This is a genomic window from Cellulomonas phragmiteti, assembly GCF_016862775.1.
Lineage (GTDB): Bacteria > Actinomycetota > Actinomycetes > Actinomycetales > Cellulomonadaceae > Cellulomonas > Cellulomonas phragmiteti.
This window is the reverse complement of the sequence record NZ_BONP01000013.1, coordinates 57396-102782: the sequence shown is the minus strand read 5'-3', so window position 1 is coordinate 102782 and position 45387 is coordinate 57396. Positions and strand designations below refer to the sequence as shown.

Sequence of the window (45387 nt, the reverse complement as noted above, 5' to 3'; positions counted from 1 at the left end):
CGTGCTGGTGTTGTTCAGGTAGTGCGCCGCCATCGCGGTACCGAAGTACCGGTTGGTCTCGGCGGCAGCCGCCTGCAACGTGCTGCCCGCGGCCTGGGCCGGCACGGCGAGCGCGACGGCCAGGACGGCGGCGGTCAGGCCGCCCACGGCGGCGAGGCGCCTGCGACGCCTCTGGTGCGGAATCGTCATCGATCCCTCTCCTCTGAGTCGGTGGTCCGGCAACAGCCGGCGAGGGCAACTTCCTCCCGCGGCCGGTCCGCCGTCAAGAGGCGGAGGCGGACTCGCAACTTTCGAGCGCGGATCGAACCGATTTGACACTCTCTCGGATGACAGCAGGGCAGTTCGTGACGTTATACCGGGACGCCGTCCGCGCCCGGAGGGCGTGCCGTGGCGAGCGCCGCCCACCGCCCTGTCGCAACTATCGGAGCGGAAGGCGCCGCGTCGCGGGCGACCCCTCCCGCCTCGTCCGCCCCCCGGCCGCACCACCCGATCGCCACGGCGGATCAGCCCTGCGTGTCGGCGCCCGCGGCTACGCTCACGGCGGGATCGACCCGGAGGAGACGGCGATGGCGTTGTTCGGGCTGGGACGGCGTCGCGCGGAGGCCGACAGCCGTCCCCCGCGCGCGTGGGTGCGGCACCTCGAGGCGGTGGTCGCCCCGCTGCCGGACGCCCGCGGCGTGAGCGACTACGTGCTCACCGGGCGCGACCCGGCTCCGCTGGCCACGCTGCGCAGCAGCCACCACCCGTGGCTCCACCCGTGGCTCCAGTCGCCGGCCGGCCAGCCGGACGTCGACGCCGCCGCGGTGCGGGGCCTGTACGCCGGGTTCGGCACGGTCGAGGCGACCGTGCTGCGCCGGTGGGGCCACGTCCTCGACGCGGTCCAGGGCCAGGTGCAGGCCTGGGGCACGACGATGGCGCCGCTCGCCGGCGCGCACTGGCCCGACCTGGTGATCGCCCAGATGATCGCGTCGACGCCCGGCACCGGGCCGCTGCCCGCGACGCTCGACGACCTGGCCCGCGTCGCCGCGCTGGACGGCGCAGGCGCGCGCGATCTCGTCGCCGCGGTCCTGACGGTCCCCCTCCCGGCGCGCTACCGCCGCTACGGGTTCGCCGGGCTGGGGCGCCTGCCCGGGCTCGGCGACGCGCTCCTCGAGCATCGCGACCTCGTGCGGACCGCCCTGACGAGCGGGGCCGTCGAGGCCCGCGTCGCCGTCCTGGAGATCGTCGGCGCGGCGTTCCCCGACGACGGGCTCGACGCGGTCGTCGACGAGCTGGCCCAGGCGGCGACGGGGTCCAGCGGCCAGGTGCGGGACCGCGCCGCGGAGGTGCTGGCGCGGGCGCCGGGGTCCGCGGCGGCGCTGCGCACCGTCGCGGTCGAGGGCACCTCGACCGCCCGCCGGCACGCCCTCGAGCTGCTCGTCCAGCACCCGGAGCACGTCGGGTGGGCGCGCAGCACGGCGCTGGCCGACCGCGCCGCGAGCGTGCAGGACCTGGTCGCCCAGTGGGACACGGCTGCGGCCGCGGCCACGGCGTCCGACGACGACCTCGTGCTCGACCCGCTGCCGCCGGTCCGCTGGGCCGTGCCCCGCGCGGCCGCCGAGGCGTGCGCCCGGGCGCTCGTCGACGACCTCGTCGAGGTCACCACCACCGAGAACCAGCGCCGCGTCGCCCGCCACGTGCCGGGGCACGGGACCGTGCACACCGATCCGGTGCCGACCGAGCGCACCTACCGCGACGTCGTCGCGCTGCTCGTCCGGGACGCGCCGCCCCCCACCACGGCGAGCGTGCCGGTCCCCTTCTGGACCGCGACGCGGGCGCTGGAGAAGCTCGCGGCCGACGGTCTGCTCGACGCCGTGAGCGCCGTGAAGCTGGTCGCCGCGCTGGGTCTGCTCGCCGAGCGCTACGGCAACGGCGGCAGCCCCCAGGTGATCGACGCCGTGCACGCCCGCACGGGTGCGCCCGACCTGCGGACCCTGCAGGCCATGTACGACCAGGCAGGGCTCGACGGGCGCGCGGTGATCTGGCGCTCCTACTCCCGCAGCTACGGCGCGCGCCTGGGCCGCACGTGGGACGACGCCGCCGTGTGGCCGTTCGTCGCGGACAACCTCGACTGGATCATGGGCGAGGGGACCGGCACCGGGTGGGACGTGGACGACCTCGCGCGCTTCACCGCGGTGCGGACCCTGCCGCGGCAGCCCGCGCGGCTCGTCGAGCTGCTCCTGGCCCTCGCGCTGGGCACCCGCAAGACCCTGCGCGCACCGGCGCAGGACGCGCTGGCCGGCACGCCGGGGATCGCGCTGCGGGCGGCCGCCGCGCTGGTCGACGGCCGCAGCGAGATCCGGCTCGCCGCGGCGCAGTGGCTCGCGCGCCTGGCCGACCCGGCGGCGCTGCCCGCCCTGCAGGCCGCCTGGGCCAAGGAGCGGCAGGACGTGGTGCGCGGGGCGCTGCTCGACGCGCTGGTCGCCGTCGGCGAGCGCGCCGAGACGTACCTCGACCCCCAGGCCACGAGCGTGACGGCGGCCAAGGCCGTCGCCAAGGGCCTGCCCGCGGCGCTCGACTGGTGCGCGTGGGACACGCTGCCGGAGGTCCGGTGGGCGTCGTCCGGCCAGGTGGTGCCGCGCGAGGTCGTGCAGTGGCTGTGCGCGACCGCCGTCCGGGCCAAGTCCCCGGTGCCGGACGCCGTGCTGCGGCAGTACGCGGCGCTGTTCGACCGGGCGGACCGCGAGCGCCTCGCCCACCACCTGCTCACGGGGTGGCTGCACGCCGACACCCTGCCGCACCCGCCCGCCGACGCCGAGGACCGCGCCCGCCAGGACGCCGCGACCGGCCACCGGTGGCTGACGGACCCGACCGGCCCGTACCCCGGGCTGACGGTCGAGCAGCTCGCCGCCGCGCTGCTGCCGGGGTACCTGCGCCAGCCGGCGGGGTCCGCGATCGCGAGCAAGGGCGTGCTCGCCGTCGTCGCCGCGTGCGGCGGGCGGGACGTCGTCGGGCCGACCGAGCGGTACCTGCGCGAGTGGTACGGCCAGCGCGCGGCGCAGGGCAAGGCACTCATCGCGATGCTCGCGTGGGTCGACGACCCGGCGGCCACGCAGCTGGTGCTCGCGATCGGCTCGCGGTTCCGCACCAAGAGCTTCCAGGACGAGGCGATCGCGCAGGCCACCGCCCTGGCCGAGCGCCGCGGCTGGACGGTCGACGAGCTCGCCGACCGGACCATCCCGACCGGCGGGTTCGACGACGACGGCGTGCTCGAGCTGCCGTACGGCCCGCGCACGTTCGTCGCCCGGCTGCTGCCCGACCTCACGGTCGAGCTGCGCGACCCCGACGGCAAGGTGGTCAAGGCGCTGCCGCAGCCGCGCGCGTCCGACGACGCGGAGCAGGCCAAGGACTCCCGCAAGGCGCTGACGGCGGCGCGCAAGGACGTGAGGTCGATCGCGACGCTGCAGCAGCAGCGGCTCTACGAGGCGCTGTGCACGGAGCGGTCGTGGTCCGCCGAGGACTGGCAGCGCTACCTGTGCGCGCACCCCGTGGTCGGGCCTGCCGTGCGGCGCCTGGTGTGGGTCGCGCAGACCGAGGGCGCCGACCCGGTCGTCTTCCGTCCGCTCGACGACGGCACGCTCACCGACGTCGACGACGAGCCGGTGACCCTGCCGGCCGCGTCCCGCGTGCGCCTGGCGCACGACAGCGTCCTGACCCCCGAGCAGGTCGGCGCGTGGACCGCGCACCTGGCCGACTACGAGGTCGCGCCGCTGTTCGAGCAGCTCGGTCGCGGTCTGCGGACCCTCACCGCGACCGAGCGCACGCGCGGCGAGATCACGGACGTCGAGGGCCACCTGGTCGGGGCGTTCGCGCTGCGGGGCCGCGCGACGCGGCTCGGCTACACGCGCGGACCGACGGAGGACGCGGGCTGGTTCTATTCCTACGTCAAGCGGTTCCCCACGCTCGGCGTCGTCGCGGAGGTCGCGTTCACGGGGAACTTCCTGCCGGAGGAGGACCGCACGGTCGCGCTGCGCGGCCTGTCGTTCCACCGCCCGGGGCCGGACGGGCGTGCCGAGCCGCTCACGCTCGGGGACGTGCCGGCAGTCCTGGTGTCCGAGTGCTGGCACGACGTGCGTCAGATGGCCGCCCAGGGCACCGGGTTCGACCCGGACTGGCAGAAGACGACGGAGTACTGACCATGACCGACGCCACGACCGACCTCCCGACCGGCCCGGTGCTGCGCGCACCCGCCGAGGTCCGGTTCGCCGCCGAGCTCGCCGCCCTCGCCGCGGCCGACACCGGCAGCCGCCCCGCGGGGTGGCGCCTGACCCCGCGGGCCGTCCGCGCGTTCGTCCTGGGCGACCCGGCGCTCGGCGTGACCCGCAAGTTCTACGGGGACGACGCGCTCGTCGACCGCTGCGTCGTCACGCTCATGAGCAGCCGCGGGCTGCTGCTGGTGGGCGAGCCCGGGACCGCCAAGTCGATGCTGTCCGAGCTGCTCGCCGCCGCCGTCTCCGGCGACTCGACGTGCACCGTGCAGGGCAGCTCCGGCACCACCACCGACCAGATCACGTACTCGTGGAACTACGCGCTGCTGCTCGCCGAGGGGCCCACGCCGCGCGCCCTGGTGCGCGGCCCGCTGCACCGGGCCATGACCGAGGGCGCCGTCTGCCGGTTCGAGGAGGTGACGCGCGTCCAGCCGGAGATCCAGGACGTCCTCATCGGGGTGATGTCGGACAAGGTGCTGCACGTCCCCGAGCTCGCCGGGCCCGAGGCGGTCGTGTTCGCCGCCCGCGGGTTCAACGTCCTGGCGACCGCGAACCTGCGCGACCGCGGCGTGCACGAGATGTCGAGCGCCCTCAAGCGCCGCTTCAACTTCGAGACCGTGCGGCCCATCCGTGACCGCGACCTGGAGCGCCGGCTGATCCTCGAGCAGACCGCCGAGCTGCTCGCGCACGCCGACGTCGACACGCGCCTCACCCCCGACGTCGTGGACCTGCTGGTCACGGCGTTCCACGACCTGCGGGCCGGGGTCACGGCCGACGGGGTCGCGGTCGAGCGGCCGACCGCCGTGATGAGCTCCGCCGAGGCGGTGGCCGTCGGGTACGCCGCGGCGCTGGACGCCCACTGGTTCGGTGACGGCGAGGTCGGGGGCCGGCACGTCGCGCGGCAGCTCATCGGCACGGTGCTCAAGGACAACCCCGAGGACGGCGCGAAGCTGCAGCACTACTTCGACGTCGTCGTGCGCCCCCGCGCGCGCAAGGACGGACGCTGGCGGTCCGTGCTGGAGACCCGCGGAGAGCTCGACCGTTGACCGGCCGGGGGCCGGACGTGCTGCCGACCGGCGAGGACGTGCGGGCGCTGGCCGCTCGGCTCGTCGGCGACGACGTCGTGGTCGTCCCCGTGCGGCACCACAGCCCGGCGTGCGCGCGAGCGGTCACGGCGGCGTTCGAGCGGTACGCGCCGTCGCACGTGCTCATCGAAGGGCCGCGCAGCCTCACCGGCCTGGTCGACCTGCTGTGCCACCGCGAGGCGCGGTACCCGCTCGTGGTGTACGCGTGGTCGCGGCCGGCCGGCCGGGCGACCGCCCCCGGCGAGGGGAACGGCGGGTACTACCCGTTCTGCGACTACTCCCCCGAGCTGGTCGCCGCGCGGCTGGGCCACGCCGCCGGGGTGCCCGTCACGTTCTGCGACCTGGAGGTCGGGGAGCAGGCGGCCGCGGCGGCCGGTGAGGTGCTGCCCGGTGCCGGGTCGCTGCAGCGCGAGGAGTACGCGCACAGCAGGTCGCTGACGGCGCTCGCGCAGCGGCTGGGCTGCCGCGACCACGAGGACCTGTGGGAGCTGCTGTTCGAGTCCGGCGACGACGACGGGCTCGACGAGCACCTGGCGCGGATGACCGCGTACTGCCTGCTCGCGCGGCACGACAGCACGGACGCCGAGCTGGACCGCGAGGGCACCCGCGCGCGCGAGGCCGAGATGGTCTGGCACGTGCGTGAGGCCGTCGCCGCGCGGGAGCCCGGTGCCGGCCCCGTCCTGGTGGTCGTCGGCGGCTTCCACGCGGTCGTGCTGCCGGACCTGCTCACGGCCCCGCCCGCCCGGCCGGCCCTCGACGTGGGGTCGGTCGAGGAGGGTCTGGCGCTGGTCCGCTACGGGTTCGACCGCCTCGACCGGCTCGCCGGGTACGCCAGCGGCATGACGTCGCCGGGCTGGCACCAGCGCGTCTGGGACGAGCACCTGCGCGGCAGCCCGGCGGGCGCGGCGCGCGCCGACGCGACGCTCACCACGCTGCTCGACCTCGCCGACGAGCTCCGCACGCACCACCACGTCCCCGTCGCGACCCCGACCCTGGCCGCGGCGCACCGGCAGGCGCTGCTGCTGGCCGACCTGCGCGGCCACCCGGCGCCGCTGCGCAGCGACCTGGTGGACGCCGTCACGAGCTGCCTGGTGCAGGGCGACGCGGACGTCGAGGGCGTCGTCGTGGCGGCCGCGACCCGGCGCGTGCTCACGGGCGACCGGGTGGGCAGGGTCCCGCCGGGGGCCGGCACGCCGCCGCTCGTGCGGGACACCCTGGCCCGGTTGGCCGAGCTGAAGCTCGACACCGACGCGACCGAGCCGCGCACCCTGGCGCTCGACCTGTACCGCAACGCCGCGCACCGGCGCACCAGCCGCGCACTGCACGGGCTGGCCCTGCTCGGCGTGCCGTTCGCGCAGCGCACCGCCGGGCCCGACTTCGTCCGCGGGACCGGGCTGACGCGTCTGCAGGAGCGGTGGACGTACCTGTGGAGCCCGGCCACCGAGGGGGTGCTCGCGGAGGTGTCGATGCTGGGGTCGACGCTCGACGAGGCGGTCGAGGCGCGGTTCGCCGCGCTCGTCGCCGAGGCGGCGCCCGACGGCGCGACGCCCCCGAGCGGCCGGGCCGTCGCGCTGCTGGCCCAGGGCGCCGTCGTCGGCCTGCACGAGCGGACCGCGCCCGTGGTCGGCCTGGTCCGCGACGCGGTCGGCGCGGAGCCGTCGTTCGGGGACGCGGTGCACGCGGCCGGCGCGCTGGCCCTGCTGGCCGACGGCCGCGAGGCGGTGGAGTCCGGGCGGCTCGCCGGGCTGCCCGGGCTCGTCACGCACGCGTACGCGCGCTGCCTGTACCTGGGCGCGCAGCTGCGCGGCGACGAGGAGCCGCCCGACCAGGTCGCCACGGCGCTCGCCCGGCTGCGCGAGCTGCTCGCGTCCCCGGGGGGCGCCGGTCTGGAGGCGGAGCCGTTCTGGGGGCTCGTCGACCGGCTGCGCCACGCGCACGAGCGCGCGCTGGTGCGCGGCGCCGCGGCAGGGCTGGCGTCGACCGCGGGCCGGCTCCAGGGCGACGACCTCGCACGGGACGTCGCCGGGCACCTGGCCGGGACGCTCGACGCGCACGAGTCCGTCGGGTACGTGCGCGGGCTGTTCGCGACCGCGCGCGAGACGGTGTGGCAGGGCTCGGGCGTCGTCGCGGCCCTGGACTCGCGGCTGGTCGACTGGGACCAGCCGACGTTCCTGTCCACGCTGCCGGACCTGCGCCTGGCGTTCGCCGGCCTGACCCCGCGGGAGACGGACCGCGTCGCGCAGGCCGTCGCGGAGCTGCACGGCGGCGAGCGACCCGACCCGGCGGTGCGCCGCGACGTCGACGCCGCCACCGTGCAGGCCCTCGCCGGGCTCGCGCAGCAGGTTGGCGACGCGCTCGCGCGCGACGGCCTGGGCGCCTGGGTGGGCCGGGAGACGACGCCGTGAGGCCGACCGACCGGTGGCGCCTGGTGCTGGGCCGGTACGCCGAGGACCGGCTGCCCCCCGCGCAGGACCCGAACGGCTCCCGGTACGAGGCGGCGCTGGACTACCTGTACGGGCGGGAGTACGCGGGCCGCGGCGGACGCGGCGACGACGGGACGGACGCGCCGGACGACCGCGGGCCCGGCTCCCTCGACGCGTCGGCGCCGTCGATCGTCGACTGGCTCGGCGAGGTGCGCGAGCTGTTCCCGCGGGAGAGCGTCGAGACCATCGAGCGGCACGCGCTGGACCGGTACGGCCTCACCGAGCTGGTCACCGACCCCGAGGTGCTCGCCCGCATCGAGCCGAGCGAGGAGCTGCTCAGGACCCTGCTGTCCCTCAAGGGGCAGCTGGACCCCGCGGTGCTGGGCCAGGTGCGCCGGATCGTCCGCGCGGTGGTCGAGGACCTGCGCCGCCGCCTGGCCGAGGAGGTGCGCCAGGCGCTGACCGGCCGGCTCGACCAGCACCGGCACTCACCGCACGCCGCAGCCGCCGACTTCGACCCGCGCGGGACCGTCCGGGCCAACCTGCGGCACTGGGACGCCGAGAGCGGGCGGCTCGTGGTCGAGCGGCCCCTGTTCTTCGCGCGGAACACCCGCCGTATCCCGTGGGAGGTCGTCCTGCTGGTCGACCAGAGCGGGTCCATGGTCGGGTCCGTCATCCACAGCGCGGTGATGGCCGGGATCCTGGCCGGGCTGCCGGCCTACCGGCTGCGGCTGGTGGTGTTCGACACGAGCGTCGTCGACCTCACCGACCTCGCGGCCGACCCCGTCGAGCTGCTCATGACCGTACAGCTCGGCGGTGGCACCGACATCGCGCAGGCCGTCACGTACGCCGGGCAGGTCATCGAGAACCCGGCGCGGGCCGTCGTGGTGCTGGTCAGCGACTTCTGCGAGGGCGGGCCGCCGTCGCGGCTGGTCGCGGCCGTGCGCCGGCTCGTCGAGTCGCGCGTCACGACGATCGGCCTGGCCGCCCTGGACGGCACCGCGCACCCGGCCTACGACCGCCGGACGGCCGAGCAGCTCGCCGACGTCGGCATGCCGGTCGCGGCCCTCACGCCGGGCAGGCTCGCGGAGTGGCTCGCCGAGGTGACCGCGCGGTGAGCGTGCGCGACGACGTCGCCGCCCTCCTGGCGCGGTACGACGAGGACACGTGGGTGGCCCTGGCGAACCGCGGCCTGCTGCGGCGTGCGCGCAAGGACCTGACCGCGACGGACGTGCGGGTCGTCGCGGAGGACGGCACGGCCGTCGAGGTGGGCGTCGGGGACGTCGTCGTGCGGCTGGGTCTCGCGGGCCCCTCCGACGCGACCTGCACGTGCCCCAGCCCGGTGACGTGCCAGCACGTGCTGACCGCCGGGCTGTGGCTCGCGGCCGGCGCCGGGACACCCCAGGTCGCGGCGTCGTCACCCGCCGACGCCCTGCACGACGAGCTCATGGCGCTCGACGCCGCGACCCTCACCGCCTACGCCGGGCTGCCCGGGTTCCGCTGGGCGAGCATCCTGCTCGACGACGCCGACGAGCCGCCCGTCCTGACCCGCGACGGCTACCTCACCGTCACGTTCCCCCGCCGGGGCCTGACCGCCCGGTACCTGGGCGGCGGGCTCGACGCGCTGGTCCTCGACCAGGCCGTCCCGGGCGTCGAGCGGTTCCGCGTGGCCGTCGTCCTGGCCTGGCAGCGCGCGCACGGCCTGGTCTTGACCCCGCCGGCACCCCGCGGGACGCGCGGCACGGGGCCGAGCGAGGCGGCGGTGTCACGCACCGCGTCCCGCGAGCGCCTGCGCGCCACGGCCGCGGCGGTCCTGCGGGACACGGTCCGCGTCGGGGTGTCGCACCTGTCCCCCGCGATCCACGAGCGGCTGGTGACGGCGGCCGTGTGGGCGCAGGGCGTCGAGTACCACCGGCTCGCGCTGCTGCTGCGCCGGATCAGCGACGAGGTCGAGCTGCTGCTGGTGCGGTCCGCACGCGCGGACGACCTGGCGCTGCTCGACGACGTCGCGGTCGCGCACGCCCTGGTCGCGGCGCTGGAGGCGACGGCCGGGCGCGAGCCCGCCGCGCTGGTCGGGCGGGCGCGCACCGCCTACGACCCGGTGCGCCGGCTCGACCTCGTCGGTCTCGGTGGCCGCCCGTGGCGCACCGGCTCGGGCTACCACGGGCTGACCTGCCTGTTCTGGGACGCGGCCGGCTCACGGATGCTCACCTGGACCGACGCGCGTCCCGAGACGCTCGCCGGGTTCGACCCCCGCGCGCGGTGGCGGCAGCCGGCGCCGTGGACGGGCCTGGCCACCCCGGCGGCCGCGACCGGCCGGGCGGTCGCCCTGACGCAGGCGCAGGTCAGCCCCGACGGGCGGCTGTCGGGGGTGGAGTCGACGACGGCGTCGGTCGGCGACGTGCGCGGCGCCGACCTGCTGGCGTCGCTGCCCGTGCGCGACGTGTGGGCCGACCTGGCGGTGCGCCGCGTCACCGGGCTGCTCGACGTCGTCGACCAGAACGCGCTGTGGGCCGTGGTGCGGCCCGCGCGTGCGCTGCCCGCGCAGTGGGACCCGGTGGCGCAGGTGCTGCGCCGGCCGCTGCTCGACGAGGCCGACGACGTGCTCGTGCTCGAGGTGCCGTGGTCGCGGCTGCACGCGCACGCGATCGCGCGGCTCGAGGCGATCGGCGACGACCTGCCCGCCGGCGCCTGCGTGGTGGCGCGCGTGCAGCGGGTCCGCGGCCGACTCGTGGGTGAACCGCTGAGCGTGGTCGTGCCGGACCGGGGCAACGACGCGGTCGACGCCCTGCACTTCGACACCGATCCGCACCCCGGTGCCGGGGGCGGCTCCGCGCTCGTCGCCGACCTGCTGGCCGCCGGCACGGCCGACCGCCCCACCTCCCCCGACGGGTCGGACGACGACCCGGGCGTCGTCCCCGGCCCCGTGTCGGCGCTGCGCGCGGTCGTCGAGCAGGCCGCGCAGCGCGGGTGCGGCGGGACCGTCCCGGGTGACGTGCACCGGCGGCTGGCGTCCGCGCACGCCGCCGCCCGGAGCATCGGCCTGTCGGTGTTCGTCGAGCCGGACCCCGCGCTCGACCCGGCCGAGCTGCTCCTGCGGTCGTCGTACCTGGTGCAGCAGGTGGAGCGGGCGCTGGGGTGAAGGGGGAGCGCGCTCCGGGTGACTGATACCGCTGGTGATACCGTGAGCCCATGGCGATGACTCTGCGGCTCGACACAGCCGAGACAGAAGCTCTCAGGCGCCGCGCGGAGGTCGAGCACCGTTCCATGCAGGACGTGGCGCGACAGGCGGTGCGGGACTACATCGAGCGCACGTCCCGCGAGGACCTCATCAACGCCGTCATGGACAGCGAGCTGCCGCGCTACGCCGAGGCGCTCGAGCGCCTCGGTCGATGATCTACCTCACCGCCGAGGAGCTGCTGGTCGTCGCCCGCCGCGTCGTCGGCGACGTCGTGGTGCGTGACCCCGGCCTCGTCGAGTCCGCCGCCGCCCGGCCGAGAACGCAGATCGGCGGGACCGACGCGTACCCCGACCTCCTGACCAAGGCGGCTGCGCTCCTCCACTCGCTGACGCGCAACCACGCTCTCCTCGACGGGAACAAGAGGCTCGCCCTCGCAGGGACGATCGTGTTCCTCGGTGTCAACGGCACCCGACTCATCGCCACGAACGACGATGCCTACGAGCTCATCATGGACGTCGCCGCCGGCCGGGTGGACGACGTCACGAGCATCCGCGACCGCCTCTCGCACCTCACCGAAGCCTGGTGACGGCTGCGAGGGTCGCCGTGCAGGACTCAGCTCGGGACCAGCGTGTTCGCGAAGATCTGCCACGCCAGGAGCGTCTTGGCGACGGGGCTGGCCGTGATGTACGCGCGCTCGCCGCGCAGGTAGTCCGCGAACTTGCCGACCGGTCGGTACTGCAGCCACTGGATGAGCGCGAAGACGTTGAAGAACAGGAAGATCGAGATGATGATCCCGTAGACGAACCCCGGCGGCTCCGCGCCGCTCGTGGACCCGGGCGCGACGACGTAGACGAGGATCGCGAGCCACGGGACGACGCCGGCGATGCACCTGAACACGAACGGCAGCCAGCCGCCGTCACCGGGGGTGTGGTACTTCTCCTGCAGCCACCCGAACAGGATCATCGACGCGTTCACGCCGGCGATCCCGAGCAGCGCGGCGACGTCCGTGATGCCGGTGATCTGCGCGATGAGCACGATCATCAGCGTGCTCGACAGCGAGTACTCCACCCAGCGGACGTAGTTGCGCCCCTGCGCGAGCCCCGCGGTGTAGCGGCCGAAGCCCCAGGGTGAGGCGACGATCGCGTGGAAGAGCGCCGAGAGCGCGAAGAACGCAGCGACGGCCGGCCCCAGCGGCAGGTCGAGGATCTCCACGCGCTCCCCGCCGGGCGTCCCCGGCGGGCCCTCGAGGTAGGTGCCGGTGACGGGCAGGGCGAAGTCGTTGGACAGCGCGAGCACGGCGGCGGCCTGGGCCGCGTGCGCGACGGCGGCGATCACGTTGTACCGGCGCAGCGCGCGGAACCGCGGGGTCAGGTCACCCGCCGGTGCGTGCGTGGTCGGGGGCTTGCGGGTCGTCGCCATCGGGTCGCTCCGGCTTCCACCACCGCGCGGCGGGTCCCCGCCCCGCGTGAGGATCCCCACGTATCGGCGCGCGGGCGGACGCGCGGCCCGTGGGCCGCCCGCTCCCCCGGGGGGGGTCACGCGCCGGGCAGCGTCACCGTGAAGGTGGCTTCATCGAACCTTGACCCGACGACAACCGGTGGTCCGGTCCCGCCGGGGAGGCTGGCGGGCGAGCCGCCCGTGGGCGCCTCACCCGATCCGCTGCCCGCGCCGCGACCCCCGTCCCCGGCGGGCACACCGACGCAGGGAGATCCCATGAACCGCGCTCGACGGCGTGCGACCGCGACGGCGGCCGCGCTCGGCATGACCCTGGCGGTCGCCGCGTGCTCACCGGACGACGCCCCGGAGGACGCGGCGAGCACGTCGGCGGCCGGGGCGGGCGTCGCGCAGACCGCCGGCGCGCTGCCCGGCGGGCACGTCCACGGGGTCGCGATCGACCCGGAGGACGACCTGGTGTACCTCGCGACCCACGAAGGGCTGTACCGGTACGGCACGTCCGGGCCGACCCGGGTGGGTCCCGTCATCGACCTCATGGGGTTCACCGTCGCCGGCCCCGGGCACTTCTACGCCTCCGGTCACCCCGGCCCCGGCACCGACCTGCCCGACCCGGTCGGTCTTCTCGAGTCCACCGACAGCGGGGCGACGTGGACGCCGCTCTCACGCCAGGGCGAGTCGGACTTCCACGCCCTGACCGCGTCCGGTCAGGTGGTCGTGGCGTTCGACGGTGTCGCGCTGCGGAGCACCGAGGACGGCACGGCGTGGCGCGACCTGCCGGTGCCGGTGGCCCCGTTCGCGATGGACATCTCCCCCGACGGCAGCACGATCGTCGTGACCCACCGGGACGGGCCGATCCGGTCCACCGACGCGGGCGCGACCTGGGGTCCGCTCACGGACGCCCCGCTGCTGCAGGTGGTCGACTGGGCGGACGACCGGACGGTCCTCGGCGTGACCCCGGACGGGCAGGTCGCCGTGAGCGAGGACGCCGGGGCGACGTGGGCGTCCGCGGCGCGCGTCGAGGGCGCCCCGCACGCGCTGGCCGTCCGGCGCGGGACCACCGGGGCCCTGCGTGTGGTGGTCGCGACGGCCGACACCCTCCTGGAGTCCGTGGACCTCGCGGCCGGGTTCGCACCGCTCGCCGGATCGTGACCCGGCGTCGGGGGCGTCGGAAGTCATCGGGGTCGTCGGAAGTCAACGGGATCTTCATCGGACGGTGAGCCTGCGTACGGGGCGCGGCACCCAGGGTCTGTCGTGACCCGTCCAGACCCGTCGTCCCCGTGGAGCCCGCCCATGCCGACCGCCACCCGCCGCCTGCTCGTCGGCCTCCTCGCCGCCGCGAGCACCCTGCTCCTGGCGGCGTGCGGCACTGCTGCCGGCACCACCCCACGACCTCCCGCCACCGCGGCGGCCGCACCCTCCGGGGCGGCCGCGGTGGCGGGGACGGTGTGGGTGGCGAACGAGGGCGACGGCACGCTGACGGCGATCGACGCAGCCACCGGTGAGGTCGTGACCACGGTGTCCGGGATCCCCGCCCCGCACAACGTGCAGGCCAGCCCGGACGGCGCCACAGTGTGGGCGGTCAGCGGGCCGAACCGCGCCGTGGCGGTCCTCGACGCCGGGACGTTCGAGCTGCTCGGCACGGCGCCGACGGGCGCGGGCCCCGCGCACGTGGTCCTGTCCCCCGACGGCGCGGACGTCTACGTGACCAACGCCGGCGAGGACACGGTGACCCGGTACGACACGGCCGGGCCGACCGCCACCGGCACGGTGCCGCTCGGTGGAGGTCCGCACGGTCTGCGTCTGGACGCCGACGGGACGGTCCTCGTCGTGGCCGGCACCGCGGCGGGCACGATCGACGTGGTCGACCCCCTGACGTTCACGCGCACGGCGACGATCCCCGTCGGCGCCTCCCCGGTGCAGGTGGCGGTGTCCGCGGACGGGGGTGTGGCGTACGTCAGCCTGGCCGGGCGGAGCGCCGTCGTCGAGGTCGACCTGACGGCCCAGGTGGTGCTGCGCACCGTCACCGTGCCGTCGCCGCCGGTCCAGCTGTACCTGACGCCGGACGGGTCGCGCCTCCTGTCGGCCGACCAGGGCACCGCCGACGCCCCGGGCAGCACGGTGTCCGTCATCGACACCGCGACGATGGCCGTGGCGGACACGATCCGCACCGGCTCGGGCCCGCACGGCGTGGTCGTCGACCCGAGCGGCACGGTCGCGTGGGTGACCCACCTCTACGACGACACGGTCGCGGTGCTCGACCTGACCACGGCCACCGTGACGGCCACCGTCGACGTGGGGAACCTGCCGAACGGCATCTCGTACACGCCGCGCGTCGCGTCCCGGCCGGCGACGGCGCCGTCCCTGACGGTCCCGGACTACGGCTTCGGCGCCGGTTCGGACCACGACGACGACGGGCACGCCCACCCGGCGGCTGCCACCGACCCGGACGCGCCCGCTGCCGGCTTCCCCGCGTCGCCGGGCGGTCACGGCCACGCCGACGGCGAGGACGACCACGGCTCCCCGGGGCACGACGACCACGCCGCGACCGGGAGCACCGGCGCCGGGCACGACGACGGGCACGGGTCACCGGCCGGCCCCGCCCCGGAGCGTCCCCTGGTCGCGGTCCTCGCGACGTTCGTGGGCGTCAACGGCGCGGTGCTCGTCGCCGCGGCCGCCCTGCGCCGCCGCGACCGGGCCCGCCCTCGCCACCGCCCCCGGGCGGGCGCCACGCCCTCCCCCGCCTGACCTGCCCCCGCTACCGCACCCGAACCCCAGGAACCCACGATGACGACCCCGACGCTCACCCCACCGCCCGTTGCCGGTCCGCCCGACCCCGACGTCAGCCCCGGACCAGACCTGACGCCGCCGCCGGTGGGCCGCAACCTCATGACGATCGGCTGGGTCGCCCGCTCCCTGCGCTCCGGCTGGTACCCGAAGATCTTCCAGCTCCCGGTCGCGGCGGTGTTCGGACTGGTGGCGTACCAGCTGCTCGCCGGCCCGGACCGCGCCCACGACAACGCCGGCACCGCGCTGATGTGGGTCCTGTGGTGGCCGGTCATCCCCATCGTGTTCGTGCTGCTGGGGCGGTTCTGGTGCGCGGTGTGCCCGTTCGGGGCGCTGTCCGACGCGGTGCAGAAGCTCGTCGGCGTCAACCGTCCGGTGCCGCGGTTCCTCAAGAGCTACGGCATCTGGATCATCGACGCGTCCTTCCTGCTCATCACGTGGGCCGACCACGTCTGGGGCGTCGTCGAGTCCCCGTGGGGCTCCGGCGTCCTGCTGCTGCTGCTCACGACCGCGGTCATCGCCTCCGGGGCGCTGTTCCAGCGGCGCACGTTCTGCCGGTACCTGTGCTTCCTCGGCGGGCTGGCCGGCAACTACGCCCGGGTGGGGATAGTCGAGCTGCGCGCCGACAGCGCCGTCTGCTCGACCTGCACGTCTAAGGCCGTCTGCTACAACGGCAACGACAAGGTCGCCGGGTGCCCGCTGTTCACGTTCCCCCGCACCATGGAGGACAGCGCCAACTGCAACCTGTGCGCCAACTGCATCAAGTCGTGCCCCAACGACGCGATCCAGATCCGCGTGCGCAAGCCCACCTCCGAGCTGTGGTTCATCACCAAGCCGAAGATCGAGCAGTCGATGCTCGCCACGGCGATCATGGGCATCGTCCTCATCCAGAACGTCACCATGCTCGAGGTGTGGACCGACGTCCTCGCGTGGATCGAGGCGACCACCGGCCTCACCAGCTACCCGGTGATCTTCACGGTCGCGTTCGTCGTCGCCGTGTCCGTCCCCGTCGCCCTGCTGGCCGTGGCGTCCCGCGTCGCCGCCGTCCGCAACCTCGAGGACACCAGGCTCAACTTCACACGCTTCGGGTACGCGCTCATCCCGCTCGACGTCGCCGGGCACCTCGCGCACAACCTGTTCCACCTGCTCGCCGAGGGCGGGTCGGTGTACTCCACGGTGGCCAACGTCTTCGGTGCGAGCGTCAGCGGTGACCCGGCGCTCGTCGGCACCGGGACCATCCAGGTCCTGCAGTTCGCGCTGCTCGCCCTCGGCATCGCCGGCTCCGTCTACACCGCCCGGCGCATCGCCCACCGCCGGTACCGCACCGCCGAGCGCCGCCGCGCGACCCTCGCCCCGTACGTCGCGATCATCGCGCTGCTCGGGGCGGTCAACGTGTGGATGTTCCTGCTGCCCATGGCGCACCGCATGTGACGCAGGACGACAGGGCACCGGGACGCACGACGGACGGACAGGAGGGGAACGTGGACGCGTGGGTCGGTGCCGGTGCGGTCTCGCTCCTGGTGACGGCCGGGGCCGTGGGACTCGCGCTGTGGGCGGTCACCCGGCTGTTCCCCGACCGGTCACGCTCGGGGCAGGGTCACCGTGAAGGTGCTCCCGCCCCCCGGGCCGGGGCTGGTGACGCCGAGCGTCCCGTCGTGCGCGTGGACGAGCGCCTGGCAGATCGCCAGGCCGATCCCTGAGCCGCCGCGGGCGCGGTCGCGGGCGGTGTCGGCGCGGTAGAAGCGCTCGAACAGGTGCGGCAGGTGCTCGGGGGCGATGCCCTCACCGGTGTCGTGGACGCTGAGGGCGACGTGCCCGTCCGTCGCGAGCGACGCGCGCAGCGTCACCGTCCCCTCGGGCGGGGTGTGCCGCAGCGCGTTGGCCACGAGGTTGTCCAGCACCTGCGCGAGCCGCAGCCGGTCGACGTCGACGTCGGGCAGGCCGTCGGCGACGTCGGCGGCGAGGCGCACGCCGCGGTCGGCGGCACGCTCCCGTGCAGCCGCCAGCGCGGCCGTCACGAGGTCGCCCGGGGCGACGGGCCGGCGGTCGAGGGCGAGGTCGCCGCTCTCCGCGCGGGTGACCGCCGCGAGGTCGTCGGACAGCCGGGTCAGCCGGGTCGCCTGGTCGCGCAGCAGCGTCACGGTCGCGGCGTCGAGGTCCTGCACGCCGTCCTCGACGGCCTCGAGGTAGGCGGTGATGGTCGCGACGGGCGTGCGGACCTCGTGCGCGACGTCCCCGAGGAGCCGCGCGCGCAGCCGCTCACCGTCCTGCAGGCGGGCGGCCATCTGGTTGAACGCCTCCGCGAGGTCGTCGAACTCCCGGCCCATCGTCGGCGACGGGACGCGTGAGTCGTACCGTCCCGTGCCCAGGCGGGCCGCCGCGGCCGACAACGAGGCGAGCGAGTGCCCGATACGCCGGGTCAGCACCAGCGACACGGCCAACGACGCGAGCCCGGCCGCCGCGAGCGCGAACCCCAGCGCCATCGTGCCGGCCGAGCGGAACGCCTCCTCGGCGTGCAGGACGGCCTCGTCGTGGTCGTCGAGCCCGGCCCGGACCATGTGCTCGTGGAACACCGCCGGGCCCACCTGGGTGGCGACCGCCCAGGCGGTGATCGCGCCCGCGACCATCACCAGCCCGATGCCGGCCAGGAGCCGCCCGGCCAGGCCCCACCGCGCCGGGCCGGTGGGCACCGGGGGCGTCACCGCCCCGGCCCCATGCGGTAGCCGACGCCGCGCACCGTGCGGACGAACCGCTGCTGCTCGGCGCTGTCCCCGAGCTTCTGACGCACGTGCAGCACGTGGACGTCGACGAGGTGCTCGTCGCCGACCCACCCCGGCCCCCACACCGCCTCGATGAGCGCGGCCCGGCTGAAGACCATGCCCGGCCGGGACGCCAGGGCCGCGAGCACGTCGAACTCCGTGCGGGTCAGGGCCACGGCCTCGCCGTCGACGTGCACCTCGCGCGCCGCGGGGTCGATCGTCAGCGACCCGACCGTCACGGCGGGAACCGTCCCGGGTGCGGCGGCGGCCGGGTCGCGCCGGGGCCGGCGCAGCAGCACACCGATGCGTGCCATGAGCTCGCGCGGGCTGAACGGCTTGGTCATGTAGTCGTCCGCGCCGACCGACAGGCCGATGAGCGTGTCGACCTCCTCCGCCCGCGCCGTCAGCATGAGGACGTAGCAGTCGGAGAACGTCCGCAGCCGACGGCACACCTCGACGCCGTCGAGGCCGGGCAGCCCCAGGTCCAGGACGACGACGTCCGGGTCGACCTCCCGCAGCAGGTTCAGCGCCTGCGCACCGTCGTGGCAGACGTGCACCTCGAACCCGTCCCGGTCGAGGTAGCCGGCCACCAGCCGGGCCAGGGCCTCCTCGTCGTCCACCACGACCGCACGTCGACCCACCGGCCCGGAGATGCTCACGCCCCCAGTGTGTGGCGCCGCGGCGCCGAGGTCGGGCACGCGGTCGGCACCTTCATCAGATCTTGATCGAACGACGACGGCGCGTTGAGCCACGGCGGGCACGCTGGGTCGTGCCACCCCCCGATCCCCTGGAGCCCTCATGCACCGCACGCCTCGACGCCTGGCCGCCGCTGCGGCCGCCCTCGCCCTGGGCGCCGCCCTGACCGCGTGCGCCGGGCAGAGCGGGACGTCCGCGCCCTCGGCGCCGGTGACCACCGAGGCCGCGTCGGACGTCGCGGGCCACAACGACGCCGACACCGTGTTCGCGCAGATGATGATCGTGCACCACGAGGGCGCGATCGAGATGGCCGCGCTGGCGGTCGAGCGGGCGAGCGACCCCGAGGTCGTCGCGCTGGCCGAGCGCATCGAGGCGGCCCAGGCCCCGGAGATCGCGCTGATGTCGGGCTGGCTCGAGGCGCGGGGCGAGGACGTGTCCCCGCGGGGCCACGAGGGCATGGACCACGACGGCATGCAGATGGAGGGCATGGAGCACGGCGAGGCCATGGGCGTGCTCGACGACCTCGACGGCGACGCGTTCGACCAGCGGTTCCTCGAGCTGATGATCGCCCACCACGAGGGCGCCGTCGTGATGTCCGAGGCACAGCTCGAGGACGGCGAGAACCCGGACGCCCTGGAGCTGGCCCGCACGATCATCGACGACCAGACGACGGAGATCGCCGAGATGCAAGGGATGCTGACGGGCTCGTGAGCACCGCCGACGGGCGTCGGGCTCTCAGCGCCCCCACCGCGTCGTGAGGTCGTCCCGGAGCCCGGTCGCGGTGCGTCGCGTCCGACGGGCGCGGAGGCGGGCGGGGGCGGCGGGACGTCGGTGCGGGCGTGCGCCGACAGCTCGTCGGGACACCCGTCGGTCGTCGGGTGTGGGTGGGAGTGCCGCACCCAGGAGGGACGCGGCCTGCCGCACCGCCGGGCGGGCGACCACGCTGGACGGCATGGACACACGCACCCCTCACAAGACCGTCCTCGTCACCGGCGCCAGCAGCGGGATCGGCGCCGCCACCGCCGAGCGGCTCGCCGCCGCCGGGCACCACGTCGTCGCCGGCGCGCGCCGTCGCGATCGGCTGGACGCGCTGGTCGAGCGCATCACCGCCGACGGCGGCTCCGCCCAGGCCGTCGACCTCGACGTGACCGACGCCCGCGCCCACCAGGAGGTGGTCGACGCGGTCGTGGCGGAGCACGGCCGGCTCGACGTCCTCGTCGCCAACGCCGGGGTCATGCCGCTGTCCCGCCTGGACGCGGGGCTGCTCGACGAGTGGCGGCAGATGGTCGACGTCAACGTGCTCGGCCTGCTGCACGGGATCGCTGCCGTGCTGCCGCACTTCACCCGACGCGGCGCGGGGCACCTCGTGACCATCGCGTCGGTCGGCGCGCACGAGGTGGTGCCCACGAGCGCCGTCTACTCGGGGACCAAGTTCGCGGCCTGGGCGATCACCGAGGGCCTGCGGGTCGAGTCGCCCGCCGGCATCCGCGTCACGACCATCTGCCCCGGTGTCACGACCAGCGAGCTCGCGGACTCCATCAGCGACCCGGTCGCCCGCGAGGCGATGGTCGCCTACCGCGCGCACGCCCTGCCCGCCGCGAGCGTCGCCGCCGCCGTCGGCTACGCGGTCGACCAGCCGGACGACGTGGACGTCAACGAGATCGTCGTGCGTCCGGCTGCTCAGCGGTGAGCGCGGCGCCGGCCGTGCCGCGGCTCAGCGCGGGGTGACGGCCAGCGTCCCCAGCAGGCGCAGCGCGTCCGCGTCGGCCGCTCCCACCGGGGCGTAGGTGATGAGCTGCAGGCCGACGGCCCCGCGCACGTCGAACGCCTGGTACGCCAGGGTGATCTCCCCGACGTCGCCGTGGTGGAACCGCTTGGCCTCCTGGGTCTTGCCCCGCACGTCCTGCTGGTCCCACAGCCGGCGGAACGTCGCGCTCGCCCCGTGCAGCTCGGTGACGAGCGTGCGGACGTCGGCGCCGGTCGTGCGCGCACCCAGGGCGAGCCGCAGGTTCGCGACGCACGCGTGCGCGGTCCGCTCCCAGTCGACGAAGAACCGGCGCCCGGCCGGGTCCAGGAACGTCATCCGCACGAGGTTGTCGACGTGCTCGAAGTCCGAGAACAGCGCCCGCGCCATCGTGTTGGCCGCCCGGACGTCCAGCCGCGGATCGACGACCAGGGCCGGGGTCGTCGGCCAGGCCTCGAGGAGCTCGGTGAGCGACGGGTCCACCTCCGCGGGCTCGTCGTGCGCCGTCGACGGGGCAAGGCCCGCGACGCGGAACAGGTGGGCGGCCGCGTCGTGGTCGAGGTCGAGCGCCCGCGCCAGGGCGTTGAGGACCGCGGGCGACGGGCTCCTCTCGCGTCCCTGCTCGAGCCGGGTGAGGTAGTCGACGCTCACCCCGGCGAGCATCGCGACCTCCTCGCGCCGCAGGCCGGGGACGCGACGGGTCCCCAGCGCGGGCAGCCCCACGTCGGCGGGCCGCAGGCGTGCTCGCCTCGCGCGCAGGAAGTCGCCCAGCTCGGTGCTCACCCCGCGACCGTACGACGGACCGGGGCGCCGTGCCGGGGTCCGGTGCTCCCCCTCAGGGGCCGGCACGTGGACCCCACCCCTACGAGACCGGGCTCAGGTCGCCCATCGCGGGTGGTGGACGATCCAGGACCGGTCTCGCGCACCGGGCGTCCCAGGGAACGGGACGGGTGGGCCGCTCAGCCCCCGTACGGGAGCACCGGACGACCCGGGACGTCGACCCGCACGCGGAACAGCGCGCCGGCCTCCGGCTCCGGGTCGTCGAGGTTCTCGCGCGACGTCGCGATGTACAGGTCCCGCAGGTCCGGGCCGCCCAGCGTGCACGCCGTCGTCAGACGCACCGGCACCTCGACCTCGGCGAGCACCTCCCCCGCCGGGGACACGCAGCGCACGCGGCCGTCACCGTTGAGCGCGACCCACACGTTGCCCGCGGAGTCGACCGTGAGCCCGTCGGGGCTCTCGTCCGCCCCCGAGAAGAACGGCCGCCGGTTCGTCAGACGCCGCTCGACGACGTCGAACACGTCCGTGCGCCCCGTGGTCGTGTCGTCGTAGTAGGCGCGGGTGCCGTCGGGCGAGAAGTCGAGGCCGTTGGAGATCGTCACGTCGTCGAGGACGACCTCCACGTCACCGCCCGGCGTGATCCGGTAGAGCGTCGCGCCGCCGGGGCGCGCGTCGTACGCCATCGACCCCGCGTACAGCACGCCCCACGGGTCGCACCCGCCCTCGTTCATCCGCACACCGGTGTCGGACCACAGCTCCGGCTGGGGCGTCGGCGTGCCGTCCGGCGACTCCGCCAGGCCGATGCCGCGCTCGAGGCCCACGACGTACCCACCGCGGCTGCGCGGGCGCACGAACGCCGCGACGTCACCGACGTGCAGCCGGTCCACGGCGCCGTCGTCGCGCAGGGTCAGCAGGTCCCCCGCGAGCATGTCGACCCAGCGCAGCCCACCCCACGTGGGTGACCAGCACGGGCCCTCGCCGTGGTAGGCGACGGCGTCGGTGACCTGCTCGGCTCGCAGCACGGGGACTCCTCCTCGAAGGTTCGGTGCTCCGAGCCTCGCGCGGACGCGGGCGCCGCGCACCTCGAGGTCCGGGCCGTCAGGTGCGCGGCGCGTACATGATGACGGCGACGCCGAGCAGGCAGATCGCCGCCCCGACGACGTCCCAGCGGTCGGGCTGGAACTTGTCGACGACCACGCCCCAGGCCAGCGACCCGGCCACGAACACCCCGCCGTACGCGGCGAGGATGCGCCCGAAGTTCGCGTCGGGCTGCAGCGTCGCGACGAACCCGTACGCGCCCAGGGCCAGGACGCCCGCGCCGATCCACAGCACGCCGCGGTGCTCGCGCACGCCCTGCCAGACCAACCAGGCGCCCCCGATCTCCGCGACGGCCGCGACGGCGAACAGGAGCAGGGAGCGCAGCAGCGTCATGGGACCAGTGTCGCGGAGCGGTGGGCGCCGCGGCCCGCAACGGCCCGCGCCTCGGGACCCCGTACGATCCGGCCCCATGAGAGCACCGAGGCTCGTCCGGTCCGGGGCCGTGCTGGGTGTCGGCGCGGCGCTCGCGATCGGTGGCTGCACCAGCGCCGCCGACCCGTCGCCCACCCCGACGCCCACCGCCGCCGCCACTGCGGCGGCCCCGCCCGACCTCGCGCTGCGCGACCTGCCCCGTGCCGGGCTCGCGGTCGGCGTGGCCGTGGCCGGCGGTGGGCACCACGCCGCGGCCGGGTACCCCGACCCGTTCGGCACCGACGAGCCGTACCGCGACGTCATCGCCGAGCAGTTCTCGTCCGTCACGCACGAGAACCAGCTCAAGTGGGAGTTCCTGCGGCCCACGCGTGAGGAGTTCCGGTTCGAGGGTGCGGACGCCGTGATCGACTTCGCGGAGCAGCACGGGCAGCAGGTGCGCGGGCACACGCTGCTGTGGCACTCGCAGAACCCGGGCTGGCTGACGTCCGGCACGTTCACCGACGAGGAGCTGCGCGCGCTCCTGCAGGAGCACGTCACCACGGTCGTCGGCCGGTACGCCGGGCGGATCGCGCACTGGGACGTCGCCAACGAGATCTTCGACGACGACGGCGTGCTGCGCACCGAGGAGAACCCGTTCCTCGCCCGCTTCGGCACGTCGATCGTCGCGGACGCGCTGCGCTGGGCGCACGAGGCGGACCCGCAGGCCGTGCTGTACCTCAACGACTACAACGTCGAGCCCGTGGGGCCCAAGTCCGACGCGTACCTCGCGCTGTCCCAGGAGCTGCTCGCGGCCGGTGCGCCGCTCGGCGGGTTCGGCGTCCAGGGTCACCTGTCGACGCAGTACCCGTTCCCGGACGACCTCGAGGCGAACCTGCGCCGGTTCACCGACCTGGGCCTGGAGGTCGCGATCACCGAGCTCGACGTCCGCGTCCCGGTCGACGCCGCGGGCCGCGCCGAGGCCGGCGACGTCGAGACGCAGGTCGACTACTACGGGCGCGCGGTCGCGGCGTGCGTCGCCGTGGAGCGCTGCACCTCCCTGACGCTGTGGGGCGTGACGGACCGGTACTCGTGGGTCCCGGGGTTCTTCCCGGGTGAGGGGTCCGCGATGGTGCTGGACGACGACCTGAACGCCAAGCCGGCGTTCACCGCCGTCGCCGACGCCCTGCGGGGTGCGTGACGAGCGGTGACGCCGACGGACCCGAGCGCGACGCCCTGCGAGAATGCCACGCATGATCACCCGCGACGAGGTCCTCGCCCGCTCCACCGCAGGCGGGGACCGCTTCCCCCTGCTGAGCCTCGACGAGTTCTTCGCCGGCAACGACGAGGAGGCCTCGATCGCCCCCAACCAGGAGGGCCTGGGGCGTCCGCCGCTCGCGGACATCGCCGCCCGCCTGCAGGTGCTGGAGACGGACGAGGACGTCGCGTGGGTCCGTGTGCAGCTCCACGAGGAGATGTTCGAGGACGACTCCGAGGACGTCGTGGCCGAGTCCGTCGCCATCTGCACGACGCTGCCGGACGCGGTCCTGGACAGGCGGCTCGACGTCGAGGAGCTGCAGGCCGAACCGGTGTGGGAAGGGCTGTCGTACGACGAGGACCTGTACTGCGACGTGCCGGCCGTGCCCGAGGGGTACCGCGTCGTCACGCTCGGCTGGGACTGACCGCGCCGGGTGGCGGGTCGCAGGGCCGTCGGTACGCTCGCGGGGACGCCTCCGGCACGCGGGGGCGTCCGGGAGGGGTGAGCATGCCGCAGGGGACACAGGGCTCCGAGCCGCTCGTCGAGCACGACGAGGCGGGGCGACGGTACGTGCTGCGGATCGGCGACGACGAGGTCGGCGAGCTCGGCTACTCCGTCGGCGGCGACCGGGTCGTCCTCGAGCACACCGCGGTGGACGAGTCCCGGCAGGAGAAGGGCCTGGGCTCGCAGCTCGTCGCGTACGCGCTCGACGACGTGCGCGACGCCGGGCGTCGCGTGGTCCCGCAGTGCCCGTTCGTCCGCGCGTACGTCGAGCGGCACCCGGAGTACGCCGACCTCGTCGACTGACCGTCAGCGGCCCGCGACGTCGCGCGCGGCCTGCTCGATCCGGTCCCGGAACGCCGCCCACTGCTGGGCGTCGCGGTCCGGCACGTTGGCGTCACCGGCGACCATGCCGGTGCGCCCGTCGAGCTGCTCGCGCAGGATGTCGGCGTGCCCGGCGTGGCGGGCGACCTCCGCGACCACGTGGACGAGGACCTGGTGCAGGGTCACGCGGCCGTGCTCGCCCCACCACGGGACGTCGCCGACGGCGTCGAGGGGCAGCGCCTCGACCGTCGCGTCGGCGTGCTCGGCCGAGTGCTGCCACAGGTCGAGGACCGACGCGCGGCTCTCGTCCGCCGGGACCCACAGGTCGGCGTCGGGCTCGGCGGCGTCGTCGTACCAGGGCATGGCCCACGGGCTGGGGCGCCCGAAGACCTCGCCGAGGTAGCCGACCTGCACGCTCGCGACGTGCTTGACCAGGCCGAGCAGGTTGGTGCCGGTGCCGGTCAACGGGCGGCGGACGTCGTACTCGTCGAGGCCCTCGAGCTTGTCGAGCAGCCCCTCGCGCTGGCGGCGCAGGTACCGGTGCAGCGTGGCCTTCGGGTCGGCGTCCATGACGACCACCGTGCCACCGGCCACCGACACCCGGCGCTCACGGGATCAGCCGGTCCAGCAGCTCGAACGTCTCGAACGGCTGGTCGACGTCCCCGAAGTGCCCCTCGTCCCGCACGACGAGGGTGCCGCCGAGCCGGTCGAACATCGCCCGCCCCTGCGTGACGTCGCACCCGTACGGGTCGGTGACGGAGTTGACGACCACCACGTCGCCGGCGTGCGCACGGATCCGGTCCCAGTCGTACGTCTGCTGCAGCACGGGCTCGGCCGCGTCGTTCGGCGGTGTGCAGTAGCCGGCGACGAGGACGGACCCGGCCACCGGCCCGTCGAGGTGCTCCAGCAGCGCCAGCAGCAGGGCCGCGCCCGCCGAGTGCCCGACGAGGACCGTGCCGGCGTCGAACGTGTGCGCGGCCAGCACCCGCGGCAGCATCGTCGCGACGGGCTCGTCGTTGATCGTCGGGTACGCGGGCCGCTCGACGGTGTACCCGCGGGACGTGAGCCGCCGGTCGAGCCACGGCAGCCACGCCACGTCCGGCGTCCCGCCCGTGCCGTGGAAGAGGATCGCCCGCCGCACGTCCGCCCCGCCGCTCGTCGTCATGCCCCCATCATGCTCGCAGCACCACGACCCACCCCCCACCTCCCGACTCCCCACTCCCGACTCCCGACTCCCCACCAGGCCCACCCCCGTGGGCGCGAGAGAGCAATCCAGTTCACCCGACGTCGCCTGCACGGTCGCCACCGCGGCTGGATCGCACTCTCACGCCCCAAGGGGGTGGGGGTGGGAGGTTGGGGGCGGTGTGTGCGGCGGCTGGATTGCTCTCTCACGCCCAAGGGGGGTGGGGGTGGCGGGGTGGGGGTGGGGGTGGGAGCCCGCCCTTGACACGGGGGCGGCGTCGCCCGAGGTTGTGGTGGTGCCCCGTCGCCGGCCCGTGTTCGCCCGGGTCTACCACCGCATGGCCCCGTCGATGGACGAGCAGGGCGCCGCCGAGCACCGTCGTCGGCTGCTGGCGGGGCTGACCGGTGACGTCGTCGAGGTCGGCGCGGGCGCGGGCGCGAACTTCGGCCACTACCCCGACGGCGTGGGCACCGTGCTCGCGCTGGAGCCCGAGCCGTACCTGCGCGCGCGAGCGGCCGAGCGCGCCGCGGGCGTGCGGGCGGACGTCCGGGTGGTCGACGCGACGGCCGAGCGGATCCCCGTCGCCGACGCGTCCGTGGACGTCGTGGTCGCGAGCCTCGTGCTGTGCTCGGTCGCCGACCAGGCGGTCGCCCTGCGCGAGATGTCGCGGGTGCTGCGCGCCGGGGGCCGGCTGCGGTTCTACGAGCACGTGGCCGCGACGGCCGGGAGGCTGCGCACCGTCCAGCGCCTCGCCGACGCCACGGTGTGGCCGTTCTTCCTCGGCGGCTGCCACACGGGACGCGACACGCTCGGCGCGATCCGCGCGGCGGGGTTCGTCGTCGACGACGCGGACCGGTTCGACTTCCCCGCCGGCGTCGCCTCCCCGGCCGCGCCGCACGTCCTGGGGAGTGCGACGCGGCCGTGAGCGGCGCACCCACCCGCCGCGGGTCGCGCGGTCAGTGCGGTGCGGCGGGCGTGATCTGCAGCGCGTGCTCGCGGACGTGGTCCAGGGCGCGCTTGACGGCGCCCACCGTGACGACGTCGGCACCCAGGGCGGACGCGAGCACCTCGACGCCCGGCGGGTCGACGTACCGGTCCAGGTCGCGCCGCACCAGCGCCAGCAGCGGCTCGCAGGACGCGGCGACGGCGCCGGCGACGATCACGCGCTCCGGGTCGTAGATGCTCGCGAACGTCGCGACGACCCGGGTCAGGAGCCCGGCGACGTGCTCGACGACGCTGACGGCGAGCGGGTCCTCGTCCCGGGCCGCCGCGAGGACGTCCGCGGCGTCGACCGTCGCGGGGTCCAGCTCCTGGAGCGACGAGCCGGTCCGCCCGTCCAGGCGCCCGAGCTGGGCCAGCGCGTCCTGCCGCACCAGCGCCGCGATGCCGTCGGCGGAGCCGACCCCCTCGACGAGGTCGAGGTAGCGCATCTCCCCCACACCCCCGTGGGCGCCCCGCAGCAGCCGACCGTCGTCGACGACGCCGGCGCCGAACCGCTCGCCCGCGAGCAGGGTGACGTGGCACAGCGAGCCGCGGCCGTGCCCGCGCCAGTGCTCGGCGACGGCGGCGAGGTTCGCGTCGTTGTCGATCACGGCCGTCCACCCGTGCCGGTCGCGCAGGTGGTCGCCGATGCCGGGGTTCATCAGCTCCCAGAACGCGTTGTCCTGGAACGACGTGCGGCCGTCACGGTCGACGGGCGCCGGCACGCCGACCGCCACCGCCAGCACGCTGCCGGGGGCGGCGCCCGCGTCCGCGACCGCGGCGAGGGCGGCCTGCTCGATGAGGGCGAGCCGCCGGGCGGACGTGCCGTCGTGCGGCGCGACAGGCAGCGTGGAACGCGCGAGCGTGACCCCGCGCAGGTCCGTCACCGTCGCGCTGATGCGGTGCTGACCTGCGTCGACGCCCACGACGACACCCACGCCGGCGGCGAAGGCGTAGCGGCGGGCCGGCCGCCCCTTGCGGGGGTCGCCCCCCGTGCGCAGGCTCGCCAGCTCCCTGACCCACCCGCGTTCGATGAGTTCGTCGCAGACGTCGTGCACCGTCGCCCGCGACAGGCCGGTGGCCTCGATGAGGGCGGAGCCCGTGACCTCGTCGGCGTCCCAGAGGTGGTCGAGGACCAGGCGCGCGCTGGCGTCGCGCAGGCGTCGCGACGACACCGGGTTCCGCTCCACCGCTTGACCTCCTCCGCCGATCGGGTCACTCTAGTGCCAGGTCTTAAATTTAGGACCTTCATCAAATCAGGGGGACCGGATGTCGATGCTGTCGGGGCTCGAGCGCGCGAGCGACGCGCCACTGCCCCAGGACGCGACGTGGTGGCGGCAGGCGGTCGTCTACCAGATCTACCCGCGCAGCTTCGCCGACTCGAACGGCGACGGCATCGGCGACCTGCGCGGCATCACGGCCAAGGTCCCCTACCTGCGCGACCTGGGCGTCGACGCCGTCTGGCTGAGCCCGTTCTACCCGTCCGCCCTGGCCGACGGCGGTTACGACGTGGACGACCACCGCGACGTCGACCCCCGGATCGGCACCCTCGCGGACTTCGACGAGATGCGCGCCGCGCTGCGCGCCGCCGGCATCCGGCTCGTCGTCGACATCGTCCCCAACCACACGTCGAACCGGCACGCCTGGTTCCGCGAGGCGCTCGCCTCGCCGCCCGGGTCGCGCGCCCGCGAGCGCTACGTGTTCCGCCAGGGCCGCGGCGCGCACGGCGAGCTGCCGCCGAGCGACTGGACCGCCAGCTTCGGCGGCTCCGCCTGGGAGCCGGTCGGCGACGGCCAGTGGTACCTGCACCTGTTCGCCCCCGAGCAGCCCGACGTCAACTGGGCCGACGACGAGGTCCGCGCCGACTTCCTGGAGACGCTGCGGTTCTGGGCGGACCGGGGGGTCGACGGCTTCCGCATCGACGTCGCGCACGCGCTGACCAAGGACCTCACCGAGCCGCTCCCGAGCCAGGCCGAGCTCGACGCCGACACCTGGGGCGGCGCGCACCCGCTGCTGGACCGCGACGAGGTGCACGACGTCTACCGCGAGTGGCGGCGGCTGTTCGACCAGTACGACCCACCGCGCACGGCCGTCGCCGAGGCGTGGGTGCCCGCGCACCGGCGGTCGCGCTACGCGTCCCCCGAGGGGCTGGGCCAGGCCTTCAACTTCGACCTGCTCGAGGCGCCGTGGGACGCGACGGCGTTCGCCGCGATCATCGAGCAGAACCTCGCGCTGGCCCGCGAGTCCGGGGCGTCGTCCACCTGGGTGCTGTCGAACCACGACGTCGTGCGGCACGCCACCCGCTACGCGCTGCCCGCCGGCACGGACCTGCTCGCGTGGCTCGTCGGCGACGGCCGCGAGCCCGCCCCCGACGCGGAGCGCGGGCGCCGCCGCGCGCGTGCGGCAACCCTGCTCACGCTCGCCCTGCCCGGCTCCGCCTACCTCTACCAGGGCGAGGAGCTGGGCCTGCCGGAGGTGGCCGACCTGCCCGCCGACGTGCTGCAGGACCCGACGTACCTGCGGTCCGGCGGCGCGCAGAAGGGCCGCGACGGGTGCCGCGTGCCGCTGCCGTGGACGTCGCACGGCCCGACGCTCGGGTTCGGCGAGCAGCAGGCGCACCTGCCCGTGCCGCCGCACTTCGCCCGCTTCGCGGCGCAGGACCAGGCGGCCGACGAGCACTCCACGCTGGCCCTGTACCGCCGGGCGCTCGCCGAGCGGCGGGATCGGCAGTCCGGCGAGATGCTGACCTGGATGACGAACACCCCGCCGGACGTGGTCGCGTTCACGCGGCCCGGCGGGTGGACGTCCGTGACGAACTTCGGGAGCACGCCCGTGCCGCTGCCGGCCGGACGGGTCGTCCTGGCGAGCTCGCCGCTCGACGGCGCCGGCCTGCCCGCCGAGACGACGGTGTGGCTCCAGCAGGACGACGCGCTCGACGGCTGACGAGGGCGGACGGCAGGCCTGCCGTCCGGTGACTTCGACCAACGGAGGCGAAGGCATGGCGTCACAGACCGCTCTGATGTCGGCGGAGCTCAGCCGCCGAGGTTTCCTGCGCGGGGTCGCGGCGGCCGGTGCGGGCCTCGCGCTCGCGTCGTGCTCCCGGCCGTCGTCGGGGGTGACCGAGATCGTCTTCTACCAGTCGAAGCCCGAGGTGATCGGGTACTTCGATGACCTCATCGAGCAGTTCCACCAGACCCAGTCGCGTGTGCGCGTCCGGCACGACGCCACCTCGAACCTTGCCGGGACCTTCGTGCGGGAGTCCCCGCCGGACATCGGGTGCCTCAACTACAACTTCGAGGTGTCGCGGTACGTCGAGCGGGGCGCCCTGAGCGACCTGGGCGACATGCCCGAGGCGGGCCGCGTCCTGGACGACCTGCAGCCCCTGATCGACGTGACGGCGACCTACCCGGACCGCACCAGCGTCATCCCGTACTCGCTCATGGCCGCTGCCGTGCTCTACAACCGCGAGATCTTCGCCCAGCACGGCCTGGTGCCACCGACCACCCACGCCGAGTTCCTCGCGCTGTGCGACGCGCTCACCGCGGCGGGCGTCACGCCGTTCTACAGCACGTTCAAGGACCCGTGGACGATCGCGCAGGGGCACTTCGACTACGCGGTCGGCGGCATGCTCGACACCACCGACTTCTTCCGTCGGCTCAAGGAGCAGGGCGCCGACGCGGGACCGGACGCGCCGGTGACGTTCGAGAAGCAGTTCCTCGAGCCCGTCCGGCGGATGCAGGAGCTCGTCGGGTACACCAACGCCGACGCCGCGAGCCGGGGCTACGGCGACGGGAACCTCGCGTTCGCGAACGGCCAGGCCGCCATGTACCTGCAGGGCCCGTGGGCCCTCGGGGAGATCGCGAAGACCAACCCGGACCTCGACGTCGGGGCGTTCCCCCTGCCGATGACCGACGACCCGGCGGACCGCAAGGTCCGGGTCAACATCGACCTGGCCCTGTGGATCCCGGAACGGTCCACCAAGCAGGAGGCGGCGCGGGAGTTCCTGGCGTTCCTCATGCAGCCCGACGTCATCGACGCCTACAACGCGCACGCCCTGGGCTTCGGCGTCACGCAGGACGCAGCACCGGTGACCGACCCGACGCTCGTCGAGCTCCAGGAGTACTACGACCGCGCGGACTTCTACCTCGGCGCCTCCCAGCTGGTCCCCCAGTCCATCCCGCTGCAGAACTACACGCAGTCCCTCGCGTCCGGCGCCGACCCGCAGCGCGTCCTGCGGACCCTCGACGCCGACTGGCAGCGGCTGGCCTTCCGCTCCTGACGCACGGCTCGTCCCACCGAAGAACCGGAGACAGCTCATGGTCACAGCCACAGCCACCCGGCCCGGGGGCGGCGACGTCGCGGCACCGCCGCCGACGACGCCGGACCACCGCCCCGCGGTCCCGCGGACCTTCTACCTGTTCCTGATCCCCACGCTCGTCCTGTTCACGCTGTCCATCACGCTCCCGGCAATCATGGGCATCACGCTGAGCTTCACCGACTCGGTGGGCTTCGGGGAGTTCTCGTTCACCGGGCTGACGAACTACGTCGCCCTGTTCGCCGACCCGGCCGTCCGCAGCTCCTACCTGTTCACCATCGGGTTCGCCCTGGTCACGGTGGTGCTCGTCAACGTCATCGCGTTCCTGCTCGCCGTCGGCCTGACCGCCCGGATCCGGGCCAAGGTCGCGCTGCGCGCGGTGTTCGTGCTGCCCATGGTGATCTCGGGCATCGTCATCGCCTACGTCTTCAACTTCCTGTTCTCCAACTCGGTGCCGCAGCTGGGACAGGCCCTGGGCGTCGCGGCCCTCGAGCAGAGTCTGCTGGCCGACCCGGACCTGGCCTGGGTGACCATCGTCATCGTCACCGCGTGGCAGGCGATCCCCAGCGCCCTGCTCATCTACATCGCGGGCATCCTGTCGATCCCCGGCGAGGTCTACGAGGCCGCGGCGATGGACGGGGCGTCCGCCCGCCGGCGCCTGCTCTCCATCACCTTGCCGCTGGTCTCGGGGTACGTGGTCATCAACCTGGTCATCGGCTTCAAGAACTTCCTCAACGCCTACGACATCATCGTCGGCCTCACCAACGGCGGTCCCGGCACGGCGACCCGCAGCGTCGCCATGACGATCTTCTCCGGGTTCACCGGTGGGGACTACGCGTACCAGATGGCCAACGCGACGATCTTCTTCCTCATCGCTGTGGTCCTCGCCGTCGTCCAGCTGCGCCTCACCCGTGGACGGAGCGCCCTGTCATGACCGCCCAGACGCTGATGACGACGACCCCGGGCCAGGTGCCCGTCACCCGCCGACGCCGCTTCCGCCGCCGGGGCGGCGAGGACCGCACGAGCTGGGGCGCCACCGTGGCCCTGGCACTGTGCACGGTCGCAGTCTTCACGCCCCTCTACGCGACGCTGACGATGGCCTTCAAGACCACCGCGCAGTCGGTCGACGGCAGGGTGTTCTCCGTGCCGACGCCGATCAGCATCGACGGGTTCGTCGAGGCGTGGCGGCTGACGAACTTCCCCCGCGGCTTCGGGATCTCCGTGTTCGTCACCACGGTGACCGTCGTCGGGACGGTCGTGCTCGCGTCGATGGCCGCGTACGCGATCGCCCGCAACTGGGACCGGCGGTTCTTCCGGTGGTCGTTCTTCTACCTGCTGGCCGCGATGTTCCTGCCGTTCCCGGTGCTGGCGCTCTCCCAGGTCAAGCTCACGGGGATCGTCGGGCTCGCCAACCCCCTCGGGGTCGCGCTGCTGCACGTGATGTTCCAGCTGTCGTTCAGCGTGCTGCTGTTCACGGCGTTCATCCGCGGGCTCCCCGAGGAGCTGGAGGAGAGCGCCCGGCTCGACGGCGCCACGACGTGGACCGTGTTCCGGCACATCGTCTTCCCGATGATGGCGCCCATGAGCGCGACCGTCGCGATCTTCGCGTTCCTGGCCTCGTGGAACGACTTCATGATGCCGTCGCTCATCACCGCCGACTCCACCCTGCAGACCCTGCCGGTGCTGCAGAGCGTCTTCCAGACGCAGTTCAGCAGCAACTACAACGTCGCGTTCGCGTCCTACCTCATGGCCATGGCGCCGGCGATCATCGTGTACCTGTTCACCCAGCGCTGGGTGATGGCGGGTGTGACCCAGGGCGCGATCAAGTAGCGCACCGGCCGGCCGCCTCCTGCCCGGGGTGCTGCCGTCCGGCCCCGGGGCCGGACGGCAGCACGCCTCAGTACCGCAGCAGCGCCGCCACGGGTGCGTCGGCCTCGTCCTCGTCGAGGACGTGCACCCGGCCCCCGTTGCGCAGCGTCTCCGTCGCCGCGAGGTCCAGCAGGTCCCGCCGCTGCGAGGTGTCGACCCCGCTGGTGCGCACCCCGTCGCTCGCCGCGTCATAGCTGCCCCACACCGGCTCGCCCGGCGTCAGCAGCAGCGTGTCGACCCGGCCCTGGGCGGCCGCACGCACGACGTCCTCGACGTCGGTCACCGCGCGGGCGTCGCCGCTGCCCTGCAGCTCGCGCAGCCGCTCGACCGCGGCGGCACGCCCGGCGTCGAGGTACGGACGAGCGGCCTCGTAGGCGGCCTCGTGCAGCTGCCGACGGTCCAGGCCCTGCGGGTTGACCTCGACGTGGCCGACCAGGAGGTCACCGAGCCCGCTGAACTTGCGGAAGTGCCCGCCCACCTCGGCGTCGGCGACGACCACGACGGGCACGGGCCGCGTCGCCGAGCGGGCGTCCATGGCGGTGGCGACCTTGTCCGCGTAGCGCACGACCCGGTTCTTGCTCCACTCGGCGGGGCTGTCGCCGTAGACCTGGGCGTTGCTGATGTCGACGGACCCGGTCCGCGGACGTGCGACGGGGCTGGCCTGGACGGGGTTCTGGTAGTCGGACTCCCCCTCCTCGGTGTCGATGTGCCCGGGCAGGTCGCTCGCGTCGTCCTCCTCGAGCGCGAACCGCGACGCCCCGTAGAGGTGGCACTCCTCGGAGGTGAGGGTCAGGACGTCGAACGCGCCGTCGGCGCTGAGCGCCGGCAGCAGCGGACGCACGCGGTAGCCCGCACCGACCGTGACCTCCTCGGCCACGGGCACGGGCAGCTTGTGCACGACGACGCCGTCGCCGTCGAGGAAGAGGGCCAGCCCCTCCCCCTGCTCCTGCCAGAAGGGACGCTCGCCCACCAGCTCGGAGGCGGGTGCGAGGAACTGCTCGGCCTCGCCCGCGTCCAGGCCGGCGGCCTGCAGGTCCTCGCGGGCCTGCGTGACGAGGTTCTTCAGACGGATCGGGTCCTGCCGCGTCTCGGCGCCGCGGACGTGCGTGGGCAGGAAGAGCGAGACCCCCAGGTCCGGGGCGTCGGTCATCAGGTCGGTCAGGTCGGTCGTGGTGATCACGGCGGCTCCTCGTGTCGGATCGGTCGGTCGGTCGGCCAACGGATCGACGGTCAGGTCAGCTCCTCGTCGACCTCGAGGTGGCGGATCGACTCGGCGCCGCGGCGGGAGTCGATCCGACCGAACGTGCTCTCCAGCAGGCGAAAGACCTTGGCGCCGGCACCGGCGACGGCCTCCTCGACGGACATGGCGTGCTCGGTCACGGCGACGGGCGCACGGCCGGCCGGACGCGCCTCCATCGTGCAGCGGATGTCGGCCCCCGACTCCCGCCCCGCGGCCTCGTCGCCCAGGTGCACCTCGACCCGGGTCAGGTGGTCGCGGAACCGCTCCAGCGTCGCCGCGACGTCGTCCTCGAGCCGCTCGGCGAGTGCTGCGTCGACGTCGGTGTTCTTGTCGGAGTTGATGATGATCTGCATGGCCCTCCCAGGAGCTCGGGTCGTGCGGCTGCTCCCGGGGCGCGCCTCGCGGGAGAGTCTTTGTCAGTTCTTGATCTCCACACTAGATGGGCTCCCGCAGACCGCAATCGGTCACCGCGTCGGGCCCGTGCCGCGCGCTGCTCCGGGCACACCTCGATCCCGGGTGAGGACGCGACCCCAGGCGTACCCGCCCCCGCCCACGTACGGCCGAACGGGTGACCTTCACCTCGGACCCGTACTCGGACCGGAACGCGACCCCAGACCGCGGGCTGCGTTCCGCGCACCCCCGGCCGGGTTCACCAAGGTGCGCACCTGGATCCTCGAGACCGACGCCGAGCTCAGGGGTCTGCGGCAGGACCTGCGGCAGGAGATCAACACCCGCGCCGGGGCGCACGCCGACCGGATCCTGGGCGACGTGGCGCACGACCTGGTCATCGTGGCCTCCGAGCTGGCCACGAACGCGATCCACCACGGCCGGCCGCCGACGATCGTCGAGCTCTTCCAGCGTGAGCACCGGTTCCTGCTGACGGCCGCCGACCACGACCGCGGCAGCGAACCGCGCATCGCGGGCGACCGGCCCCCGGGCGAGGGCGGATTCGGCCTCCAGATGCCCGCCGTCTGGCCCGCGACGTCGCGTGGTACCGCACCGCCACGGTGAAGGTGATCTGGGCGGAGATCGGCGCGTAGCGGCTCCGACCCGGCCGCTGCGGGCCGGGGCAGGCGAGGGGAGGCGGGTGGAGTCCAGCGAGTCCCGTTGCGTCCGCGGCGTCGAGCGGGTGCTCGTCTGCATGCCCCCGGGCCGTCCTCGGCAGCGGCGGGGTGGGCACCGCCCACCTACAGCCGGCCGTCCCGCAGCGCAAGGACCCGGTCGGCCCGCGCCGCCACCGCGTCCTGGTGCGTGACGAGCACGATCGGCAGCGCGGTCGCAGCCCGGACGTCGTCGAGCGCGTCGAGCACGAGCCGTGCGGTCGCGCCGTCCAGGGCCGCCGTGGTCTCGTCGCACACCAGCACCGCGGGGTCCGCGGCCAGCGCGCAGGCCAGGGCGACGCGGTGCCGCTGGCCGCCGCTGAGCCGGTCCGGGGTGCGGTCCAGGACGTCGCTCGGCAGCCGCAGCCGGCTGAGCAGCTCGGCCTCGCCCCACCGGGGCCGGCGCAGGCGCTCGGCGCTGGCCCGGGCGCGGGCGACGGCACGACGCACCGTCTCCTGCGGGTGGAGGGCCGCGCGCGCGTCCTGCCCGACGTACGCGACGTAGGGTGCGCCGCCACGCGCGCGAGCCCCCGCGTCCCACGGCGTCACCCTGCCGAGCACCCGCAGCTCGCCCGCCGTGGGTGGTACGAGACCGCACACGGCCCGCGCGAGGGACGTCTTGCCGCTGCCCGAGCGGCCCTGCACCGCGACGAGCTCCCCTGCCCCGACGCTGAGGTCGACGCCGTCGAGGATCGTGCGCCCCCCGCGCCGCACGGTGACGCCCGTGGCCACGAGTGCCGCACGGTCCACGTCGTGGTGACGCGGTGCGCTCGGTCGCGCGCGCTCCCGCACCCGCGTCCCCGGCCGTGGGCCATCCGCGCCGAGACGTCCCGCGACCATGGACGCCGTGCGGTCGGCCGTCCGGGCGACGAGGTCGTCGTCGTGGCTGATCACGAGCACCGCGGGCCGCCACGGCAGGGACGTGAACGCCGCCGCGACGTCCCGCGCGGTCGCCGCGTCGAGCCCGCTGGTCGGCTCGTCCAGCACCAGCAGCGCGGGACGGGTCACCAGAGCCCAGGCCAGCAGGGTCCGCTGGGCCTGGCCGCCGGAGAGCTGGGTGGGCCGCCGGCCCAGGAGCTCGGGCTCCAGGGCTGCGCTGCGGACCGCGTCCTGCACGTCCGCGAGGCGCCGCGCCCGGGGGTCGCGGGGCCGGGCGACGCGCACGGCCGTGCGCAGCTGGGCGCCGACGCGCCGCTGGGGGTCGAGGGCACTGGCCGGGTCCTGCGGCACCAGGCCCGCGAGGCGACCCCGCACTGCCCGCCGCCCGTCTGCCGAGAACGGGTCGTGCCCGGCCACGACGACGCTGCCCGCGGTGCGGCGCAGCCCGCTGCCCAGGTGCCCGACCAGCGCGTGGGCGAGGGTGGTCTTGCCGGCACCCGACTCCCCGACGACCGCGGTCACGAGCCCGGCAGGCAGCTCCAGGTCCACACGGTCGAGGACCGGCGTGCCGTCGGGAGCCAGGACGGTCAGGCCCCGCACGCGCGCCGTCATGCCCGCAGCCCGGTGCGGTCGGCGTCCACGGCGGGCCCCGAGGCGTGGTCCAGCAGGGCCGCGACGCCGACGGCCAGGGCGATCAGGAGCAGGGCCGGGACGACCACGGGCCAGGGGTTGAGGGCCAGGCCGGTGCTGTTCTCCCGGACCATCCGGCCCCAGCCCGCGGCCGGGGCCGGGGCACCCAGGCCGAGGAACCCCGCGGTGGCGGCCAGCTGGGTGGCGGCCACGAACCGCAGACCCGCCTCGGCCACCGCGACGGGCGCCAGCCCGGGAGCGACGTCGCAGCGCAGCCGCTCCCACCAGGTGTCGCCGCGCGCCAGCGCCGCGAGCACGTGGTCCGTCGCGGCCAGGGCGGCCGTGCGCTCGCGGACCACCCGCACGGAGAACGGCACGCTGACGCACGTGATCGCCACCACCACGGCGACGTCGCTGCCCGGCGCGCCGGCGGCCAGGAGCAGCAGCAGGAGCAGCGCGGGCAGCGCGGCGACCGCGTCGACGACCCGCAGGACGACCTGCGCCACCCGGGTCCGGTGCGTGGCGCCGGCCCAGGTGCCGACCACCAGGCCGACGACGCTGCCGAGGACGGTCGCGGCCACCGCCTGCAGGACGAGGGTGCGTCCCCCGACCAGCACGCGGGCCAGGACGTCGCGACCCAGCACGTCCGTCCCGAGCACGTGCTGGGCGTCGGCCGGCGCGAACGGGCCGCCGACGGGCGAGGTCGGGCTGCCGGGCGCGGCCCACGGGCCGGCCAGCGCGACGACGAGCACGAGGACGGCGGGGACGAGCGCCGCGACGCGGCGGGCGGTCATGGATGCTCCCTCGTCGAGCGGGACGGCGGGGTCAGGGCGCGGGTGACCAGGTCGCCCACCAGCAGGACCGCCAGGGTCGCCGCGCCGAGCGTCAGGCCGAGGGCCTGCACGAGCGGCACGTCGCGGTAGGCGACCGCGGTGGTGAGCTCCTGGCCCAGGCCGGGCACGTTGAACAGGGTCTCCACGACGATCGCGCCGCCCAGCAGCCCTGCGGTCATGAGCGCGAAGGCGTGGACGGCCGGAGCGGCGGCGTTGGTCACGACGAGGCGCAGGTACGCCGCACCGCGCACGCCGTTGAGCCGGGCCAGCTCGGCGTAGGGCGACGCGACGACCTGGCCGACCTCGGCACGCAGCAGCCGCATGGTCGCACCGAAGGCTCCCAGGGCGAGCGCGAGCGCGGGCAGCACGACCAGGTCGGGGTGCTGCCACAGCGTCTGGCCGGCGGGCACGAGCGCGACGGCCGGCAGCACGGGCCACCCCACGGTGAAGGCCGCCAGCAGGGCGGTCGCGACGAGGAAGTCAGGCGTGCCGACCAGGCCGAGCGTGACGCCGCTGAGGACGCGGTCGAGCCACCCGCCCGGGCGCAGGCCCGCCGCCGTGCCGAGGGCACCGGCGAGCAGGAGCGCGAGCAGGGCCGCCGGGACCAGGACCGCCAGGCTCGTGCCGAGCCGGTCGCCCACGATCTCGCCGACGTCACGCCCCGAGATCAGCGACGTGCCCAGGTCACCGTGCAGCGCGTCGACGACCCACGCCCCGTACCGCTGCAGGGGCGGGCGGTCCAGGCCGAGCGCCTCGCGGACGCTCGCCCGCTCGGCCTCGGTCGCGTCCTGCCCGGACAGCACGCCGACCGCGTCGCCGGGGAGCACCTCGGTGGCCCAGAAGATGACGGCCGACAGGACGGTGAGGGTCGCCGCGTGCGCGGCGACCCTCACCGTCAGCCAGCGTGCGGTGCGCACGCGTGTCAGTCCGTGACGGTGGCCTGCGCGAGGTCGGGGAACTGCAGCTCGCGGATCCCGGAGACGCCCTCGCGTGCGGCGCTGACGTTCGGCACGAACACGACGCCGAGCTGGTTGCCCTGCTGCCACAGCAGCTGCTGCGCCGCGTGGGAGGCCGCGAGCCGCTCGTCCGCGGAGGCGCCGCTGCGTGCGGCCTGGACGAGGGCGTCGACCTCGGGCAGCGTGCCCGGGGTGTGGTTCGCCTCGAAGGGCGCCGGCGGGTTGTACCCGGCCCGGAAGGGCATCGCCAGGTAGGCCTGGTAGTCGGCGAACAGCTGCCCCGCCGGGAGCTCGCGCAGGGCCGCGTCGATGCCGACGGCCCGCAGGTCCTCCACGACCAGGGTCGCGGTCTCGACCATGCCGGCCAGCTCGGGCCCGACCGTGAGCTCCAGGCTCATGCCCTCGGCACCCGCCTCGGCGAGCAGCTCACGGGCGCGCTCGGGGTCGTGCTCCCGCTGGGGGATGCCCTCGTCGTAGCTCGGGAACCCGAGGGCGGGCAGGTCGTTGCCGACGAACGCGCGGCCGAAGTAGACGTTCTCGACGATCTGCTCGCGGTCGACCGCCAGGCGGATCGCCTCGCGCACGCGCACGTCGTCGAGCGGAGCCGACGCGGTGCTCATCGTGAACTGCAGGTACGAGGCGTACGGCAGCTCGCTGGTCGTGACGGAGATCCCGTCGACGTCGTCGAGCGTCCGCGCCTGCGCCGGGGCGAGGCCGCTGACGTAGTCGACCTGGCCCTGGCGCAGCGCGTTGACGCGCGCGGTGCCGTCGGCGATCGAGACCAGCTCGATCGACTCGAGCGCGGGCGCCGCGCCGTAGTAGTCGTCGTTGCGCTCGAGCACCGTCGAGGACCCGGGCTCGAACGAGGCGATGGTGAACGGTCCGGAGGACGGGGTCGTCGGCGTGAACTCGGTGGTGCCGTCCTGGATCGCGAGCATGCTCTGGCAGACCAGCTCGCGGCCGTCGGCGATCGGCGCGAGGGTCGGCAGCACGACCGTCGCGTCGTCGGGCGTGGTGGCCGCCTCCAGGTCGAAGCCGCGGGCGACGATCTTGGTGAACGGCAGCCCTTCGAGCAGCACGGGCGCCTGCAGCGAGTACAGGACGTCGGCGCTGGTGAGGGCCGCTCCGTCGGTGAAGGTCACACCGTCACGCACGTGCAGCGTGTACGTCGACAGGTCGTCGCTCACGTCGATCGACTCGACGACGCCGTACGCGACCCCGTCGTCCGAGCCCGGGTCGAGCTCGCACAGGGGGGCGTGCACGAGCCGGGCGCGCACGTAGTCCAGGGCGGTGGGGCCCTGCAGGTAGTTGAGCGTCTCGGTCGAGCCGCCGGCGAAGGCCGCCCGCAGCGTCGACGTCCCGCTGTCCTGCGGGACGCTGGCCTCGCTCGTGGAGGTGCTGGAGCACCCCGTGATCATCACTGCGGCCGCGACGCCCGCGGCTGACGCCGCAACCGCCTTGCGCATCGTGGTCGGCACCATGCGGCACTCTCCGCTCTCTGTCCGTGGGGGGGGTGGGGCCGGCGACGCGCGCCGGCGGAGGCACACCTTACACGCGACTGAGAATCACTTTCAGTATGGTCCACCGGCCGGTGCGCCGAGACGCACCGCACCCGACGGGCAGCGGTCCACCGCGTCCAGCACGGCGTCCACCTCCCCCGCCGGGACGTCCCGCACCAGGAGCACGACCAGCCCGTCGTCGGCCTGGTCGAACACCCCCGGGGCGACCCGCGCGCACTGCCCCGCGCCCACGCACACGTCCTGGTCCGCGAGCACGCGCCCGCCGCCCGCCGCGCTCACCACGTGACCGGGACCTCGTCCAGGCCGAAGATCGCCGACGCCCCCCGCATCGGCAGCTCGCTCTCCGGCACCGCGAGCCGCAGCGACGGGACGCGCTCGAGCAGCGTGCGCAGCGCGATCTCGAGCTCCACGCGCCCCAGGTTCTGCCCCACGCACTGGTGGACGCCGTGCCCGAAGGCCACGTGGTGGCGCTGGGCGCGCCGCACGTCGAGGCGCTCCGGCTCGTCGAACACCGCCGGGTCGTGGTTGGCGCCCGCGAGCAGCGCGATGAACGCGTCCCCCGCCGGGATCGTCCCGACGCTCAGCGCGATGTCCTGCGTGGCGACCCGCAGCGTGATGACGTCGGCGACCGACAGGTGCCGCAGCAGCTCGTCCACGGCATCGGGCCACAGCGACGGGTCCGCGCGCAGCAGGTCCAGCTGGTCGGGGTGGCGCAGCAGGTCCAGCGCGGCCAGCGGGATCGCGTTGCGCGACGTCTCGTGACCGGCGTTGAGCGTGATCCCGATCTGCGAGAGCAGGGACGTGCGGGTGATCTCCCCGCGCGCCAGCGGTCCGTTGACCAACCGGCTCACCAGGTCGTCGCCCGGGGTGACGGCCTTGAGGTCGATGAGCCGGTCCAGCAGGCCGAACAGCTCCTGCAGGGCCGCCCCGACCTCCTGCGCGGTCGCCGTGCGGGACCCGGACACCGACGTCACGCGCCGGAAGAACTCCAGGTCCTCCATCGGCACGCCCAGCAGGCGGCAGATGACGGTCGTCGACACCCGGTTCGCGTAGTCGGCGACCAGGTCGGCCGGCTGCGGCCGGGACAGCAGGTGCTCGACCTGCTCGGCGCAGACCGCCTCGATCTCCGGCCGCAGCGCCTGGACCCGCCGCAGCGTGAACTCCCCCACGAGCATCCGCCGCACCTGCGTGTGGTCCGGCGGGTCCATCCGGATGAACGGGCGCAGCTCCGCGGCCACCTGCTGCTCGCCGGCGCCCAGCGCCGGGAACGCGGGGTTGCGCGCGTCCGAGCTCGCCCCCGGGTGCGCCAGCGCGGTGCGCACGTCCTCGAAGCGCGCGACGAGCCACGCGTGCTTGCCGCCGTGCACGCGCACCCGCGTCAGCGCGTCCCGCTCCCGCACCCCGGCGTAGGTCTGCGGGGGCGAGAACGGGCAGGAGCGCGGCACCGGGAAGTCCGGGACGTCGTCCTGCGGGCCGGGCTGCGCCGTCGCGGCGCCGGGGTCGGTGGTGGTCATCGTGGTCCTCCTGGGGGGTCGGGTCAGACGGGCTCGGGCGACGGCACCAGGCGCCAGCCCTGGGCGCGCTCGCGGTCCCGGAGCAGCCGGGCGTACGGGCCGTCGGCGGCGGCGAGCTGCGCCGGGGTGCCCTGCTCGACGACGCAGCCCTCGTCGAGGACCACGACGGTGTCCGCGACGCGCACCGTCGCGGGACGGTGCGCGACGACCAGCACGGTGCGGTCCCGCGCCAGGTCGAGGGCGGTGCGGGTCAGCAGGGCCTCGTTGGAGGCGTCCAGCGCCGAGGTCGCCTCGTCCAGCACGATCACGGGCGCGTCCTTGAGCAGCGCCCGGGCGATCGCCACGCGCTGGCGCTGACCGCCCGACAGGCTCGAGCCGCCCTCGCCGACCCGGGTCGCCCAGCCGTCGGGCAGCTCGGCGACCACGGCGTCCAGGCCGCAGCGTGCCGCCACCGCGGCGAGGTCGGCGTCCGTGGCGCCCGGCGCCGCGACGCGCACGTTCTCGGCGACGGTCGCGTCGAAGAGGTACACGTCCTGCGGGACCAGGGCGACGTGACGCGCCAGCTCCCGTGAGCCGATCTGCCGCACGTCGACGCCGCCGACGAGCACCTGGCCCGCGTCGACGTCGAAGAACCGGGCCAGCACGGCCGTGAGCGTCGACTTGCCGGACCCGGACGCCCCGACGACCGCCGTGAGAGTCCCGGGCTGGGCGCGCAGGCTCACCCCGTCGAGCGCGGGCGGGCCGCCGGGCGTGTACGCGAACCGCACGTCGACCAGCTCGACGGTGCCGTCGGCGGGGACCGCGGCCACCGCCGGCTCGGGCAGCGGGTCGGCGTCGAGCACCGCCGCGACCCGCGTCAGGACGTGCCCGGACAGCCGCAGCGCCGCACCGTGCTCGGCGGCGGTCGACAGCGGCTGCACGAACCGCACGACGAGCACCAGCAGCGCCACGGCCGCCGGCCCGTCGAGCGTTCCGCCGAGCGTGAGGTGCACCGTCAGCGCGAGCAGCACGGTCAGCAGCACCCGGACGGCCGCGGAGTACGCCACGAGGGCGGGCACCGCCGTGCGCAGGAGCCGCCGCGACGCGGCGTGCTCGGCGGCCAGCGCGCGGTCGAGCGCCCCGCCCCGGTCGTCGGTCCGCCCCGCGGCGCGCAGCACCTGCTGGGCCCGCGCGTGCTCCAGGACGCGGTCGGACGCCTCGTCGGCGATCGCGTCCCGCGCGGCGTCGTCGCGGGCCACGGCTCGGCCCGACCAGGTGTGCACCACCGCGAGCACCGCCAGGCCCACCGCCGTCGCGACCGCGAGCTGCCACTGGAGGAACGCGAGCGCGACGAGCGCGACCACGGGCGTGAGGACCGCGTCCGCGAGCGGGGGCAGCACGTGGACGGGCAGCGACGTGCTGCGGACCACCCCCGTGGTCGCCAGGTGCGTGAGCTCACCGAGCCGCGGCCCGGTGAACCAGCCGACCGGCAGCCGGACCAGGTGGTCGGCGAGCCGGTGGTGCAGCGCGCGGGAGACCTCGCCGCCGACCCGGAAGCTGCGGGCCAGCGCGAGCGAGCGGACGACCGCGTAGACCGCGGCGACGGCGACCAGGGCGCCGGTCCACGGCAGCGCGGCGGCCGGGTCGGGCCCGAGCAGCCGCGTCAGGACGGGCACGAGCAGCGCGATCACCAGGCCGTGCAGCACCGCCGTGAGCGCGCTCAGGCTCAGCGAGACGACGACGGGACGCGCGTGGTCGGGGCCGAGCACGCGCAGGAAGGTGCGGATCATCGGACGGCCTCCTCGGCGGGTGCTGCCTGGTCGTGCCACGCCGCCCACAGCCGGGCGTACGCGCCCTCGCGGGCCAGCAGGTCGGAGTGCGTGCCGTCCTCGACGACGCACCCGTCGTCGAGGACGACGATGCGGTCCGCGCCGACCACGGTCGGCAGGCGGTGCGCGACCACGAGCACGGTACGGCCGCGGGCGAGCTCGCTCACGGCGTCCTGGATGTGCGCCTCGGCGCTCGGGTCGACCGCCGCGGTGGCCTCGTCGAGGACGAGCACGGGCGGGTCGGCCAGCAGGGTGCGGGCGATCGCGACGCGCTGCGCCTCACCGCCCGACAGCTGCACGTCCTCGCCGACCACCGAGTCGTAGCCGCGCGGCATCGCCTCGACGCGGTCGTCGATACGTGCGGCGCGCGCGGCGGCGCGCACCTGCTCGGGTGTCGCGTCGGGCCGGGCGAGCGCGATGTTCTCGGTGATCGAGGCACGCAGCAGCTGCACGTCCTGGAACACGAAGCCGACGGTGCGGTAGAGCACGTCGGCCGGGACGTCGCGCAGGTCGGCACCGCCGACGAGCACGGCCCCGCCCGTCGGGTCGGCGAACCGCGCCGGCAGGGTCGCCAGCGTCGTCTTGCCCGCACCGGACGGCCCCACGAGCGCCGTGACGGTGCCCGGCTCGAGGGTCAGGTCGATGCCGTGCAGCACCTCGTGGGCCTCGTCGCCCGGGGCGGGCTCGTACGCGAACCGCACGCCGCGCAGCTCGACCCGCGCACCCTCGGGTGTCGCGGTGCCCGTGGTCACCAGCTCGGGGACGGCCAGCACGTCGGCGATGCGCGCCGCCGCGCCGCGGGCGCCGGTGATCTGCTGGGCGCGCGCGCCGATCGCGTTCATGGGGGCGCACAGGGCCGGCGCCAGCAGGGCGAACGCGACGACGTCCACCGGGTCGGTGCGACCGGCGGCGGCGAGCAGCACACCGGCCGTCACGACGACGACCGTGACGGTCGGTGCCGACAGCAGCAGGAACGAGCCGACGGTCACGGCCGTGGTGCTGCGCGACCACGCGACGAAGAAGTCGGCGAACGCGTCGGCCGCGGCCACGAACCGGCTGGACGCCTGGTCCTGCGACCCGAGCTGCTTGACGACGCGGATCCCGCGGACGAACTCGACGGTCGCGCTGCTCACGTCGCCCATGGCGCGGGCGTACTCGCCCATCTTGGCCATGCCGCCGGCCATGGCCCGCGCGAACAGCGCGACCCCGGCGACGACGAGCACGAGCGCCACCAGGGCCAGCTGCCAGTCGACGGTGACCAGGTAGACGAGGGTCACCAGCGGGACGGCGACGACCCCGGCGAGCTCAGGGACGGTGTGCGCGACGAGCTGGTGCACCTCGCCGACGTCGTCGTGCAGCGCGCGCTTGGCGCGTCCCGAGCCGTGCCGCGAGTACCAGCCCAGGGGCACGCGCGACAGGTGCGCGGCCAGGTCGCGGCGCACCGCCAGCTGCAGGTCGTCGTCCGCGCGGTGGCTGACGACCGTCGACGCGGCACCCAGCAGCAGCGACACGAGCGCCGCGAGCAGGGCCCCGCCCACGAGCAGCCAGAGGCGGTCCGCGTCCAGGGGTGCGGGCGCGAGCAGGCCCCGGGCGAGCTCGACCAGCAGGACCAGCGGCGCGATGCCGGTGCCCGCGGCCAGGCCCTGCAGGACCGTGGCCGCCACGACGCGCCGCCGGACGGGGGCGATCAACCGGGCCAGCGGCCCGGGGGTGCGCGGGCCGGTCGTCGTCATCGGACCAGCACCCCCACCTCGGGCGTGGACTCCCGGCTGGAGCGGGCGAGCCGGCGCACCGTCATCCCCGACTCCTCGGCGAGCCGCTCGACCGCGAAGGTCTCCCAGTCGTACTCGTCCTCGACCGTGCGCACACGCCGGCC

At 75.1% G+C, this 45387-nt stretch carries 41 protein-coding genes and 1 pseudogene (1 of these 42 cut by a window edge); 21 read left to right on the top strand and 21 right to left on the bottom strand.

The features are described from left to right. Positions 1-189: pseudogene (locus Cph01nite_RS12085) on the bottom strand (endo-1,4-beta-xylanase); the annotation flags it as partial. Between the two features lie 377 nt (positions 190-566). Between Cph01nite_RS12085 and Cph01nite_RS12080 the strand changes: the two are divergent. Genes Cph01nite_RS12080 through Cph01nite_RS12050 form a run of 7 tightly spaced genes read left to right on the top strand, consistent with a single transcriptional unit; the run spans position 567 to position 11522 of the window. Continuing rightward, positions 567-4175 carry a DUF4132 domain-containing protein gene (locus Cph01nite_RS12080; RefSeq protein WP_203674491.1) on the top strand — a complete coding sequence of 1203 codons (3609 nt, stop codon included), beginning with the start codon at positions 567-569 and terminating at the stop codon, positions 4173-4175. Between the two features lie 2 nt (positions 4176-4177). Next, positions 4178-5293, top strand: coding sequence for an ATP-binding protein (locus Cph01nite_RS12075; protein ID WP_203674489.1), 1116 nt, complete (start codon positions 4178-4180; stop codon positions 5291-5293). Then, entirely contained in the window at positions 5290-7737 is a 2448-nt protein-coding gene (locus Cph01nite_RS12070) for a DUF5682 family protein (protein WP_203674487.1), read from the top strand. The genes Cph01nite_RS12075 and Cph01nite_RS12070 overlap by 4 nt, the downstream gene beginning before the upstream one ends. After that, on the top strand, positions 7734-8873 hold the full coding sequence (locus tag Cph01nite_RS12065) for a VWA domain-containing protein (protein ID WP_203674485.1): 1140 nt from the start codon (positions 7734-7736) through the stop codon (positions 8871-8873). The genes Cph01nite_RS12070 and Cph01nite_RS12065 overlap by 4 nt, the downstream gene beginning before the upstream one ends. Beyond that, complete coding sequence (locus tag Cph01nite_RS12060) at positions 8870-10897, top strand: YehQ C-terminal OB-fold domain-containing protein (protein ID WP_203674483.1); 2028 nt, start codon at positions 8870-8872, stop codon at positions 10895-10897. The genes Cph01nite_RS12065 and Cph01nite_RS12060 overlap by 4 nt, the downstream gene beginning before the upstream one ends. A gap of 50 nt (positions 10898-10947) precedes the next feature. Continuing rightward, positions 10948-11151 (top strand): ribbon-helix-helix protein, CopG family, encoded by a 204-nt coding sequence (locus Cph01nite_RS12055; protein ID WP_191783662.1) that lies wholly within the window; start codon positions 10948-10950, stop codon positions 11149-11151. After that, complete coding sequence (locus tag Cph01nite_RS12050; protein ID WP_203674481.1) at positions 11148-11522, top strand: type II toxin-antitoxin system death-on-curing family toxin; 375 nt, start codon at positions 11148-11150, stop codon at positions 11520-11522. Before Cph01nite_RS12055 ends, Cph01nite_RS12050 begins: the two co-directional genes overlap by 4 nt. A gap of 26 nt (positions 11523-11548) precedes the next feature. On the opposite strand, the gene heR is transcribed toward Cph01nite_RS12050, so the two are convergent. Continuing rightward, positions 11549-12355 carry a heliorhodopsin HeR gene (gene heR / locus Cph01nite_RS12045; RefSeq protein WP_203674478.1) on the bottom strand — a complete coding sequence of 269 codons (807 nt, stop codon included), beginning with the start codon at positions 12353-12355 and terminating at the stop codon, positions 11549-11551. Between the two features lie 294 nt (positions 12356-12649). On the opposite strand from heR, the gene Cph01nite_RS12040 reads away from it, so the two are divergent. The 3 genes from Cph01nite_RS12040 (at position 12650) to Cph01nite_RS12030 (ending at position 16606) form a co-directional block, all read left to right on the top strand. Continuing rightward, positions 12650-13540 carry a F510_1955 family glycosylhydrolase gene (locus Cph01nite_RS12040; RefSeq protein ID WP_203674476.1) on the top strand — a complete coding sequence of 297 codons (891 nt, stop codon included), beginning with the start codon at positions 12650-12652 and terminating at the stop codon, positions 13538-13540. A 141-nt stretch (positions 13541-13681) separates the two neighbouring features. Further along, entirely contained in the window at positions 13682-15136 is a 1455-nt protein-coding gene (locus Cph01nite_RS12035) for a YVTN family beta-propeller repeat protein (protein WP_203674475.1), read from the top strand. 39 nt (positions 15137-15175) lie between these two features. Beyond that, positions 15176-16606, top strand: a complete 1431-nt coding sequence (locus Cph01nite_RS12030; RefSeq protein ID WP_203674473.1) for a 4Fe-4S binding protein — start codon at positions 15176-15178, stop codon at positions 16604-16606. Between the two features lie 149 nt (positions 16607-16755). Here Cph01nite_RS12030 and Cph01nite_RS12025 read toward each other — a convergent pair whose 3' ends face one another. Both Cph01nite_RS12025 and Cph01nite_RS12020 read right to left on the bottom strand, forming a co-directional pair. Further along, on the bottom strand, positions 16756-17865 hold the full coding sequence (locus Cph01nite_RS12025) for a sensor histidine kinase (protein ID WP_373307576.1): 1110 nt from the start codon (positions 17863-17865) through the stop codon (positions 16756-16758). Positions 17866-17873: 8 nt separating this feature from the next. After that, positions 17874-18593: a response regulator gene (locus tag Cph01nite_RS12020; protein ID WP_239069225.1), complete on the bottom strand. Its 720-nt coding sequence runs from the start codon at positions 18591-18593 to the stop codon at positions 17874-17876. Between the two features lie 139 nt (positions 18594-18732). On the opposite strand from Cph01nite_RS12020, the gene Cph01nite_RS12015 reads away from it, so the two are divergent. Then, the gene (locus tag Cph01nite_RS12015) at positions 18733-19341 is read left to right on the top strand and encodes a DUF305 domain-containing protein (RefSeq protein WP_203674469.1); all 609 of its coding nucleotides are present in this window, start codon (positions 18733-18735) and stop codon (positions 19339-19341) included. 241 nt (positions 19342-19582) lie between these two features. Next, positions 19583-20320 (top strand): SDR family oxidoreductase, encoded by a 738-nt coding sequence (locus Cph01nite_RS12010; RefSeq protein ID WP_203674467.1) that lies wholly within the window; start codon positions 19583-19585, stop codon positions 20318-20320. A gap of 24 nt (positions 20321-20344) precedes the next feature. On the opposite strand, the gene Cph01nite_RS12005 is transcribed toward Cph01nite_RS12010, so the two are convergent. From Cph01nite_RS12005 to Cph01nite_RS11995, 3 genes are all read right to left on the bottom strand, one after another. Then, on the bottom strand, positions 20345-21157 hold the full coding sequence (locus Cph01nite_RS12005) for a helix-turn-helix domain-containing protein (protein ID WP_203674465.1): 813 nt from the start codon (positions 21155-21157) through the stop codon (positions 20345-20347). A 176-nt stretch (positions 21158-21333) separates the two neighbouring features. Beyond that, positions 21334-22176 carry an SMP-30/gluconolactonase/LRE family protein gene (locus Cph01nite_RS12000; RefSeq protein WP_239069224.1) on the bottom strand — a complete coding sequence of 281 codons (843 nt, stop codon included), beginning with the start codon at positions 22174-22176 and terminating at the stop codon, positions 21334-21336. Between the two features lie 76 nt (positions 22177-22252). Further along, complete coding sequence (locus tag Cph01nite_RS11995) at positions 22253-22585, bottom strand: YnfA family protein (protein ID WP_203674463.1); 333 nt, start codon at positions 22583-22585, stop codon at positions 22253-22255. A 76-nt stretch (positions 22586-22661) separates the two neighbouring features. Between Cph01nite_RS11995 and Cph01nite_RS11990 the strand changes: the two genes are divergently transcribed. The 3 genes from Cph01nite_RS11990 (at position 22662) to Cph01nite_RS11980 (ending at position 24665) form a co-directional block, all read left to right on the top strand. Further along, positions 22662-23801, top strand: coding sequence for an endo-1,4-beta-xylanase (locus Cph01nite_RS11990; RefSeq protein ID WP_203674461.1), 1140 nt, complete (start codon positions 22662-22664; stop codon positions 23799-23801). Positions 23802-23853: 52 nt separating this feature from the next. After that, on the top strand, positions 23854-24282 hold the full coding sequence (locus Cph01nite_RS11985; RefSeq protein ID WP_203674459.1) for a YfbO family protein: 429 nt from the start codon (positions 23854-23856) through the stop codon (positions 24280-24282). Positions 24283-24365: 83 nt separating this feature from the next. Then, entirely contained in the window at positions 24366-24665 is a 300-nt protein-coding gene (locus Cph01nite_RS11980) for a GNAT family N-acetyltransferase (RefSeq protein WP_203674457.1), read from the top strand. Positions 24666-24668: 3 nt separating this feature from the next. On the opposite strand, the gene Cph01nite_RS11975 is transcribed toward Cph01nite_RS11980, so the two are convergent. Both Cph01nite_RS11975 and Cph01nite_RS11970 read right to left on the bottom strand, forming a co-directional pair. Further along, a complete protein-coding gene (locus tag Cph01nite_RS11975; RefSeq protein ID WP_203674455.1) occupies positions 24669-25253 on the bottom strand; it encodes a DinB family protein in 585 nt (194 codons plus the stop codon). Between the two features lie 37 nt (positions 25254-25290). Then, complete coding sequence (locus Cph01nite_RS11970; RefSeq protein WP_203674453.1) at positions 25291-25848, bottom strand: RBBP9/YdeN family alpha/beta hydrolase; 558 nt, start codon at positions 25846-25848, stop codon at positions 25291-25293. Positions 25849-26161: 313 nt separating this feature from the next. On the opposite strand from Cph01nite_RS11970, the gene Cph01nite_RS11965 reads away from it, so the two are divergent. Continuing rightward, positions 26162-26791: a class I SAM-dependent methyltransferase gene (locus Cph01nite_RS11965; protein ID WP_239069223.1), complete on the top strand. Its 630-nt coding sequence runs from the start codon at positions 26162-26164 to the stop codon at positions 26789-26791. A 31-nt stretch (positions 26792-26822) separates the two neighbouring features. Here the strand turns inward: Cph01nite_RS11965 and Cph01nite_RS11960 are convergent, their stop codons facing one another. Beyond that, entirely contained in the window at positions 26823-28037 is a 1215-nt protein-coding gene (locus tag Cph01nite_RS11960; RefSeq protein ID WP_203674451.1) for an ROK family transcriptional regulator, read from the bottom strand. Between the two features lie 79 nt (positions 28038-28116). On the opposite strand from Cph01nite_RS11960, the gene Cph01nite_RS11955 reads away from it, so the two are divergent. Genes Cph01nite_RS11955 through Cph01nite_RS11940 form a run of 4 tightly spaced genes read left to right on the top strand, consistent with a single transcriptional unit; the run spans position 28117 to position 32992 of the window. Continuing rightward, the gene (locus Cph01nite_RS11955) at positions 28117-29790 is read left to right on the top strand and encodes a glycoside hydrolase family 13 protein (protein WP_203674448.1); all 1674 of its coding nucleotides are present in this window, start codon (positions 28117-28119) and stop codon (positions 29788-29790) included. Between the two features lie 55 nt (positions 29791-29845). Next, complete coding sequence (locus tag Cph01nite_RS11950) at positions 29846-31126, top strand: ABC transporter substrate-binding protein (RefSeq protein WP_239069222.1); 1281 nt, start codon at positions 29846-29848, stop codon at positions 31124-31126. A gap of 37 nt (positions 31127-31163) precedes the next feature. Next, complete coding sequence (locus Cph01nite_RS11945; protein ID WP_203674446.1) at positions 31164-32096, top strand: carbohydrate ABC transporter permease; 933 nt, start codon at positions 31164-31166, stop codon at positions 32094-32096. Beyond that, positions 32093-32992, top strand: a complete 900-nt coding sequence (locus Cph01nite_RS11940) for a carbohydrate ABC transporter permease (protein ID WP_203674444.1) — start codon at positions 32093-32095, stop codon at positions 32990-32992. The genes Cph01nite_RS11945 and Cph01nite_RS11940 overlap by 4 nt, the downstream gene beginning before the upstream one ends. A 67-nt stretch (positions 32993-33059) precedes the next feature. On the opposite strand, the gene Cph01nite_RS11935 is transcribed toward Cph01nite_RS11940, so the two are convergent. Next, the gene (locus tag Cph01nite_RS11935) at positions 33060-34211 is read right to left on the bottom strand and encodes a baeRF3 domain-containing protein (protein WP_203674442.1); all 1152 of its coding nucleotides are present in this window, start codon (positions 34209-34211) and stop codon (positions 33060-33062) included. A 50-nt stretch (positions 34212-34261) separates the two neighbouring features. Further along, complete coding sequence (locus Cph01nite_RS11930) at positions 34262-34624, bottom strand: HPF/RaiA family ribosome-associated protein (protein ID WP_203674440.1); 363 nt, start codon at positions 34622-34624, stop codon at positions 34262-34264. Between the two features lie 304 nt (positions 34625-34928). Between Cph01nite_RS11930 and Cph01nite_RS11925 the strand changes: the two genes are divergently transcribed. After that, complete coding sequence (locus tag Cph01nite_RS11925) at positions 34929-35282, top strand: ATP-binding protein (RefSeq protein WP_203674438.1); 354 nt, start codon at positions 34929-34931, stop codon at positions 35280-35282. A 176-nt stretch (positions 35283-35458) separates the two neighbouring features. Here Cph01nite_RS11925 and Cph01nite_RS11920 read toward each other — a convergent pair whose 3' ends face one another. The 9 genes from Cph01nite_RS11920 to Cph01nite_RS11880 all read right to left on the bottom strand — a co-directional run. Further along, a complete protein-coding gene (locus tag Cph01nite_RS11920; RefSeq protein ID WP_203674436.1) occupies positions 35459-36862 on the bottom strand; it encodes an ABC transporter ATP-binding protein in 1404 nt (467 codons plus the stop codon). Continuing rightward, on the bottom strand, positions 36859-37674 hold the full coding sequence (locus Cph01nite_RS11915; protein WP_203674434.1) for an ABC transporter permease: 816 nt from the start codon (positions 37672-37674) through the stop codon (positions 36859-36861). The genes Cph01nite_RS11920 and Cph01nite_RS11915 overlap by 4 nt, the downstream gene beginning before the upstream one ends. Next, entirely contained in the window at positions 37671-38630 is a 960-nt protein-coding gene (locus Cph01nite_RS11910) for an ABC transporter permease (RefSeq protein WP_239069221.1), read from the bottom strand. Before Cph01nite_RS11910 ends, Cph01nite_RS11915 begins: the two co-directional genes overlap by 4 nt. 5 nt (positions 38631-38635) lie before the next feature. Beyond that, on the bottom strand, positions 38636-40150 hold the full coding sequence (locus Cph01nite_RS11905) for an ABC transporter substrate-binding protein (protein WP_239069220.1): 1515 nt from the start codon (positions 40148-40150) through the stop codon (positions 38636-38638). Between the two features lie 90 nt (positions 40151-40240). Then, on the bottom strand, positions 40241-40468 hold the full coding sequence (locus tag Cph01nite_RS11900; RefSeq protein WP_203674432.1) for a ferredoxin: 228 nt from the start codon (positions 40466-40468) through the stop codon (positions 40241-40243). Further along, a complete protein-coding gene (locus Cph01nite_RS11895; protein ID WP_203674430.1) occupies positions 40465-41703 on the bottom strand; it encodes a cytochrome P450 in 1239 nt (412 codons plus the stop codon). The genes Cph01nite_RS11900 and Cph01nite_RS11895 overlap by 4 nt, the downstream gene beginning before the upstream one ends. A gap of 23 nt (positions 41704-41726) precedes the next feature. Further along, positions 41727-43472, bottom strand: a complete 1746-nt coding sequence (locus Cph01nite_RS11890) for an ABC transporter ATP-binding protein (RefSeq protein WP_203674428.1) — start codon at positions 43470-43472, stop codon at positions 41727-41729. Next, positions 43469-45244, bottom strand: a complete 1776-nt coding sequence (locus Cph01nite_RS11885) for an ABC transporter ATP-binding protein (protein ID WP_203674426.1) — start codon at positions 45242-45244, stop codon at positions 43469-43471. The genes Cph01nite_RS11890 and Cph01nite_RS11885 overlap by 4 nt, the downstream gene beginning before the upstream one ends. Beyond that, a protein-coding gene (locus tag Cph01nite_RS11880; protein WP_239069228.1) for a class I SAM-dependent methyltransferase crosses the window boundary here: on the bottom strand, positions 45241-45387 show its 3' portion. The gene runs 408 nt beyond the window's last position; the window shows 147 of its 555 coding nt (coding positions 409-555); the start codon falls outside the window, past its right edge — the gene reads right to left on this strand; its stop codon occupies positions 45241-45243. The genes Cph01nite_RS11885 and Cph01nite_RS11880 overlap by 4 nt, the downstream gene beginning before the upstream one ends.

Coding starts and splice junctions, on each gene's coding strand:
- Cph01nite_RS12080 (WP_203674491.1), top strand. CDS start 567: ATGGCGTTGTTCGGGCTGGGACGGCGTCGCGCGGAGGCCGACAGCCGT.
- Cph01nite_RS12075 (WP_203674489.1), top strand. CDS start 4,178: ATGACCGACGCCACGACCGACCTCCCGACCGGCCCGGTGCTGCGCGCA.
- Cph01nite_RS12055 (WP_191783662.1), top strand. CDS start 10,948: ATGGCGATGACTCTGCGGCTCGACACAGCCGAGACAGAAGCTCTCAGG.
- Cph01nite_RS12050 (WP_203674481.1), top strand. CDS start 11,148: ATGATCTACCTCACCGCCGAGGAGCTGCTGGTCGTCGCCCGCCGCGTC.
- heR (WP_203674478.1), bottom strand. CDS start 12,355: ATGGCGACGACCCGCAAGCCCCCGACCACGCACGCACCGGCGGGTGAC.
- Cph01nite_RS12040 (WP_203674476.1), top strand. CDS start 12,650: ATGAACCGCGCTCGACGGCGTGCGACCGCGACGGCGGCCGCGCTCGGC.
- Cph01nite_RS12035 (WP_203674475.1), top strand. CDS start 13,682: ATGCCGACCGCCACCCGCCGCCTGCTCGTCGGCCTCCTCGCCGCCGCG.
- Cph01nite_RS12030 (WP_203674473.1), top strand. CDS start 15,176: ATGACGACCCCGACGCTCACCCCACCGCCCGTTGCCGGTCCGCCCGAC.
- Cph01nite_RS12015 (WP_203674469.1), top strand. CDS start 18,733: ATGCACCGCACGCCTCGACGCCTGGCCGCCGCTGCGGCCGCCCTCGCC.
- Cph01nite_RS12010 (WP_203674467.1), top strand. CDS start 19,583: ATGGACACACGCACCCCTCACAAGACCGTCCTCGTCACCGGCGCCAGC.
- Cph01nite_RS11995 (WP_203674463.1), bottom strand. CDS start 22,585: ATGACGCTGCTGCGCTCCCTGCTCCTGTTCGCCGTCGCGGCCGTCGCG.
- Cph01nite_RS11990 (WP_203674461.1), top strand. CDS start 22,662: ATGAGAGCACCGAGGCTCGTCCGGTCCGGGGCCGTGCTGGGTGTCGGC.
- Cph01nite_RS11985 (WP_203674459.1), top strand. CDS start 23,854: ATGATCACCCGCGACGAGGTCCTCGCCCGCTCCACCGCAGGCGGGGAC.
- Cph01nite_RS11980 (WP_203674457.1), top strand. CDS start 24,366: ATGCCGCAGGGGACACAGGGCTCCGAGCCGCTCGTCGAGCACGACGAG.
- Cph01nite_RS11975 (WP_203674455.1), bottom strand. CDS start 25,253: ATGGACGCCGACCCGAAGGCCACGCTGCACCGGTACCTGCGCCGCCAG.
- Cph01nite_RS11970 (WP_203674453.1), bottom strand. CDS start 25,848: ATGACGACGAGCGGCGGGGCGGACGTGCGGCGGGCGATCCTCTTCCAC.
- Cph01nite_RS11955 (WP_203674448.1), top strand. CDS start 28,117: ATGTCGATGCTGTCGGGGCTCGAGCGCGCGAGCGACGCGCCACTGCCC.
- Cph01nite_RS11950 (WP_239069222.1), top strand. CDS start 29,846: ATGGCGTCACAGACCGCTCTGATGTCGGCGGAGCTCAGCCGCCGAGGT.
- Cph01nite_RS11945 (WP_203674446.1), top strand. CDS start 31,164: ATGGTCACAGCCACAGCCACCCGGCCCGGGGGCGGCGACGTCGCGGCA.
- Cph01nite_RS11940 (WP_203674444.1), top strand. CDS start 32,093: ATGACCGCCCAGACGCTGATGACGACGACCCCGGGCCAGGTGCCCGTC.
- Cph01nite_RS11930 (WP_203674440.1), bottom strand. CDS start 34,624: ATGCAGATCATCATCAACTCCGACAAGAACACCGACGTCGACGCAGCA.
- Cph01nite_RS11920 (WP_203674436.1), bottom strand. CDS start 36,862: ATGACGGCGCGCGTGCGGGGCCTGACCGTCCTGGCTCCCGACGGCACG.
- Cph01nite_RS11915 (WP_203674434.1), bottom strand. CDS start 37,674: ATGACCGCCCGCCGCGTCGCGGCGCTCGTCCCCGCCGTCCTCGTGCTC.
- Cph01nite_RS11905 (WP_239069220.1), bottom strand. CDS start 40,150: ATGGTGCCGACCACGATGCGCAAGGCGGTTGCGGCGTCAGCCGCGGGC.
- Cph01nite_RS11895 (WP_203674430.1), bottom strand. CDS start 41,703: ATGACCACCACCGACCCCGGCGCCGCGACGGCGCAGCCCGGCCCGCAG.
- Cph01nite_RS11890 (WP_203674428.1), bottom strand. CDS start 43,472: ATGATCCGCACCTTCCTGCGCGTGCTCGGCCCCGACCACGCGCGTCCC.
- Cph01nite_RS11885 (WP_203674426.1), bottom strand. CDS start 45,244: ATGACGACGACCGGCCCGCGCACCCCCGGGCCGCTGGCCCGGTTGATC.